We start from the raw sequence: 57,671 nt of genomic DNA on the forward strand, positions 1-57,671 counted from the left end.
TTAAATATTCGTACCTGCGTCACGCAAACCTACGTATTCGAGGATGATCGGGATATTAATACACTATATGTCATTTCAACCGAGATGGCATATAATTATATCGGTTTAATTAACAATTTGTTCCCCCGCGAATCTTTGTTGTTTGGATATCGGCTCCATATCTTTTACTTCCTCTTTTTTCTTTAGTTTTAATGCTATCACGGTTGTTAGAAGAGCCAATACTATCCAAAAAGCATCCATGAAGAAGATCTGATAATGGCTGCCATAACTTTTCCATATCCAGTTTCCTGTGATCATACCATTGGCTATAGGGATCATAAATCCTAGCAGAGAACCGATTAGCAGTGTATATTTATTCGTGAAGTAATTGTCGCGCTTAGCGGCGAATAGTACAGATAAAAACAACCAACTATAGAAAAATACTTGGAAAATAAATGCCATCCGGTCAGGATTTATGTCTGCTGAAAAGATCTTAACGGCCAAAAAAGTAAATGCAGTGACGGGATACATACTTAAGCAGATAGACAGATAGATCCTAACAACCCAAGCATTGAAACGCCTTTGCTTTTCGGGTATGCTCTTTTTATCTCTGGCAACGAGCCATGTCATGACACCAGAAATAATTACAAAACAAGAAAGAAGTCCTAGAACGAAATAGATGATTCGCATGCCAATACCACCGAAATCACCAAAATGAAGTTTACGAAGCACTTCCGTTGCTCCGTCGAGATACGAGCTTGGCCCATAAGGGCTTTTATTGGAAACAATTTCACCCGTAGTAGCCTTATAAACAATTAAGCCTTTACCTGTAAACTTTAATTTGGATAGAGGAAGGCCTTCAATGGAAATATGCATACTGGCATCTCCATAATTTTGCAGATTTACAGATCTTAATTCAAAATCACCCCACTGCTTTTTTGTCTTTTCAATAAATGAATTGATATTAGGAGGGGTAGATAATTTTTCCATCGTCATAGGAAAAGTAGACGTTGTTACTCCCATATCTGAATACAGCTTTTCTGTATTGTTGTTATAAAGGAAGGAGGCTACGGGAGGGGCAAAAAGTGTTGTGCCAATGATTAGGTATACACCTGTAACGGCATATACAAATTGGTAAGGCAGTCCCAGCATACCCAAAACAGTATGAGCATCAGTCCACATGGTTTTGAGTTTTGCTTTTGGCCTAAACAGATAAAAGTTAGACACAATCTTATTCCAGTGTACCCATACACCGGTTATGATGGCAAATAGAAAGAAGAAAGATACAAAACCTGCCAGCAGGTAACCTGATGTTCCATATAGATTTAGCTGCGCAAAGAAATGCAAGCGATATAAAAATTCTCCCAAAGAATAACCACTCTTATAATCATAACTCTTCATGTCATCAACATCGAGGTAAAAGAATTGCCGTGCTTTATCTTCTTCTACCGCAAGTGAATCCTTAGAACCAGACATGCTGATATATACTCTACGCTCCGGATTTATTTGGCCAATGAGAATATCCCGGCCATAGGTACCATAACGCTGTCCAACGGTATCAACCAAACGATCAAAATCGGTGCTTTTAAAAATGTCTTCTTTTATGGGTTGATCTCGTTCCCAAGCTACAATTTCTTCTTTAAAGAAAGAAAAGGAGCCAGCAAAGAATATAACGTATAAGGCTACGCTGATAACAATGCCGCTAACAGTATGCGTGTGGAAGAGAATATTGTAAATTCTATTGTTCATATCTGCTAGATTATAGGGTTATAAATTTTTCCCAAATAAATGAGGCCACAACATAAGAGTGTTATCGCTATGTAGATGGCCCATACTCTCCAGCCATTTTTTAGTAAGAATGCAAAAACAAAGAGAAAAGCCCATAGGATAATGCCCCCATACCGTAAAGTCATCAATACATTAATGTGGTTGATCCAAAAAGACAATGCGAGAAAAAGCGATACCGTTACCAAGTATCCGCCTAATAAACCCGCTGAAATCTTTGCAAAGCGTTGCGAGGGAGAGGTGTTTAAATATTTTTTATTAGCAGGCATTTTCCTTAGATTAGTTCGGCTATCAGAGAAAGCGAAAAGATAAATAAGAATGTTTTATCATTCACAAAACGTAGAGGGGCCAGTAACACCGTTGCACTCGCTAAGGTCATCAATATGACAAAAAATGAAAATATACCTGCACCCAGTCCAAAATGAAGAATACAGCCTGTCAAAGCCGCTAATAATAATAACAAACCTATAAATTTACCAAAATGAGGATTGGCCTTTATCCATAAAATAAATCTTATCGTTGAAGATAAGAGCGCTTTCTGCGATGTATTATAAAGCAGAAAAAAGCCAAGGAAGGTTAATGAGGTGATGGTCGTTAACATTATCTTAAATCTGTGGTGTAAAATTATCATTATTTAGATTTAATACAAATTAACTTGTAAAAAATATTACTGTTTATAAAGTATTTATTAACAAACAAGGTTTAAGATGCTCGTTAAGCCAACAGTCTATGGTGAGCGACATGATAAGATCGGCTTTATTGGGTAGGGAACGGATAGCGAAAAACCGGTAAGATCCCAAGTAATAATGAAAGAGCCATCCAATCAATGGCTCTTAGTCTTAATTTTTTGATCAACGTGAGTTAAGTATATTCTTCCCTCATCCTATTTTACTAAAAGGCATATGCTTCTACACTTTCAGCAGTTTTTGGCCAGGCAGCATCTTTTATTTCAGCAACAAGAGTTCCTTCAATACGGAATACAATAATATCGGTAAGACCTATGAAACCCAAAATCGTTTTCAAATAAGGTTCGACGAAATCATAGCCTTTCAAGGGACCTTCCGAATAAACACCGCCAGATGAAATCGCCAGGTATACCTTTTTATTAATTAATAGTCCCTCCGGCCCATTTTCGTTATAGCGGAAAGTAAGGCCCGCTCGAGTAATATGATCGACCCATGCCTTTAATGTGGACGGAATGCCAAAGTTATATAAGGGAACGCCAATGACAATTATTTCGGCTTCTTGAACCTCTTTAATAGCTTCGTCAGAAGGTAATAAGGCACTTCTGTCATCTTCAGTGAGCGATTCACTGGGCTTATAGAATGCCGTAAAATGAGTGTCTTCTAAATGGGGGAGAGGATTTTTTGCCAAATCGCGCATTTGCACAGTGCTACCGGGATAAATGGACAATAGTCTTTCTAAGATGGTGTTAGATAGTTTGAGGCTAAAAGATTGATTTCCATTAACGCTTGAAATTATTTGCAGTATTTTCTTCATTTTTTCGTTTTTTATAAATTTTTAATTTGAAAAAGATCAGCAGAGATTTTGTCATTTATCGCTACTATATGTGGAGATTAATTTGAATTTATTTGTTTGCTTTTTTAAAGTAGATATAAGAAATTACTAATATTGCTAAGAAAATTAAAGGCATGAGGGAATGCTGTGTAGCGTCACCTACGGCAGTATGTGCAACAAACGCAGAGATAAAAGTTAATCCAAAACCCCAATAGGCCATTTCCTTAAATTTTCCGGGTACTATAGGTAATAGCAGTGCTGCCGCTCCGATGAATTTAAGAATAGCTAATTCTACTCGGAAGAAATTAGGAAAACCAAGGTGTACAAATGCACCTTTTATTTCTTCATTCGTGAGATAGCTAAATGCACTGAATAGCATCATTGCCCCAACAAGCCCTGTGGCGATCCAATAGATAATTTTATTTGTCATCATTTTTAATTGTGCTTTTTACGTAAGCTTTTTGTTTCAATTATTAATTTATTAAGACAAAAGTAGCTATCTTTGCTATAAATAAGTAAGTACTATACTAATGTATAGTACTATACATTAGTATAGTTGTCTTAAATTGCATATATGAGTACGCAAACGGAATCAATGAATGTAGCGGAAGTAAAAGAAGAGCATAAGGAGTTAAGGGACCATAGCACTTGTATGGGAATGATACAGCCTGTACAGGATGCATTATACGTGCTTAATGGTAAATGGAAGTTGCCTATCATTATTTCTTTATCATTTGGAAATAAAAGGTTTAGTGAGATGGCAAGGGAAATACCTAAAATAACTGACCGAATGTTGTCAAAAGAATTGCGGGAATTAGAAATGAATCAGTTAGTAAAAAGAACCGTATACGATACTGTACCTGTGGTGGTTGAATATTCGTTAACTGATTACGGTAGTTCACTAGATCCTGCCATCAGTGAACTACGTAAATGGGGAATTCAACATCGAGAACGGATTACTCGTAAATGATTGCTGCTTTGCTTACGTACACTCAATCTCGCGACGAGCTATCCGATATGAATGGCTCAAATAATCTTTTCAAAAAATTAAAATTTTGGATGGCAAAGTTTGTTGAGATAGGTTTTTATTCCTACTTTGGCTCCATCTTTGAAAAATATAGGCGGAACTGTTATGTTTAGTTCCGTAAAGCGTTAACCTTTAATTTTTAAACAAAATGGAAAAATTTAATGAATTAAAAGAATTGCTGGCTTCAGCAGAACAAGATGCAGTAGCATTTTACGAAAAGGGAAATAAAGCAGCTGGTACTCGACTTCGCAATGCTTTACAACAAACTAAAAATTTGGCACAAGATATTCGTAATCACGTAACAGAGATTAAGAATAAAAAATAATAAGCTATAAAAATATAGGATTTTGAAAAAGAGGTTGTATCATCGATAAAATGATCAACCTCTTTTTGTACTGAGTATGTGGTAGTCTAGTTGTTTGGTACTTCTTCTTGTTCGAATACTTTACCAAATTGCTCGAACGTGTTTCCTGCGGCATTGATCGCTAGCGCCTCTTCTCCCTCACTACTTGCGTTTTTATTTAGAACCTCAATGAACAAAGCCCATTTTTGTCCTGTTCCCTCACCATAACCAGAAAAAAAGGAAATGCCTTTAGTAATACCTAATTTTTCAAGCATCTTCACAATAATGCTTCCCCCCATAATTGATCCCTCCAATACATAAAGGGCACCAAGCGCTTCCTGGATATTGCCAATAGCTGGAGCATGTGCTTCCGGTGAATCGTCGATAGTTCCTTTTAATGCTTCGATGTCATTTCTGAGATAAGAAGAATTTCTCCTATCGCCATAATCTGGTAAAACCTCTTTGGTAATATATGGTTTAATAGCTTTTTCTACCGCATTGAAATAGGCATAGAAGTATTTAAGAAAATCTGCATAATCGCCTTCATTTTTTATAGCTTTTAATTTCCTGACAACAACTCCCTCCAATTGTTGATGAGGTGCTTTAGTTGCTTCTTTTATTTTTGTACTTAACATATTCTTATTTGTTATTCGTTATTGTTTGTTATTCGTTATTCTCCGGCATGCTGCGCGGAATTGAGTAGCTGTCTATACATCTTTTTATTCCTTATTCCGTAGTCACCACTAAATTTTGGTGTCACTATTTTAAACGGTCAACCCTAACAAAGATTGCAAAATTTGAAGCAAAAGTTGTATGCAATCCGCTTAATTTTGTATCAATTTCGCTGGCTTATAATGAATGGAATAAGCAAACTTTAATTAAAAAGAGTTCTCAATGGAGTCTATTTTTAGTATAATCCCAACAGACTTTATTGTAAACCTAAGCAGCTTTGGGGTAAATCCGACTGTTTTTAATGTCAACCCAATTGGCATTACGCCAAATCGGGTTGACATTGTTGCAAACCCAACAGGCTTCGTTGTAAACCCAACCGTCTTTAATGTCAACCCAACCGGCATTGTGCCAAATCGGGTTGACATCGTTGCAAGCCCAACATACTTTGTTGCAAACCCAACCGTCTTTAAGGTCAACCCAACCAGCATTGTTTCAAATCAGGTTGACATTGTTGCAAACCCAACATACTTCGTTACAAACCCAACCGTCTTTAATGTCAATCCAATCGGCATTGCGTCAAATCGGGTTGTCCTTGTTGCAAACCCAACAGACTTCATTGTAAACCTAAGCGTCTTTAAGGTCAACCCAACCGGCATTGTTTCAAATCAGGTTGCCCTTGTTGTAACACCAACAGACTTCGTTGTAAACCTAACTATCTTTGGGGTAAATCCAACCGGCATCGTAGCAGATCCAATTGTCTTTATACTAAATATAACCGTCTCCCAGCGGACTTAATTTACTTTGTTATAAATCCGTTCGTTCTTATTATAACTGCATCAATCTACAATATGACCCGTCCATGCTTATCCACCAACTGGTGGATTAATCACATAGGTAAATATGGATTTATTCACGGATTTTAAATATTCAATTGTGTTCATGATCCCTTCGGGGTTTAAACATGGTAAGTCCCTCTGACCGATAGATAAAAGCTATTTATTAGTGTATATTGAAAGGGATTGAATTTACTTCAATGTTGTACAGGAAAAAATGTGCTGATTAATTTTCCGTCTCGTTACTATTCAGCCTATAACACACGTCCATGACCTGTTTGTGTCCTTCTTTCATTACCAATCCGATCTCAATAAACAACCTCATATTAGTGTACACCGTTGCCCAGGAAATCCCATGACTTAGACGTAAATCCATCCAAAAGGCCTCAATATTTTTAATTTTTCTTTGCTCACACAGTGCCTCAATCAATACCTTCCGTTGTGAACTGATTATATGCCCTCTATTTGTCAAGGTCTTATAGATTTTTTCACACTGTTGTTTTGTTTTTGTGGATTGTTTCATAAAATGGTTGTTTCGGTTAGTTATAAACGTTATTTTAATTTGAATCGCTGTTTATATATTGGCGCGTAATTCTCAGGGGGGAGCTTCTGTGTTATAGGCGAAGCTTGTTTGTCTGTATACCCTTGATAGTTATATACAGAAGATAGGTCTCTTGAAAAATTGTTTGAAAAGGAAGTGTTTTTTATTGCCGTAAGTGCCGTATGCAAACCAGCCTCCTCTAGGTTACCCAACGAAGCATGTGCAGAAAGAGCTTGTTCCACATCTGGCTGCATACCGTCAAAATAATCACACCAACCTGTCGCATTTTGTAAAGTAAAACTGCTGAGATAAAGTGTATAGTTATCAATATGGATACCAAAGAAACCTACCGGTTTACCATATGTTTTTTCGCCGATCAACTGTACATTAAGATAGGGTTTTAAGCTGCTTATCAATAATTCGCTGGCAGAGGCAGTATTACCCGAAACAATAAAATAAACTGTTTGTATAGATGTTAGATCACCGGCTTTGATAAAGCGATTCGTATTAGCACTTTTGCTGAAATCTACATCGGCCATAGTGGCCAACCGTCCTTTATAAGTTACTGTATTACCATTTGTGTTGCGATACAATTGGTTTTTCAATATTGTTGCCTTTCCATTTTGCATAAGGCTATTGAATTGTTCGCTATACATTACTTTACCCGTTAAGTTGACTGGGACAATCAAGTTGGCCAAATATTCAGCGGTCTCTACGTAACCGCCACCATTGGATCGAAGGTCAATAATGATATTTGTAATCTCTTCGGCAGCAAAAGACACAAAAATACCATCTAACTGTTCTTTGCAGCTAACAAGCGTAGGAAAAGATGTGAGGGCTATATAGCCTACTTTTTTATTATCTATTTCGATTATTTTATATACTGGTATAACATCAGAAGAAATGCCTGAAATTGCAGCAATACTGGTTGCACTCCTATTGGTATTTCCTTGGTCCAAATAAGAATATTTAGGCCTACCCACATATAAAGGCAATTCATAAGAACTGCCTGTTTGCGGGTTGCTATTCATCTGCGAAATATCATACAGCTCGGTTTTATAAGCCGTCAGCTCGGGGTTGATTGTTCCATAACGGCTCCGTGGATCGAAATCGGCGTAGCTTGGCAAGACTTCGTTCCATAGATAGACTTGCTTTGCATAGAGAAAAATAGAGTCTAAAGTGAACTCCATACGGGTGCCTGTGATAGGAGAAGCTAAGTCATCTATTAGCACTTGTTTTTCCTTTTTGCAGGAAACAGCAAGAAGTAATGAGATATATAGCAAATATATGGCAGCTTTATTTACTTTCATTATATGGTCTTAGCTTATGCCTTGGCATCCAATATATTCACTCATTAATCCACAATACGAGTAGTATAAGGAGCGGTATAATTTTGCGAGAATTTCGAAGCCCTCGCGCCTGTGCTTAATCGTTTTCCATAGATAACAAGGCGGGTAATACTTCCGGCAGGTACGTCGTTACCCAATTGATAAGTTAACTTTGTATCCGTTGCACGCGCGAGCGGTGCCTGATAAGTCACCGTCGTACTTGCTTCAGCAGGCAGTATCGTCAGTTGTACATAATAATCTTCGTAAGAGAAATATTGCTTATCGATAGGGGAGGCGTCATACGTAAAACTAATAATAGACCCTTTTTGAATAGTTGTGTTCTCCTGATCAAGACTATATCCGATATTGGAAAGCCCTGTACTACTTAATGATGCTTTAAAAGGACCGTAGTTGAAACGTTGGCTTCCCGAAATTAGCTGAACCTCATATTCTTCATCTAACAACACAGAACCATCAATTGGAACCAAAGCACTAATATAGACTGAGCTCAGTGCTTCTTTGCTTTCCAACTTTGTAGGTATAAGTCGTTGTTCCTTATCGATCAGATTAACCTTTATTCGATTTGTATCTGTGCTGAAATATTGGCCTCTTATCCGTATTGTACTACCTAATGTTATAAAAGAAGGAGGAGTTGTCACAGTAGCCGATGGTTGATTGGAGGCCACTTTAAGATAGTATGCCTTCGTGTGGCCGTTTTCCGAAACCACTGTATAAGCAAGTCCCGAGGTGAAGGGCGTTTTCTCTCCTGAGGCCGGGCTTATTGTGGCATTCTTAGAAATAATGATGTTTGGACTAATACTGTCGGGTATCACCTGTAGAGGAGGCCAGTACAGCCAGATACTATCATTCACTAAGGCGGCCTTCAAGGTATTGCCTTCCTGATCTAAGATCGTAAATTCTTCAATATCGTTATAAGGATAGTCTGCATATTCCTTTTTGCAAGAGCTGAAAGTCGTCATGACTAACGCAACCAGGCAACAGCCAATAAATGTTGAAAAACGCATTGTAGGTTATTCTAATTTGTTAATGAATATTATCAAGGGTTTAAGCACCTTGAAATGTCTTTAAATAATGTACCTTTGTAGAAAATGAACAGCCCGGCCGGCATCTTCACATGGGACGGACTGTTCGGGTAAAGTCCCGTGGCATCTAAAATGCTGCGGGATAAGAGCCTAAAGTATTATTACCTGTTTTTTAACTATTCTACTATTCCATAATTAAAAGTATATACACCGCGATTGTTCGTTGCAGTGCCTTCACCCACAGCATTAGTTGCCTGAAAAGCATACGTAGTAGTACCATTGCTCGCAAATAATACTACATTATTTACTTTTTCCACAACATGGGTAGTTTCATTATAGCCCCACCAACCATTTGGCGTAGATGTAGTACTCGTGTTTCTTCCTAAAGAAGATACTGTTGTAGCGGCATTGTAATGAGATAAATCGATGTCGGCTAAATCACCAGTGTAATTTGGTAGATACTTAAGTGTATAACCCGAGGCCGGAAATATAGTCGAATTATTTGTGCTAGTGAAACGTACATGCCAGGTACCGGTTCCAGTGGTATTGGTTGCGCCTGTAGATAAATTCAAATATACAGTACCAAAAACTGCCGGACCAGAAGCAGGATTGCCATAGTTACCGGTAACCACCACTGAGTTGACCGGATCAACAACAGCCGTCTCGTTATTAAGACTTAAATTTGCTGCATCGTCATTTTTTTTATCGCAAGAGACGATAAAAAAAGTTAATACGAGGAAGGCGATCCCCTTAGTCAAATTGTTTATTGTTTTTTTCATTCTTTCTTATTTTTATGATTTGTTGTTTGTTCATCTTTAGGCTCCTATTTCTTTATTGGATGAACCATTATTTTTATTTATTGACTTGTAATAGTAAGTGGCACATCTACTTTTAATTCCGGCCAATCACCAAATTGGAAAGTAAATGGAACCCCTTCGTATGCTCCCACTGGGAAATCTTGAGGCACTTTCAATACTAAATTTGCTCTTGTAGAACCATCTTGGATAGCGAAATCATAAGTTTTACCGTTGAGAAGAGCGGTAACTGATTGAGGATTAATGAATAGTAGTTGCGGGCTGCTATTTGGAAGAAAGCTGATCTCTCCACCCTGTATAGCTACTTTAGGGCTCCAGATAGGTGCCAATAGCGGCTCTAAGTATACAACATGTAATGGAACTGGTGTCAATTCTTTATGGCCCAAAAATCCAATTTCAATATCATAGTATCCGCTATCGGCTTCTGTTGGAATGGTTATACCATACAAATAGTAATCCCGTATAAAAGGTAGGGACGAGCCAGTTGAGGGTTCTATACCAGTAGAAGATAGGTTTGGCCTCAAGGTGTCCCCAGTAGTTCTGTGAATCATTGCAAAATTAAGTGTAGCAATGCTTGTAGATTGAAAATTACCATACAGGAAAGAAAAGGGCATCCCAGAATTATTTACACCCAGCAGATCACCAGGAGCCCCGGTAGGTAATTCATCCGACCACACTAAAGAAAGATCTGGAGTATTTTGCTGTGTAATAATTAGTTTATAAGTCCGCCTACTGCCGTCCGCGGCACGTACTGCATAGGTTTGAGATTCATTGTCCAATTCCACCGGGAGCATTTCGGTTTCCAAAATGGCACCTGACTCAACGGTAATTTCTGGCTGAATAACGACCATATTCAGATAGAAAGGTACATATACAGTAATCGTATTTTCGATATTGTTAACGGCTCCATATATGAAAGTGTCTTGTAAGTTTACCACCTTGTATTCAGTTATTCTATTCTGCGGCACAGCCTCGAAAGGCTCTGTTTTCGTACATGCCCAAAAACTTATGGCCACCAGCCATAACAACATGAATAGGCTTTTATTTTTCATGATCGTAAGTGTAGATTTTATTTAATTTCAAATTTGGTACTACCCGCGGGTACAATTACATATTCGAACGTGAAGAACATGTGCGGTGTGTCTCTAAACATCTGATCACGGTTGAATGTATCCTTATAGCACGAGATCATTTTAATCTTTGCGTAATCTCCTTTTGCCGTACGCGCAATAATTGTGCGTCCCGAAATTTCCTTAGTAGTTCCATTAGCTTTTATGCTAATAGGCTCTCCTATGGCATAAGCAACATGCTTTTTCTCTTCACTTCCATCTCCTACCAGCGTGCCTCCAAAATCATAGAGGTACCAGCCTATTCCTTCGCCAAAAGCGCCATTAATGTCTGTGCCAAACACTCCCGCACCATTTTTAAACTCACTATCCACCGGCACATCGACTACTTCATCAAAGCTCTTTTCTACAATCATAACTCCTCCTTTTCCTGGGCCTTGAAATCCTAAGTTCGTTGCATCTGTATTATTGTTCCCACCAAAGAAACTGTTATAAAGTCCTGTTAAAGAAATATCCCAAAAGGTCGTTTTGGCGTAACTAAGCGGTTGTTCCTTTTTATATTCTAAACTGAATAGAACGGCTGTTTTTGCTTCGGTCGGATTTTCATCATCTGTCTCTACCGCCAAATTCTCTACCCTTTGTAAGGTGTAATAGGGTACTGTAGCGCCTGTTTCCTCAGGCACTTCTTCTTCTGGCTGCGGATCATTTTTTTTATCCGAGCATGCTGTGACTAAGTTTAGCAGCATCCAGCTACATAGTAGTACGCGAACTATTGAGGAAATTGTACCCTTTGATTGATTGCTTTTAACATTCATTTTGTATATTGTATAAGGTGATTAAATTCAATATTTCTATTATTGTGTGTTAAGATTTTTGCTTCCATCCTGTTGTACGAAATACCGAAACGTATAATAGGGAGCAGGCCAATTGAGATCTGATACAGTTGGTGGGTTGCCTTTATAGACGTTGATCAGCTCAAGTTTGGCGTATTTACCATCCGCCAATCGGATAACATATATTCTGTTTTTAATAGGTACAACTAGGTGGGTATTTAGGCTGTAATTGAACCAACCACTGGAGTTTGGTCCAGATGACCAGCCTATTTTACTGATCTCGCTTTGGTTAAATATGTCATCAGCAGGTGCCTCTGTGACTGAGCTATAAAGCTGATCGTATCTTACTATCGCAGTATTTGTTGCGGGTCCTCCATATCCTGGATTTGATTCGTCATTCGCATTGTTTACATAGACCTCACTGTTATAGGGGCCGGTAAATGCGAGATCCCATTCACCTGTTTTCAAATACCTCGCGGAATCTGCGGCATTACGTATCCAAATCTGTCTTTTGTCGCTGAAACGGTATAAGAAAATATAAAACGGTCGTTTTTCTTTCCCGTCTACCCCGTCAGACATAGAGGCATTGGTATCACCAGCCAAATCATATATAGCCGTACTCTTTCCGTCTTCATAGCCTGGAGTAATTTCCTCATTATTTTTACTGCAGCCGGTACTGAACAAGATACTTATGAAGAGGTATAAGAAGAGCCGTCTATCAGCATCCAATAGCCAATTCAAATATCGTAAGCACCAGCATCTCGATTTTGTCGTTTTCATGTTATTAATTAGTTGTTCTTATTTAGTTGTGAGTTACGAGTTGTGAGTTGTCAGGATGTTTGAATAATCACTACTCCCTTTCATTCATTTATTATACATTTTGGTCTGTAAGCTTTACGCTATCCACTCTTTGCTTATTCAAGATTTATCGTTCATAACTCTTCATTCATCACTTAAAAAATCGATAGGTTATTCCTGCTAGCACCACTCGACCCAATTGTCCGGGCATCAGATAATCTGTATAGTCGGCTATGTTTTCAGCAGTGATTTGTAAAGCCAAATGTTTTTTAAATATTTTTTTCTCCACGGAAGCATTGAATAAAAAGAAACCATTTACAAAAGTGTCATAACGGTCTATGTAGTAATTTCCATTTGCATCTTCAAAGGGGTATTTACCGCGATAATTCACCCGAAATGTAAGTCCTACGTCCCAGGGCTTGTAGTTATAGAAAATCCGCAGATTGGCCATATGCCTGGAACGGTTTTCCAGCCCCCAATAATCTGCTGTCTTAGAACGGAACGTTTCCCCTGTTGCCGGATTTCGTAGATTGTAATAGGGCCAATTACCCGTTCGAATACTGTCTTTTACACTTTGATCTTTAGATAGCAGGTATTGATAGCCGAGTGAAACATCCAAACCAGGCAAGGGCTTATAAGAAACAGAGGCTTCCAGCCCTTTGTTGTTAACTTTGGGAAGATTTAAATAGGAATAAATCATTTGTCCGTCTGTTGCCGTAGCTACCTGAAAGCTGTTGATCTGATTTTTTATATGATGATAAAAAGCGCTCAGTTCTACCTGCCATTTACTCGAAGGACTTATTGTAGCAGTCAAGTTAAAGGTATTACTCTGTTCGGCTTGCAAACCGTCTTGTTGCAACTTATTGAAAGTATAATTCCGTAATTCACTCAACTGACCCGCGTCCCGCATAGCCAATAACTGTGTTCTGGCGATATCGGCGCCTAATACCGTATAACCAACCAATGGGTTCGTAAATACCTGAAAGCGTTGACGAAAATCAGGTGTTTTAAAACCCGAGCCAATGGCTGCTTTGAAGGTTAAAAATGCAGCAGGAATATACGTAACTCCTAGATTGGGGTTAAAACGGCCACCATAATTGGCGTGATAATCATAACGACCACCACCCAAAAGCTGCAACTGATCTGTTAGCTGCCATTCGCCTTGCGTATATACAAATCCATTTTTCATAGAGGGGATATCACCTAGCGAGCGGTCGTTCATCGTTTCTAACAAACCTCCAATACCACCTGTTAAGGATAAAGCAGCAATCCGATACGCGAATTGTTGCTCTAGACGGAAAACTGATTGTAAAAAATTGTTCTGCTCTCCTAATGTCCCATTATTCCACTCAATTTTGGAGTCCCAGTTGTAATGCGTGAAGTAAAAACGGCTAAGAGATTGCAGACCGTTTTTGTACGTGCTATTTAGATAAGCAGATGCGTTCAGATCAGCCTCGTCCATATGATCCTTATATATGTCATTACCATATCCACGTGTCATTACCGATTTGCGCAATCCGTAACGACCACTTATACCTGCACTTGTGCTTTTGGCTAAGCGATAACGCACACGACCTTGTGAGGTGTAATTATCTGACGGTGGAACCGTAGTACCGCTCGTTTGGTACCGATTGTTTACATTGAACCCGTCAGTATGATAAAAATTCGCCGACAGATTGGCTTCACCCCGATTAGCGGCAAAGGGTGTTTCTCCTTCTAAGGTGGCGTCCACTATTTTTAATGATCCGTAACGGATGGAAGCCACTCCCTGTGGTTGTAAGGCCCCATGACGGGTGATTATATTGATTGCACCTCCCATAGCTTCACTGCCGAAAAGACAAGAAGCCGCCCCTTTAATTATTTCAATGCGTTCAATGTTAGTTACACTGATACGTGACAAATCAAAGCTTCCACCATTGCGTCCCACCATAGGCTGGCCATCAATTAGAATCATCACATATTCGGATGAAAAACCCTGTAGTTGAACGCCAACGGAGCGGTTTCCTCCAGCAATGTTGTTGACGATAGCAATACCTGTTTGCTCTTTTAAAATTTCATCGAGCCGCCTGCTGCCCATCAATTCAATTTGTTTACGGCTGATAACCGTTACTGGCATAGCCGAATTTGTCGCAGAAATCAGGTTGTCTGACTGAACAAGCTTATCATTAACCGATACTTCATTCAAAGTATGTGTGTCCTTCTGCAGTTTTATTTTTATCTGCGCTATCTGGCCTGCGGTAATTTCTATAGATTGCTCATAATTCTTATACCCCATATGACTGACAGCTAGTGTATATACACCCGCATATAAATCGGCGATTTGGAAAGACCCGTCTTCCTCAACTTCCAAGAAATGATTATCTGGGTTTAGGGTTATAGTGGCAGCAGCAATGGCTCTTCCTTCTTCGTCGTAAATAACCCCTTGCAAAGAACCTTTGGTTTGACAAAATACAGTTAATGGGAATAAGTACAACATCAGTAAGTAAAATTTATACATTCATCTTATTTATTATTTTTAATCATTCTAAATAATAATACAAATGTTGAGATAATCTGCCAGAAAGGTTGTATGCGAAACGTCTTATTTTGTATGAATTCCGCCATAAAAGCGAGAATGTGCTGAATATGAAGAGTTAGTATTTTGTAATTATTCTAAATAACAGTTGTTTTGTGAGCGTGATTTAGAAATTTATGAAAAGACGATTTTTTTTAACGATCCTGACAGGGTTTATCGTTACCTATTGTTATGGCATTCCGAACAGAATTATAACGCTTAGCGGTGCATTAACAGAAACGGTAGATGCACTGGGCTTAGGGAGCAAGATAGTTGCGACAGACGTGACAAGCATTTATCCAACTTATGTGAAACAGCTACCGAAGGTGAGCCGTAATCGATCAGTTTCTACAGAGGGGCTGCTGTCATTCACCCCAGACATCATACTGGCTCCTGAAGGGCATATCAGTAAGGAGATACAATATCAACTAAAGATGTCTGGTATACAGCTTGTTATGTTTAAACAAGAGTATAGTGCAGCTGGGGCGGTTGACTTTATCCAATCTGTGGCGAATGCAGTTGGTGTGCCCGAGAAGGGAAAGATGTTAGCCGAAAAAACTGAAGAACGACTCCAAGTGGCTATTGCGAAAATAAAGAAATCTAAACAAGTCCAGAAGAAAGTACTATTCATTTATGCACGTGGAACGGGCACTATGAGTGTTGCAGGGAAAGGCAGCAGCATCGATGCTATCATCAAGCTGGCAGGAGCACAAAATGCGATTTATGAGTTTTCAGATTTTAAACCCTATACTACGGAGGCCATGGTAAAAGCTGATCCAGATGTTATATTGATGTTTGATTTCGGTTTAAGCAGTTTGGGCGGAAAGGCATCTGTTTTGAAGATGCCCGGTATGAAACTTACAAAAGCCGGTAAGAATGAACATATTATAGATATGGATGGTCAATTGCTTACCAATTTCAGTGTGCGTCTGCCTGATGCCATTTTAGCACTTCATCAGGAATTAAGTAGATAGAAATGAGGAAACTAGCAATATATTGTTTATTAATCTGCAGTTTGTTTTTGGTCATTTTCTCTTCACTCATCTTTGGCGCCATGCACATCCCTATCAAAGAGGTCTTGTCTATATTAAGCAAGTACCTGGGCTTGCATGATGCGAATGTGAACAATACTTATGAGGGTGTTATCTATATTATAAGGCTTCCGCGTTTATTATTAGGGTTATTAGTTGGAGCCGCTTTAGGAGTATCTGGTGCGGCCATACAAGGCATCTTTCGCAATCCCCTTGCCGAACCAGGTCTCATAGGTATTTCAGCGGGTGCCTCGTTAATGGCTGTTATTGTCATCAGCTTGGAATTGAGCCTACTTGCTAGTTTAAGCAATTTATTGGGCTATTATTTATTAGCATTTGGGGCTTTCGTTGGCGCGGGTGTGGTAGCTTTCCTTGTGTACAATATAGCTAGAACCGATGGAAGGGCGAATGTGGCTACCATGTTATTAGCAGGCATCGCTATTAACGCCTTTGCAGGAGCGTTAACTGGATTAATAACATACTTGGCCGATGAGCAACAATTACGTACCATTACCTTTTGGATGTTGGGAAGCTTGGGTGGCGCTACGTGGCAAACGGTATGGAGTGTGATGCCTTTTATTGCTCTTCCCTTAATTGTTCTTCCACTTTTGGGGAAATCACTAAACGCATTTTCTTTGGGGGAGACTCAGGCCAGTATCCTGGGATTGCGACCGAATAGGGTAAAAACGCAGGTTGTAGTACTCGCTACGCTAGCCGTTGGTGCGTCGGTAGCAGTATCTGGCATAATTGGTTTCGTTGGTTTGCTAGTACCTCACATTGTTCGTTTAGCAGGGGGTGTTGATCATCGATTTGTGTTGCCGGCCTCTGCACTATTTGGAGCCCTTACCTTAACTTTGGCCGATGTATTGGCCCGTAATTTAGCTGCCCCCATCGAATTGCCAATAGGTGTTATCACAGCACTTTTAGGTTCACCTGTTTTCTTATATATACTTATTAAAGAGAAAAAAAAGCTCTTTAACTAATATGATTTAATATGCTTACCGCCACTGCATTAAACTATAAAATTGGAAAATATTGTCTACTACGTGATGTCAGTTTTCAGATACAACCCGGAGAGTTTTTGGCCATTCTAGGAGCTAACGGTGCTGGTAAATCTACTTTGATAAATATTCTAAGTGGAGAAAAAAAGCCTAGCTCCGGCAACGTTTGGCTCTTTAACAAAGAGTTAAACGAATATTTACCACATGAGCTAGCTAAGAAGAGAACGATTCTCCAACAGCACAACAGTGTACAGCTTAGCTTCTCAGTTGAAGAAGTACTCTTGATGGGGAGATACCCGCATTTTAAACATCGTCCAGGCAAATTTGATTTCATTGTTATAGAGGAAACGATGGAAGTATGTGGCATTGCACATCTTGCAAAGCGTTCCTATCCCTCCCTTTCTGGTGGAGAACAGCAAAGAGTTCAATATGCACGAATATTATGCCAGATCTGGGATCAACCGAAAAGTCTACTACTGATGGACGAACCTGTTGCCGCGCTAGATCCACAATACCAACAACAAACGATGGCGATAGCAAAAGCCTTTAGTACGAGAGGTTTTATGGTAATTGCTGTATTACATGAAATTAATTTAGCAGCGCAATATGCCGACCGTATCCTGATGTTAAAAGGTGGTCGAAAATGGCTTGATGGCACACCCATAGAAGTTTTGACACCTGCACATATTTATGCTATTTTTAATACGGATGTTGACGTTATGATAAACAAACAGACTTTGAAACCAATTGTAATACCTAAACAGCTAGATCTAGATGTTGGTGGCTTTAACTCCTTATTATCACCTATTTCCGTAGAAAATACGGAGGCTCTTACCTAACATCACTAGGAGCTATGCCAAAATATTTCTTAAAAGCTGCACTGAAATTCTGTTGATGGTTATAACCTGTAGCATTCGCTACTTCAGCAATACTTTTGCATGCCTCCAATAAAAGGGAACGAGCCTTTTCCATACGTACCCTAGTCAAATAGTCATATATAGTAACCGAAAAATAATCTTTAAAAGACTGGCGTAATTTCGATTCGCTCATTCCAATTTCTTCAGCCAAAGTTCTTTGTGTAGGCGCCTGCGCATAGCGCTCGTCCAATATTGTTCTAGCTTTGAGCAGTTTAATAATGTCGTCGCCCACTAAATGCTCTCTTTCTTCAGCAAAGCTATCATTTAGCTGCTCTAATTGATAAACTAATAATTCGGATATTTTAGATTCTGTATGAATGCGGCGTAACTCTCCCGTCCTTTTATTATCTTTAAGCTCTGAAATAACCTTCAACATTTCATGTGTTACAAACATATCGTCATGAGCAAAAGAGGTATATTCTCCCTTATTTATCTTTTGTACGAAATCCTCATGTAAAACCGATTCTGGTGCGATTAACTTGAAATAGAAGTCTTTTGATAAAACAACTAAAAAGTAGTCATATTCTGCACCTGATTGAAGCTCATAATCTTCCACAAAGGAAGGTATATAACGTACATTATGCCTTCCCCTTCCATGAAATGAGGTTTTAATTTTTCTATTATTATCGTTTCTGTAAAATACAAACTGACTGGTTACTGTTTCGCCCTCCACCTCTGTATGTATGCGGACTGGTCCTTTAAAGCTCATTTCTGAATATAAAATAAACAAACCGCCAGTAGATAGCTGATAATTGGACATATGTATTGGATGTCGCTCTATGACGGTCTTTTTTTCATTCAAGGGGCTATTTGGGAGACATATATCAGATATATCTTCAATAAATAACCAATCTTGCAAACCTTCTATTTTACTTTTAACTATCATGGCAAGCACATCTATGCTACAAATATATAAAATCATTTCGTAATTTATACTGATTCTAAATAATAACCCATAGAGGCCTTACGTAAAAAGAAACCTTAATAACGTGATTTCTGGAAATGTTGTGTTTATTTGTTGTGAATGTTTAACTTGTTCGTGTATGTCGAGTAAAATTATTGTGGTAGGTAGTTCTAATATGGATATGGTCGTAAAATCAACCCATATACCGGCGCCAGGGGAGACAGTACTTGGAGGTGACTTTTTAATGAACCCTGGAGGAAAAGGAGCAAACCAGGCAGTTGCTGCTGCGCGCCTAGGAGGGAAGGTCGCATTTATCACTAAAATAGGAAATTATATTTTTGGTCACCAATTAGCACAGCTATTTGGTGAAGAAGAAATTAATATGAAGGGTATCTTAGCTGATGCCAACAGTCCGTCAGGAATCGCTCTTATCACGGTAGATGAAGTAGGTGAGAACAGTATCGTAGTAGCACCGGGAGCTAATGCCCATTTAAATAAACAGGATGTTATTACAAAATTAAAAGCTTATCCTGCTGCAAAAATTATCTTGTTACAATTAGAAATCCCAATAGAAACGGTAGAGGCTATCCTGAGATATGCGCAGGAAAAAGATATCAGGATAATGGTTAATCCAGCTCCCGTTAATAAAAGAATATTAAATCTTTTCCCTTTTATCGATATACTTACACCTAATGCAAAAGAAGCCGAAATGTTATCAGGCATCGCTATAAGCGATATAGAGACAGCAAAATTAGCTGCTAGCGAAATTTGTAAGAAAGGCGTAAAAGAGGTGATTATTACTTTAGGAAAATTGGGCGCTATCCAAGTAAATAAGGACGGGGCCAGGCACATCGAGGCACCACAGGTAGCGGCTATAGATACAACGGCTGCCGGAGATGTGTTTAATGGAGCGATAGCCGTGTACCTAGCAGAGGGGAAAACATTACTTGAAGCCATTTCCTTTGCCTGTAAAGCCGCCGCCATAGCGGTCACAAAGTTAGGTGCATATTCATCGATACCTTATCGAAAGGAAGTGCTCTTGGCGAATACTGAGTAGGGGGGCATTTTATCATCTCTCAAATTGATGATCATTTCATATACCGCGATGTAACCCTGTGATGTGAGCATTCAAAAAAGAATGTTGAAAGTATTGTATTGATTATCTAAGAAGTGTAGGCAGAACTTAAGCTACCAGAAAACCAGTAGAAAAAATAGCTCATTTACTAGGATTGTACATCTTGGTGAAATAAAGCATTTTTGTAATAGAACTTGACAAAGTATCTAGTGAGCCGCCTAAAAAATAAAACTTATTGTATTTAAATCTAGAAAAAAACAGACTAATATTTAAAAATTTTGACTATGAAAACGTTGATTATCTCTTGTTTAGCCATGCTCTGTTTTGGCTTAACAGGCTTAAAAGCGCAAAGTCTATTTGACAAGGTCGATCAAGCCCTGAATAAAGTTGATAAGGCCTCCAACACGGCCGACAAAACCAAAGGTACAAGTGATAAATTACTGGGTTTCTTCAAAAAGAAGGACGGTGGAGAAGCCGAAGCAATGACAACGATTAATATTTCCGGTATTAATTTGGTAAATCTCAAAAAATTAAATGAAACGATACAAGGCTGTAAAGATGTAGAAGATACAAAGATGAAATACAGTCCAAACGGTTCAACCATCTTGGTAGCTTATGAAGGTTCAGCGGAAGATTTGTTAGCAGCAATACAAGAATCTTCTAAAGACATTTTTACGGATGAACATATAGAGGAATTGGATGAACATTCAATTTCCATCAATCTGATAAAGAAATAAAAAAATGGTTAGGCTCAATAATGGATGGTGAAAACTAGAGATCGGTTCTTAGAATCGGTCTCTTTTTGTTTTGCAGGCTCGCTGTCGGTTTTATAACGGTAATCTAGCTGAATACCATCCATATCATCCAAACGCGCTATAATTCCCCAGCCATAAAAGTAATTGGCTAGGGCAATCATAATTTCGTTGTCACCTTCTTTTAATGGTAATTTGATTGTCGCGTTTTCAATTGTGCACCTCCCTCGGAACTCTTTTTGACTGGGTGTACCAAAATAGTTCTTATCTACATAAAGGATTTGTCCGTTAATAAATACCCATACTTCATCGTTAAAGCCTAAGTGTAATATCTTTTCCCGAGATTTATCTGACCGTATGTTTGTTTTAATCCAAGCCAATCTACGGGCATCATTCTCTACGCCGCCGTACTTCCTGCTTAGGTTAATAATTCCTCGGTTCTCTGCCATGATTGGCGACCAGGTGGTGGTGCTATCAGGTAAATCGGAATGCACGAGTTTTCCATACATGCTTGGCAGTGGTATAATGATCTCCCGTCCAAAAGGAAAGGCTATTAATGGACTCACCATCCAATTTCTTAAGTAACGTGTATCATTATAAGTAGAACTATATCCGGCATCCGAACTTAGGCCTTCGGTGGCATTCGGTTTGATGATGAAATTGGCATAGATAACATTCCCACTCAAGGAAATAGTGCCCGATTTACGCCAACTTTCCAATTCGGGCACAATAAGAGCTGGTTTTGACATATCATTCACGTAAGCTTTCATTTGCTTGCCAGAAATAACTAGTTTGACATGGTTCCATCCTTCACTATAAATGCTGGCTCCTGTTTGATATTCGTCTGTTAAGTCCCACATGCTGACCCCATCAATAACGGCTGCATATTGCAATGTTGTTCTGCTCACTGGACTTACTGGTCCAAAGGAACGGATGTAAAAATTTTCTCCATTTTTGCGGTCTTCAGATATTCGGAAATTAATGCCTGGGAATCCCACACCATTAAGTTCTACATCAAATTCAATGGTGCCATTTGTAAAAATCTGATCTTTGAGAAATAGCTGGTAGCCCCGCGCATTTTTAGATTTCGATGCTTTCACATTTCGATGGTTGGTAAATATAACAGCTGCGGTATCATATTCCCAATAAGTTGGTTCCATTGGAATCTTTATTTCCTTTAAAGCGTCTTTATTTTGGGCAAATAATTGAGCGGTCATTAATAGGAAAAGAAAAAATAATGAAATGGATTTCATGGCGAGCTTATTTTTAAATGAATTTCCAGTCAAATATATCATCTGGCTATTTGCCATGTAGTTTAAATCCTGTTCAAATCTGTTCAATATTGTTCACTACAGGTTTTATGCTCACCTTTTATTTAATCTTAGGTGTTTACCATCATTCATTTATAGCATGTTAATTCAAATACTTTATATTAGTATATTTATTGGAGATTATAATTGATAGTAAGTTTAGTACATGTTTAGACATACAGGGCAGAAAAGAAGTTATAAGCAAAACTTACGGCTAGCTGTTTTATTGTGTTTAACAGCAGGGATGGTTAATGCGGCGGGTCTTCTCTCCTTTTCAGTGCTCACCACCAATGTCACTGGTCACGCAGCCTTATTGGCGCAAACATTGGCGTCAGGAGAGATACGTGCAGCTCGTATGGTTGCTTTATGGCTATTACTTTTTTTGGCAGGAGCATTTTTTTCAGGTTTTTGTATCCACAAAATTGGAAGGAATAAAAGATATGTCTATACTGTTCCCATAATTGTTGAAATAATCCTGCTGGTTGCCGTAGCTTCCCTGGGAGATATTTTCGATGGTTCTATTATAAAAACAGAGTATTTTGCAGGAAGTTTGCTTTTTGCAATGGGGTTACAGAATGCCTTGGTATCAGCCATTTCGGGCTCAGTAGTAAGAACAACCCACCTTACAGGAATGTTCACCGACCTAGGCATTGATTTGTCGCTCATTATTTCTTCAAGTGGAAAAGATAGCGCGGGCATCAAAAAAAGGATTGCTCTTCGATTCGTTATTATATCTTTTTTTCTAGCCGGTGGTATTCTTGGTGGTTTTGCATTTTTAAAACTGCGTTACTATACGTTTTTTATTCCGGCAGGTGTTCTTATGTTCGCTATGTTTTATGATGCTTTTCGGATCAGATTCCGTAGAACTATTTATAAAATTGTTAATCGAAGACCGGTTAAGACAGTATAAATTTTTCAACAAGGGGGGAACTATTTATAATTTGTTCTTTTTACAAGCAGTTTAATGTCTTTTATACTGATGTTCCTTCCATGAGTTTCTAGAATATGCTCCGATTTGAATTCTTTCAATATGCGGACAACATTTTCTTGGGCAATGCCTGCTATATTAGCTAGATCGCTTCTTGAAATATTAATCGCAACTTCTTGTTGAAGCCCCTCTTCTTTGAATTTTTCACGTAATACAATGAGTGCAATAGCAAGTCGTTCGGCTGCTGTTCGGTGCGCAAGAACAGAAATGGAATTGGATAGCACGGTGAATTCATGGCTCATGGCTTTCAGTAACCGTTGAGCAAGAAGGGGTGAGCGATGTAGAACCTCCATAAAATCCTCTTTAGGTATAAAACTGATTGTGCAGTTTTCTAGCGCCGCCGCTGAATCGGAATAACGTTCTTCAGATAAAATAGCATGATATCCAATGAGCTCACCCTGATTTGCTATATAAATTACCTGTTCTTTTCCATCTTGATCAACCTTGTATTTTTTTATTCTTCCCTTTGTGATAAGAAAAATACCAGAAGGCACCGAGCCTTCCCTAAAAATAACATCGCCTCGTTGATACCGTTCATTACTTCGATTGCTTATTAAATAACTATAGTCCTCATCAGATAGCACATTAAGAATTGATCTAGTGCTAAAATTCCACCTATCTATTGGAAATAATTCTGAAAGACTCATACCACAAATTTAAAAAAATGCAGTTGATATGCAATGTTAGGTCTGATGCCTGCCTTTGGTATCTATTCAAAAGGTTTTTAATAATTGATTTTTATCAGTTTTTTTTATGATGTTTTTCGGTGCTGAAAGTAGTCTGTTAAACTATCTTTGCATATGCCAAAATGTAAAGTTCAACATCTTTTATTGGTTCTTCTATATGGCTAAACGAGAGACATCTAATAGCGATTATTCCTTTTGGACTAAGTATAAGAAATTTGCTGCCAACGAAATTCTTTTATATGTCATCATGATTGTTGGTATTTTACTTGGTATCTTGATTTTCAGTTGAACAAATAGATTTTAAGGTTCTTTGATTTTTTATGGAAGTCGTGTATTTTTTGTTTAGGAGATAGAATGATAGACCAAACGAGTGAACTTATTTAATTTTTATGCCTCTTACTTTTTTATCCGCAGATTATTACATAGACGACAAGACGTTTGATAGTATTTTTCCAGCGCACATACAAAACCTTTCGAGCGTGCACTGGACCCCTTTGGCTGTTGCAAAGATAGCGGCAGGATTTTTAGCATCTTTTGAAGGCGCTAAGATTGTAGATGTCGGCAGTGGAATTGGTAAATTTTGTCTAGCAGGGGCTAATTATTATGCACACGCTGAGTTTTATGGGATAGAACAACGAAAAGACCTAGTGGAATACGCAGCGATCGCGAAAGAAAAATGTAGTGTAGAAAATGCCCATTTTATTCATGCGAATCTCATGCATCAATCTCTTGAAAACTACGATAATATCTACTTTTATAATTCGTTTTGTGAAAATTTAAGAAGTTCTGCCAGCATTGATAATACTATTGAGCTTTCTCCTGAGTTATATATTTTATATACTACACATTTACGAAAGCTTCTTAGTGATAAGCCAAAAGGTACGCGCTTGGTTACATTTCATAGCTTAAACGCGGAAGTACCTTCGAGTTACGAGATGGTAGCCACTTATATGGGGAGAAGGTTAAAAATGTGGATAAAGAAATAAATCATTCTAAGTGATAATGTGGTCTTTTTATGGATTTGTTTGAAAAAATAATCAAAAATACACCTGCGTCGAGTAAACGCTCGTTATGGTCACGAAATACAAAAAGTACTATTTTTGTCAGCCCTTTACCGCAAATAAATAATAATAAAAATGGAAGAAAAATTAAGAGATAGAAGTGGGAATAAATGCGAGTTATGCAAGTCGGATACTAATCTGACGGTCTATACAGTGCCTCCAACAACAGGTAATTATAGTGATAGCGACATTTTAATATGTGATCGTTGCTTAGCGCAGGTTGACAAGAAAGTAGAACTGGAAAATAACTATTGGCATTTTCTTTCAGAGATCATGTGGAGTGAAATTCCAGCTATCCAGGTACTTTCTTGGCGTATGCTTAATCGCTTACAACAAGAAAGCTGGGCGGCTGATAATTTGGATATGTTGTATCTGGATGAACAAACATTGGAATGGGCTAAAGCTACGGGAGATCATGAAAATAGTGCGGCAGTAGTGTTGCATAAAGACAGTAACGGTAACCTGCTTCAAAATGGCGATTCGGTGGTGTTAATTAAATCGCTCGATGTAAAAGGAAGCTCGCTGAATGCGAAATTGGGTACGGTTGTTAAAAATATTAAGTTGGTGGAAGATAATGCGGAACAGATTGAAGGCAGAGTAGAAGGTCAATTGATCGTTATACTTACAAAATATTTAAGAAAGCAGCATAACTAAATAACAGGTCTTAATTTAAAATGATAGCCAACTGTTATAACATAGGTTAATTTTAAAAGAATTCAAAAAAAGGTAATTTGGGTGTTTACGACATTTACTCCATTATACAAATAAAGGCCTTACTGGTGAATGAAGGCCTTTATTAACTAATATTGAAAGATGACTCAAACCTTTATAAGTTAACAGCCAGCTTAGTAAAGCTTACTGTGTGAGCTTTAAAGCAGCCTCCAATTGTGGGTCAGTGCCCACTTCTAAAGCTGCTTCATCATATTTCACTTCAATGTCGGGAGGAAAGCCAATACCCTCATATATTTTTCCATCTCTGTATTTAAACATCAGGGATGACGTATAGGTCTGATTTATAAAGCCGGTAGAAAACTGACCTCCATTGTAAAATTTATTAGCAGTTAAAGGCCCATTACCTCCCCAGGTACGCTCTCCTACGAAATGCCCGTTGGGTAAAGATTTTACCGCCATGGTCGTTATTTCGGACATGCTTACAGACCAGGCATCAGCAAGCATAACAATAGGTGCCGTGATATTACGTGCGCTGTCTTGAGGTGTTACAAAAGCCGGTGTCCAAGGCGAATAATCGAGACGGCCATTACCTTGCTTCGAACGCGTAAAACCAAAATCTAAACGTTTATCGATCATTCTTCCTAATAGAAAATTCAGATCAGCTAAGGCACCACCCCCATTGCCACGCACATCCAAGATAATTCCTTTTATATCTGGGGTATTGTTAATCATGTCGAAGAAATACTGTTCCACTGTTTTTACAGCATTATCGCCGTCTGCCTCGTATAAACTTTTTAAATTAAAACTATTAAAATAAAAATATAAAGTGTGTTGATCAATAGTTCCTGCGACGGCTACATATTGGCTATTGCCAACATTAACGAAGCCTCTTTTCCAACCTTCATCAAGGTAATTATCGGGTAATGTATAATAAAAATGAAGAACACTTATTGGGTCATGGTAATCTGGTTTAGCTAATTTACGTTGATAAGCGGGATTAATGCTACTTGAGTCGGCCAGCCAAGAGTCATTGAAGGAAAGATCATAATGCGAGTCTATTAACCCTGAGGTCATTTCCTTGAAATAGGTATAACCCGTTCGTACATCAATAGAATCTGCAAGGTTGAGCTTCGCAAAAAGTGGTTTATATTGTTTGTAAACACGGTCCCAATTGGTAGTGTCGATATCCCAAAAAACATAATTATTGTTCATACCATTCCAGTAGGCATCGAAAACTTCACTAAAGTTGCCTTCTACGTAATCTTCCGGCCTGTTGATCTCCGGGATTTCTTTACGACAGGAAGTCATTATAAAGAATACAAATAGGACTAAAATATATTTATTGAATTGATTCATCTTGTGTTTATTAAATTTTCAATCTTTAATGAGTGTTTGTGTCTCCTGTTTACGGAAAATATTCTTTATGTTAAACAGGCAACCAATACGTACACCGTAGGTGTCATTATAACGCGGTATCTGATTAATCATGTAATTCTTCTGTTGATCGGATAAGCTATAATAATACCGTCCTTCCACAAAAAGTCTATATTTATTAAGGATAGCGTACTCTATTCCGATGCCTGCCATTAGACCTAACTCTAAACGGCGATCGCGGCGGCTATCGAAAGTGTATTTTTCATTATAATGATGCGGCTGATTTAGCTGGAAATATTCATCGATATCCTGGTCGTCTGGTATTTCAGGGCCATTATCAAATACATTAGCCACTGCTCCTTTAACCTTGCCAGATGCCCAGTAGGCTCCATATCCACCAATATTCAAAAAACCTCTTAATTGCTTCCCCCCAAAGGAGAAATGAGCCATAAGGGGTAGCTGGATATAACTGTTGGTGTTTTTTTGGTAAACACCTTCAAAAAAGTGACTGCGGTTCTGCTCATAATTTTTTTGAATGTAGGAGGGTTCCGCCTGTATAGCCAGCCACTCATTAAAGTGGTATTGTATAGGAACACCTAGCTCAAAACCACTCACGGCATCGTATTTTGTAAATGCACGGTACCCTGTGCTCGTATACAGATAATTTTTGTTATATCCTCCTGAAATACCTACTTCGAGTTGGGCTTGTGTTTTCAGGGCAATAAAATTACAACAAAATAGTATCGCAAAAGTAAATAGTTTACAATTCATAGTATAATAAATTCATAATATAATAATTAAAAATAAAGCCTATTAAGCCAGTTGATGCTAGGTTTTTGCGGTTTTATGGTTAGTGTGCGCTAATTTAGATATTTTTACGCTTAATTAAAGAGATAATTTAAGATTGTCTTGTAATATGATTTGAAATATGGCAAAACATTAAAAATGACTATCCAGGTTCGGAATTTTGCTCGATCTTTCCTAAATCAAACACTCCTAAATTGAATAGTTTCATAATAATCAAGGTACATACAGGTTGAAATAGCTGAAAAAAAGGTGTGGAGAAATAAAAAATGAAATTTGAAAAACAAAACATCTATAATCACGTTTAAGATGATAGGTTTAGGTTGATTTATAGACAAGGGCTCTCGCTTCCTCATAAACGGGGCCCTTGTTTTTTAAATATGGTCATGCTATGATTGACGTTGCGCCACTTTTTATAAAATTTTGTCTGAAAGGAACATAGCAGCAACAGAGAAATAAATAATAAGCCCCGTTACATCTACCAAGGTCGCTACAAATGGTGCAGAGGCAGTGGCTGGGTCGAGACCAGCTCTTCGCAAAAGAAATGGGATCAAAGAACCGGATAGAGATCCCCATAGAACAATGAAAATAAGTGAGATGGAAACGCTTAAAGCAACCCATATCCAATAAATGCCATAGTCATATAAGCCGGTTTGCTGCCAGATAAAAATTCTTAAAAAACCAATGGTGCCTAATATTAAACCCAAAAAGAAACCTGATAAAATTTCTTTACGCATTACATACCACCAATCTTTTAATTTTAATTCACCCAAGGCCATTGCTCGAATAATCAAAGAGGCCGCTTGGGATCCCGAATTTCCACCACTTGATATTATTAACGGCACAAACAATGCTAATACAACAGCTTTCTCTATTTCAGCATCAAAATAACCCATGGCAGAAGCCGTGAACATCTCTCCGATAAAGAGAATAATTAACCATCCCGCCCTTTTTCTAACAAGCTCAACCAACGATGTTTTGGTGTAGGAGAGGTCAAGCCCTTCCACACCACCGAACTTTTGGATGTCCTCTGTATCCCGTTCTTTCATCTTATTCAGAATATCATCCGCCGTTACAATACCTACCAGAACACCTTTTTCCGTTGTGATAGGTAATGCTGCACGGTCATATTTTTCAAAGATATCCAATGCTGTTTCAATAGGCGTTGTGGTAGTGATGGAGATAAAGTTTTCATCCATCAGTTTTAACATGGTATCCTCGTGATCTGCCATTAGCAATTGACCAATCCGCAGGTCATCAATCAGTTTATTATGCTTGTCTACAATATAAATATAATTGAGTGTTTCCGCTTTTTTGCCAAATTTCTTGATATGCGTAAAGACTTGTTTAACAGTCCAATCGCTTTTGGCCTGTACATAATTAGGTGTCATCAACCGAGCAATACAGTCAATGGGATACCCGATCAAACTGAGTGCTATTTCTTTTTCCTCCTCATTTAAAAGATTTATACTTCGCTTTATGAGGTCGTCGGGAAAGTTTTCAAAAAGTAAGGTTCGATCGTCAGGTTTGATGTTGTTTAAAACCTCCGATAAATCTCTATCTCCTAAACTTTTAATAATCTCTTTTTGAGTATTGATGTCTAAATAAGAAAAGACCTCCACTTTTTCTTCGCCATTTAACATGATAAAGGCGATGTTCCTTTCTCTTACATCAACTAAGCTTAGTTGCTCTGCAATATCAGCAGGATGGGTATCTTGAAAGTTCATTGTTTCTTTGCTTATGCTATCCTTCAACTAATTGCATAGCTTCAAAGAACAAAGACTATACTCCTTAGTATGAAAGTCGGCTTGTTGTATAATCTGGACCTGTATCCATTTATATGTGTTTTATATGGTGTAAAGGTAAAGTAATAACTTGTAAAATACTGTTAGAAAAATTTTGGAAAAAGATTAGATTTTTATTAGAAAATTTCTGCACCAAACTGCCCGACAAGAAAGTCTAAAAGAGAACCCGTAAGCATGTATGTGCGAAACATCTTATGCCTACGGGGCTTTAGCAGATTATTTTACGACTGTCGCTTCCTTTACCCAACGATTTACTGTGTTCTGTGGTGTTTCCAATACTACCTTATAAAAAGTCGAGGGTATATCTTTAATGGAAATAAGAGCATGTTTTCGGCTTAGGGGAAAAGTACCCATGAGTTTATAGTTGTCGTCACTACCTGTTTTTTTGTTGTTGGTAGTCGAAAGCCATATTTTCACTGTTCCTTCTTGCGTTAAAGGCATCCAGGAAATATCCAAATGCTCTTTTAAACGGTGGACCTGAGGCGCTGCTAGTGTGACGTCTCCCATCAGCGGCACGCCATCCAGTTCACGTAGGGTCGTCACAGGAACCGGAATTTCCATAAACTTGGTAATAGTTGGTAGTATATCAACTACCGAAGGGTATACCATTTTACTATAGCTGTTTTCGAGCGCTCTGTTACTAAGTATCCAGGCTGAACGTTGACGAAAAGACTGTCCGCCATGTCCCTTGCCATCTTTCTCGGTTCGGCCGTGATCCGTTGTTACCAGCATTAACCAATCTTCGTTAAACTTTTTTTCACGTTCCTCAATAGCCGTTAAAATCTGTCCCACTTCGTTATCGACATTTTGTATAGCCTTTGTGTATTGAGGGCTGTCGCCATACATGTGTCCCATATCGTCAGTATACTCCAAATACACCCACGAAAGGTCGGGTGCACGCTCCCTGATAGACTCAGCTGCTTTTGCAGTAACTGCCTGATCGATCGCCAACATAAAGTTGCGTTCCTCATCATGGGGATAATTTATAGTGTCGAGCTCAAGGCCATCAAAAGCTTCATCCATCTTTATCTGGTTGGTTTGGGGAAGACCTTCGCCGATTAACTTAGTCCGATTATCCTGCCAGCTGGAGAATACAGCAATTTTTTTTGCTGGAAAGGCGTCCTTTAATAAACGGAAAACTGTGGGATAATGATAGTTTGGATCTTTAATATCATTGTCTGGAACATTATGTTTATTGTACCATACACCGGTTAATACATTATTATAGCCTACTGCAGAAATTGTGGGCGACTGGCTGTATTCGCCTGCCTGTCCGCCCTGATAGGCCCGAAGATACGTCCCGCGCTCCATTAACTTTTTAATATGTGGGGGATTGGCCTGCTCAAGGGCATCGGCTGCAATTCCGTCCACGATGATGAAAACTACCTTTTTCTGTCGTTGTGCTGAAGCAAAGCAGGAACAGATGCATAGAAGAAATAAAATACCTAACTTTTTCATTAAATTTTTTTAAATGGTTTTAAGAGCCTGTTTAAAATTCATCTAATAATTTGTTTACGCTTCTTTTTGGCTGCGACTTTGTTATGTTTTCTTGAGGTAGACGCAAGCTATCTCTTCAAAAACATGCCTCGTCTCACTCAAAAATAAGCTATAAACATTTTTACAATATAAATTTAAACAGGCTCTAAGTATATATTGCCCGGCACTCCACCTTTTATAAGGGCCGGCAATTGACTAACTTGGCCAACAATTTAACGATGTTTCACGATATTGATGACCGCGCCTGTAAATAAATCAAGATGAAGGTCAGCTTTGGTTATTAAGCTATGGTTAAGAAATCTTTATTTTATTTATTAATTGAACATTCGTTCAATAATAACTTATTTATTTGCAGCTGATCAATGAAATTACGAAAAAGAATATGGGCAGAAAAAGCATAAAAGATACCCGGAAACCGGAAATTATTACAGCCTTTTATAAGGTAGCCAAGAAAATGGGTTACGCTAACACTTCAATCGCAAAAGTGGCAAAAGTGATGAATATTAATCCCAGTCTTATTATCCATTATTTTAGTACAAAAGAGGATTTAAAGGAAGCGCTGATAGACTATCTATTGGAACGGTATTTATTGATTTTTAAAATTGACCATGAGAAGGAATATGGGCTTGACGAATTTCATGAGATTATCGATCGTTTGTTTTCCAAAAAATGGAACAAGTTATTTGATGATGGGTTGTTTTATGATTTTTATGCAGAGAGCTTTCGGAATAAAAAAATTAAACGTAAGTATATTACGATCTTGGACTCCTTGCGATCGGCACTTACTATTGTACTGACCAAATTAAACAACCAGAAGCTGTTACAGTTGCCCGACCCTGCCCATACTGCCGACCTCATCTTCAATTTTCTAGATGGAGCTTACTTCTATCTATCTCTGGTTGAAGATAAAACTATGATAGAAAAAAGATTGAGCCAATACAAGGAAGAGATTTATGTTTTGTTGAGGTTAACTAAATAGATTCAATTCGACGTTTTTCTTGGGGTTAAGAAGGTGTCCAAATCTGTTATCGTCTTTTCGGACACCTTCTTCTCTTCTGCCTGCTATAGGTACCCAAAATAGTATGGTTTCTTTGTTGCTCCCTTGAAGTTACAGCATAGCATTTCTTTTCCCGTAAAGTGCTTTGCTCATTCCTTTTTCTTCGCTATGCAGTAATTTTATTTAATTGAATGTTCATTCAATTAAATAACGAATTTTTAATTTCTTGTTAACATACGAAGCCCATCTTTGTCCGGAATCCCTAATCTTAAAAATTTATGAAGCAACTTTTATTATTATTGGTCATAAGCCCGCTGATCGTGTGGCAGCAAGGTGTATTTGCCCGACAGACACTTCAGGAAGACCGAACAATTTCCGGAACGGTAAAAGATTCAATAGGAGAAACATTGCCCGGCGTAAGCTTAACTGTTGCCGGAAAAACACAAGGAACTTCAACCAATATTAATGGTTCGTTTTCCTTAAAATCAAAGACAGGTGATGTACTACATGTGTCCGCTGTAGGTTATCTGCCTAAAGACGTTACGGTAACTGCAGCCGAACATTACGATATCACGCTGGCTGAGGATAAGCAGAGTCTGAATGAAGTAGTAGTTGTTGGCTATGGCACACAGAAAAAAATAAATCTATCCGGCGCGGTCGACCAGGTAAAAGCCGCTGATTTACAGAACCGTCCGATACAGAATGTTGCACAGGGCTTGCAAGGAATGGTGCCGAACTTAAATATTCGTTTTGCGTCGGGTGGTCCAGGAGAAGCGGCTGATATTAATATCCGGGGAATTACCTCCATCAACGGTGGTGGGCCACTCGTATTGGTTGATGGGGTGCAGATTAATGCTGCCGAGCTGAACTTAATAGCTCCGCAAGACATCGAAACTATGTCGGTTATTAAAGACGCTTCCGCTGCGGCTATTTATGGGGCAAGAGCAGCCTTTGGGGTGATTCTTATTAAAACCAAAACAGGATCCGTAGCTGGTGCCACACTGAGTTATTCTAATAACTTCAGTTTAAACAAGCCTACCGTGTTGCCGAAAATGGTCACTGATCCGTATATCTTTTCGCGTTTACTGGAGCTATCTACCGATAATACGCCATGGGATAATGTAAACTATAGTGATCAGTTTTATCAATATGCAAAGGAGCGATCTGACAATCCTTCTACACCAGGTGTAAGGGTAAACCCTTCGGACCCTAGTTTATGGGAGTATATGGGCAATCGCGATTGGAGTCGTTATTTTATGGACGACTACAATTTCAACCAGAATCATGATCTGGCAATCAGTGGAGTGAGTGAAAATAATAAAGCCCAATATTATCTATCAGGTGGTTATAACAGGCAGAACAGTCCGCTTACCTTAGCCGACGATTATAATGATCGTTATAGTTTAAGGGCCAAAATTGATTATAACTTAAAAAAGTGGCTTAAAGTGGGAAATAATACCTATTACACTTTAACAAACCGAACTTCCCCCACTAGATTTTATAGTTCCCCGGGCGAAGCTACCGCCTCGCAACCTGCTACCAACACCCCTTTCAGCATTTACGATCTGTATACACTTTTTCCTACTTCATGGGACAAGAATCCAGATGGTACGTGGGCCAATGAAAGTGTGGGCCGGTTAGCCGCACAGATTGTCGACGGCGGTGCAACCACTGTCAAACAAAACATGATCCAGTCTACCTTTACAACTGAAATGTCTTTTTGGGATAGACTGTTAACCGTAAACAGTGATTTTACATTCAGAAATACGTCTATCAATACGAATTCCTATAAAACCAAATATCAGATTGGTTACGGCCCGGATGATGTACGGGAGGAGGGGGAGAATAGTGCCAGAAGAGATGCTGAATCGATTAATTATCAGGTATTCAATATTTATGGTACCTTGAATAAGAGTTTTGGGAAGCACAGCCTGTCAGCTGTCTTAGGTTACAACCAGGAAAATTATCGTAACGAATTTTTTTACGTCAACAAGCAGGACCTGATTTCATCTAGCTTCCCGACAATAGGCTTGGCTACCGGATTGACCACCGGTGATGAGGATATTCAGACCTATTCCTTAAGAGGAGCTTTCGGGCGTATCAACTATATCTTTAATGATCGCTATATCGTGGAATTTAATGGCAGGTATGACGGTTCATCCCGCTTTCCCAAAAACAAACGCTTTGGGTTTTTTCCGTCTGCATCAGCTGCTTGGCGGATTGATCAGGAATCCTTTATGGAAGGCATAAGGCAAACGGTCAATAACCTAAAACTTCGCGCTTCCTATGGTTCACTGGGCAACCAGAATATCTTCAATTATGGCTATCTACCGACAATGGAAACTTCCCTGGCTAATTATCTGATCGGTGGTAATCGTCCTGCCATGATTGGCTCTCCAGGTCTTGTTTCGAGCAATTATACTTGGGAGAAAGTAAATACACTCAACATTGGTTTAGATATGGGGGTTTTGCAGGATCGCTTTACCCTGACCTTCGATATGTATAAACGGAATACCTTAAATATGTTGACCTTAGGAAAGGAACTTCCGGGGATATTGGGCGCCATTGAACCAAGTGAAAATGCAGCAGACCTGCAGACGAAAGGCTGGGAGTTATCCTTGGGTTACCAAGACAAGTATGAAGTAGGAGGTAGCCCGCTTAGTTTCCAAGCTCGGTTTGTTCTTTCGGACTCTAAAACACATATTACGCGTTTCGACAACCCGAATGGAAGTATTCTGCAATATTACAAAGGGATGGAACTCGGGGAAATATGGGGCTTGCAAAGCAACGGGCTTTTTGCCAATACCGATGAAATTGCCCAATTGGACGAATCAGCTATTATCCCTTGGGGCGCCTTGCAGATTGTACCGGGATGGCCAAAATATATTGACCGGGATGGTAATGGCAAAATTGAAAAAGGATATACCTTGGACAATACCAAAGACCTTACTGTTATCGGAAATTCGACACCACGCTATCAATTTGGCTTAGACCTCAATTCGTCTTGGAAAAATTTTGATGTCAGACTTTTTTTACAAGGGGTTGGTAAACGGGATTATTATCCGATCGATTATCTCTATTGGGGTTTTTATCAGCAACCTTATGGTAATATGTACGAGCATTTACTTGATTTTTATAGACCTACAGGCGACAGCGATGAACAAAGGGCCCGTCATTCACAATCTTATCTGAATCTTGGTCTTGCAGATGCGAATCCGAATGGTAAATATCCTATTATGCAATCCTGGCTGGCCGATGCCAACCTCGGAACAAGAATCGATGATGCCATGGGGCTAGCGATTCCGCAAACAGGTTACCTGCTTAATGGCTCTTACCTGCGTGTAAAAAACATCACCATTGGTTATACTCTACCCGAAACGCTAACCAAGAAGATAGGTTTTACCCGACTTCGTATTTATGCTTCGGGCGAGAATGTCTTTGAATGGTCGGGTATAAAAGATTTTTATGACCCGGAAAGTACCAATGCCAATATCAATACAGATCCGACAAGCGCCGTCGGCAGAAGGGGAAATGGGATGGCTTATCCTTTCCAAAGAAGTTATTCCGTAGGAATCAATGCCATATTTTAAAAGCAAAAACATGTCAACTATATTAAATAAAAACATGAACAAGTTTATCAGCATCCGCCTGTTCATCGGCATTTTGGCCTTTTCAATGGTAGCCTGTAATGACGATTTTTTAGAAAAAACACCGGAAACGGATATTGACGCAGGCAGTTTTTTCAATACCGAAGAGGACCTCAACTTATATGTTTACAATCTCTATGATTTTCCTTCTACCGGCATCTATACGGATGACGCCTACAGTTTAACGGATAATGCGTTTTCCACTGGCAATGTGGAATTGAAAACAATGATGACTACCAATCCATCCTCTACGACCATCACCAGTGGATGGGCTAAAGAAGACTGGGAACAGTTAAGAAAGGCGAATTTCTTTTTGGAAAATTTTAATAAAGCTTCCATTTCGCAGGAGCGTCTCCACCATTTTGAAGGATTGGCGCGCTTTTTTCGTGCGCGTTTTTATGTAGGGAAAGTAAAGAGGTATTCGGACGTTCCCTGGACCGATAAAGCGTTAAGCCAAGATAGTCTGGATGTCTTGTTTGATGAAAGGGACCCGCGTGAAATAGTCATAAGCAAAATTATGGAGGACTATGAGTTTGCGATGAATAATGTGGATGTTTCTGTGCCTAACGGAGCTGTAAACCGATGGCTGGTAAAAGCAGATTATGCCCGGTTTCTTCTTTATGAAGGAACCTATAGAAAATACCATGCGGAATTGAATCTATCGGGGTCAGCAGCTGATCTATTGCAGAAAGCAGTAGACGTGGCCAAAGACATTATGGATAATGGATCATTTAATCTCTACACAACAGGAAAACCCGATCAAGATTATAGTAGTCTTTTTGCCAGTGCCGATCTTTCGAATAATCCAGAAGTAATCTTTGGCCGTTTTTATCAGGCAAATGTATTGAACGGGGATAGTGGAGAAAATCTATTCGGGAACTATGAGACCTATCCTGTGAAAGATCTGGTACAAGCTTATTTAATGAAAGACGGCTCTTTCTATAGTAGTCAGCCTAATTATCAACAGAATCAATTTGTAGCGGAATTCAACGACCGTGACCCACGCTTATATCAAACCTTTGCTTATCCGGGATGGGTATTGGTACGTTCCGGTACTTATGCACAGGGAGCCGGTTTATACGTACAGCAATTGGCCAAAAACTTTTCGGGCTATCACCAGATTAAAGGTTTTTATAATACAACCGATCAGGATGTACGAAACAATATGGATGTGCCGCTTTATCGCTTTGCCGAAATACTATTAATCTATGCAGAAGCTAAGGCGGAGTTGGGGCAACTTACCCAAGGCGATCTGGATATTACGGTAAATAAATTAAGAGATCGGGTAGCGATGCCTCATATGACCTTAGGAGCACCTGTTGATCCTGTAGAAGCTGCCAAGTTTCCGAATGTGACTTCCGGCCAACGAGCAGAAATTTTAGAAATAAGAAGAGAACGCCGAGTGGAGCTAGCTTTAGAAGGCCGACGATATGATGATCTCATGCGCTGGGAGGCCGGGAAATTTCTGGAGAAAGAACCGCAAGGCATCTACTTTGCCTCTTTAGGCAAACATGATGTAACCGGTGATGGAATTCCGGATATTTATTTGCTTCCCGCGTCTCAGTCTATCCCCGAGAAAAAAGAAACCAATAGCCTAGGGAAGGTGCTTCAATACTACCGTGTTGGCACTTTTGGTCAGGATGTATCCGTCTTTTTAGGAGGTACAAACTCTGGCAATATCCAGATCATAGAAAATAGTGGAACTTTCGTGGCCCCTAAATACTACTATCGCCCAATACCACAGCAACAAATGCAACTTAACCCAAATCTTAAACAAATTTTCGGATGGGAGTAGTTCGGCCATAAATACCTTTAAGTCAGGCTCACTTTAATAAGTGGGCCTGACCTGTTTTCATAGCTGCAAGATATGGGCTCTTCTTTAACTTGGTACCCAATCGCGGATGATTTAGCAAAAGGAATTTTACCTGGAATGGTACAGAACAGGGAAAATGTATCAGATCGAAGCGATGCCGCAGTTAGAATGGAGCCCTAAGCCGAATAAATTCTATTAAAAACGCTGCACGATAGAATAGAATTTATTTCTATTTTTACCTCCACATAATAGAACAGAACATGGCATCAGGTTTTTTTGCGATTTTGGATGATATAGCTGCTTTGATGGATGATGTGGCCGTTACCAGTAAAATAGCAACACGTAAAACTGCAGGAATATTGGGAGATGATTTAGCCGTCAATGCGGAAAAAGCTACGGGATTTCTGTCTTCACGCGAATTACCGGTACTATGGGCCATCACAAAAGGGTCCTTCATCAATAAACTTATCATTATTCCTGTTGCCTTACTGCTCAACGTCTTTTTTCCGGCAGCTATAAAAGTCATTTTGGTTTTTGGAGGGTTCTATTTGGCCTATGAAGGGGTGGAGAAAATTATTGAATTCCTTTTTCATCGTTCGAAATCGGGTCATCAAGTCATTGAAAATAGTGAAAAAAATAATAGCGATGCCGAAAAAACCAAAATTAAGTCAGCTGTAACTACCGATTTTATACTATCTGTGGAGATAGTAATTATTGCATTAGGGACGGTTTTGGAAAAAAGTTTAACTATACAGATCATAACCGTTTCTGTTGTTGCTTTATTGGCCACAGTGGGCGTTTATGGGATAGTTGCTCTTATTGTTAGGATGGATGATACCGGCTTTAAACTTATAAAAAAATCTAATGACGAAGGATTTCTATCCAAAATTGGTCATTTATTAGTTAAGGCATTGCCTATTGTTATCAAAATGTTAGGTTTTGTAGGAACGATCGCCTTGCTTTTGGTCTCCGGTGGCATTTTTGTTCACAATATTGATTACTTACATCATCTTTTCCCCACAGTACCTTCAACAATTAAAGAATTTGCATTTGGTCTGGTTGCTGGTCTAGCAGTGATAGCAATTCTTACAATTGGTAAAAAAGTGTTTTCATTTGCTATGCGCCGATAGATAAAAATAGGGGATATATAGCAAAATCAGCGTCATTCGTGCGATTTAAAGCATTGAACGATCGATATGAATGAAAAGAGCGTTATACCTATTTGTCGGCTATTGTGACAATCGTAATGAACGCAGTACGGTAATCAGTAAAATGTACCATAGTTGACATAAATGACACCATAAAATGGACTTCTTTGTCATTAATTTTGTTGTATTCGATAACAGGCTTACGGATGACTTGTAACGCATAGGAGCGAGAAGTCATTACTGTAAGATTATAAGGATGAATATGGAAGGTCATAAAGAAACAAGCGAATGGAAAGCGGCAATGCATGCCAGATGTCCTCGCTGTCGTACAGGTGCAATGTTTACGGGCAAAACTTATGGTTTTAAAGTGCAGAAGATGAATGAGACTTGCCCGCATTGTGGACTTAAATTTGAACGGGAGCCAGGGTATTTTTATGTGGCAATGTTTGTTAGCTATGCAATGAATGTCGCTGAATTGATAACAGCCTGCGTGGCTACTTATATATTGACTGGCAATTTAGAATCACCTTGGTTATATCTTGCTGTAGCATTGGGCACAGCTTTCTTGCTAGCGCCTTTAAACTATAGGTATTCAAGAGTCGCGTTGCTTTTTTGGTTAACACCCGGACTTCAATATAGACCTGATCTTATTCAGGATAAAAAATAGTTCGTTTAAATTCACAATTTTTATTGCGGCTCCCTTAGCACAAGGGAGCCTTTTATATTTTAGTACGTTTCTTCCGAAATAAGTGATGGTTTTGATCTTACTGGGCAGGAATTTATCTCGAACCATATTTTTCTAATGAAATCATCTTTTAAATAAAAGGTGGCTTAATTTTCGCTTATTTTGTTTTAAACCTGAATTCAGGGTTTAAAGTGATAATTTATGAAGGTTTCGGTAGATAATAATATGAAAGTTCTTCCTGTGTATGATATCAAAGGGCTCGGTGTTACACAAAATGATATCTTAGTAAAACCCTTTGCTCCTTATATTGAAGAGCATCAGAAATTGCTGATCCCACATAGGCATTCATTCTATCATATTGTCTATTTCACAAAAGGAAGCGGGTGGCATACCCTAGATTTTGAACAGTTCGAAGTGAAACCTTTTCAAATTTATTTTATGATACCTGGGCAGGTGCACCATTGGAATTTTCATGGAGCCGCAGATGGCTATGTGCTGAATTTTTCTGATTCCTTTTTTCAGTCGTTTTTATTGCGACCTGATTACTTAGAGGATTTCAGTTTCTTTAGAGGGATAAGTGATGAGTCAATAATAGACATTCCTAAAGAACGCAGAGAGAAGGTCGAGTCGATATTCAACGAAATGATACAGATTAAAGCGACCATCAATTCCATGAATCTTGATAGGTTACGAGTGAAAGCCCTGGAGCTCTTTTTGAATGTAGCAAGTTTACGGATAAATAAAGGCATGGAAGTATCGGCGTCTAATCAGACGTTGCTGAGAAATTTTCAAAAATTAATTGAAAAACATTTCAATACGATGAGATTGCCGAAAGACTATGCAGCTTTATTATATGTTACCCCCAATCATTTAAATGCTATTTGTTCTGATCTGCTAGGGATTTCTGCAGGAGAGTTGATTAGAAATAGAGTAATTCTAGAAGCTAAAAGACTCCTTGTTAACCTTCAACTACCAATATCAACCATTGCTTACCAATTGAATTTTAGTGATAATTCCTATTTCACCAAGTTTTTTAAAAAGAATATGGATATCACTCCCGAAGAGTTTCGAAAACAATTTGAAAGATAAAATGACTAAATGAAACCGGTAAAATAAAAAAATGTAATAAATAGTAACTTATTGCTGTTAGAAATTTGTAATTTTATTTTAAAATTATGCTGTATTGTTTTTTTGAGTGAATTAGAATCTTGCTTGATTTAGTGGAATTTAGGCTAAATGGTTAAGAAAAAGCGTGACAAATTGTATTGGACATAATTTGTTAACAAAAAGAAATCATTCAATTAATACTATACGGATAGTTTTGCCAAATATCAAACCGCAATTATTCGAAATGAAACGACTATTCATTGTATTATTAATTTTTTTGTTTGCGCAACAAGACCTCTTCTCGCAAACAACGCAAGCATCTATTTCTGGTAAAGTCAATGATGAAACGGACAAGCCCATAGCTGGAGCGTCGGTTCAGGTGCGAAATGAATCAACCGGATTTACCACAAAAACCTCCACTAATACCAATGGCGACTTTACATTTAAGGAGCTTCCATTGGGAGGGCCTTATACTGTCCGTATACAATATATAGGCTATGGAGAGCAAGTCCGTACAGGATATACCCTGAACCAAGGAGACGTGGTGCGTGTGAGTATCGGAATGGCCGAATCCTCCCAAAACTTAGATGCGGTGGAAATCACTGCGACTACCGGCTTGAAGGATAAGATCGAGAATTTAGGTGCTGCAACAGCAGTTAGTGCAAAAGATGTAACCCGTTTACCTGTTAACGGGCGTAATTTTACTTCGCTTACAGATTTATCGCCTTTAGCAACTGGCGGAAGTATTGCCGGACAATTGGGTTCTTCCACAAACTTTACAATTGATGGGATGAATTCAAAAAACCCTACCTCGGCAGGGTCGACAACAAGTCGAAGTGGTGCACCCTTTTCGATTTCCATAGAAGCGGTACGCGAATTTAAAGTTGTGACCAATCAGTATGATGTTACTTTGGGGCGCGCTGGAGGTGGTACCATTAGTGCTGTAACCAAAGCTGGTACAAATACACTGAGCGGTAGTGCCTGGAATTATATGCGTGCCGACTGGTTGTCGAGTCCTTACGATATCCGTGGCAATAAACGCGACGATGATTTTTCTACTTATCAGTATGGTTTTACCTTGGGAGGACCGATTGTAAAAGACAAGGTACATTTCTTTGTTGCATGGGATCATCAACGCGATGCTAGGCCGTTGATTATTGCGGATATCAATTCGCCTACAGATGAGCGACGTTTCAATGTCACACAATCGACATTGGATGAATTTGTTGAAATCGGTCGCTCAAAATACGGTTTGGGCGCCGGACCGCAGTACGGTTCTTTTGGTAAAAAACGGGGATCGGACGCTGCTTTTGCCCGTATTGATTGGCAATTGAATGATCATAACCTATTAACAATTCGTGATAACTATACCAACGACCGCAATAAATTAGGTCTAGGGGATAATACGCGCATCAACTTATATGAATCTTATGGGGATGATAAAAATATAGATAATAGCTTTTTAGCAACCTTACGTACAACACTTAGCTCTCGACTTACTAATGAACTAAAGGTGCAACATTTGTATACCTACCAAAAAAGTAGTCCGGGTAGCCAATTGCCAGGCGCTAACATTCCACGGGCAATTGTTGAAAACGTAGCTTCTCAGATTGGTGAAGATAATTTGTTTACCAATATTCAGCTCGGCGGGCACCGCTTTGCACAGGAGGATTTTACGAATAATGTATTCCAATTGATCGACAATATTTATTACAATACGGATAAAATCAATTATACCTTTGGTGTCGATTTAATGTATACCCATGCTAAATCATTGTATGGAAGTGAGGTGAACGGACGTTTCCAATTTAGACCGACAGCGGCCACGGAGACTAATCCTGGAGCTACGGCATTAGAGAACTTCAACAACCTTGCTCCCTATGCTTTTTATCGTGAAGTGCCTTTGGTAGCTGATCCAACCGTTGTTGGAAAGATTTTCAATGCAGGTATTTATGGGCAAATGCAAACAAAATTGGCTACCGGTCTGGAAATGATGGCCGGCTTACGCTTGGACTACGGGCATTACCCAAAATCACCTTTAAATCAGGAATTATATGATGCAGTGGGCGTACGTACCGATCATAAACTGAAGTCTTTTGTAGTACAGCCACGTTTCCAATTTACCTGGGATGTTAACGAGGAACATAAGGATTACATCCGCTTAGGTGCCGGTATCTTCGCTTCCGATATTAATAATTACATGACCATTAATAATCTGACCTTCGATGGAAAGCACTTTGCTACCGTAGATGTTCGAGATCCATCTGTGTTAAGACCTGATTTCGCGGCTTATAGGAATGATCCATCGACTATTCCAACTTTTGCGGATTATCAGGTGCCAACTATTAATACCTACTCTTCGGATGCTAAAATTCCAATTGTCTATAAAGGGAATATCTCTTATACCCGTTTTATTACCGATAAACTGAAAGTAGGCGTTACGGGATATGCCACCTTAGGAAGGAATAATTATATGTACGTAGACCGTAATATGGCAGCTGAACCGTTTTTTAGGCTAAGCAACGAAGATAATAGGGGAGTGTATGTTCCTGCAGAAGCAATCGTGAATGGCGCTGCTGATTGGAAAGCAGGACGGATCAGCGATCGCTTTGGCCGCGTATTGGAGCTTAACAGTGAAGGGAAAGTGAACCAATTTGCAGTAGTTGTAGATGGAACTTATCAATACTTTAAAGATGGTGAAATATCAGTAAGTTACACTTGGAATGACACCAAAGACAATACCTCTTACAATGGTAATGTAGCTAATACAGCAACTCTTTCATTGGCCGTAAAAGATGATCCACGTGACTTAAGTGTTATGAGTTACTCCAACAGTCAATTTAGACATAAAGTGGTTTTTTATGGTACTTTACCTAGCTTCCATGGTTTCAATATCGGTGTCCGCTATTCGGGTGTTGCAGGTACCCGTTATAGCCTCTTGGCCGGGGGTAATACCAATGGCGACTTTGTTACCAATGACAATGATTTGGCATTTATTTTTGATCGTAACAACCAGGGTACGGCTGAACAAATACGCACGGGGTTGCAAGCTTTATTGGATAATCCGGAGGCTAGTCAAAGTCTGAAGGATTATATCAATAAATACTCCGGTCAGATAGCCGAACGGAATGGTGGTATAAATGGATTTTATGGAGTGATCGATTTAAGAGTGACAAAAAAGTTTATGCTCTATAAAACGCATTCCTTGGAGTTATCCTGTGATGTCTTTAATGTCGCTAACTTGTTTAAAAAGACTTGGGGTGTAAACGAATCCTTAGGAAATCAGGCATTATATGCTTTGACAGGGTTTGATGCCGCTACACAGCAGTTTAATTACCGAGTAAACAATACAGGAATTGTAAACCCGTCTGGAAATCCTTACCAATTCCAATTAGGAGTGCGTTATGGGTTCTAATCTGATGTTATAATTTATTTAAAACATCGTTTTAATAAATTTTATTAAACAAAAAAGAGCTGCTTAATAAGCGGCCCTTTTTTGTTACAGGCTCTATTGACTTCAATTTTAGCTCATTTAACCACCCTATTAATCGTAGTCAAAACTAAAAGGAACGCTTATCTCGCCACCATAAGGAAACGTGATCTTTAATTGATGTTCAACAGTACCGCTTCCTTGAAAAAGATTATTGGCATCCTTTCCTGTTATGGTCCACTCTGTTTGATAATAGATAGCCGTATTGGTTAGTAATTTACCTAAATTACCGAAAATACTGATCAGCTGCTTGGCATCTTTTGCATATAAAAACGCTCCGTTTGTTGCCACTGCTTGCTTAAGTAATAAACGGGTATTTACATCTTCCAATCCAATATTATACAATTTTACATTTTTATCTTTCGCATGCGCTACTACCTCATCGGATGTAGGTCTATATTCTGTGTCTTCTCCATCTGTAAAGGTTAAAACAGCTTTGTTCGCTTTCGTAGAGTTATCTCTTGTGTAAGAAATCGCGCCATATTGAGATTTATATAGCGGGGTAGACCCTCCTTCTTGGTTTCTCAGTTTTTCTATTTCCTGTATAACAGAGGCAGTATCTGTAGTGAAATCTACTAGTTCTGTGTAATTGCTATTAGCAAATGACCACAAGCCTATATTGTTATTAGCCCCTAAATTAGAACAGAAAATTTTGGCTGCTTCTAGTCTATAGTTTTCTGGGTCTGTACTGCTTATGCTTCCACTTTGATCGAGTAACATTAGGGCAGAATAATCTGCTACATTACCTGGAGTGATTAATTGCGTGTGATCATTATTAAAAAGCGTAGTATTTCCTGATAACACAAGTGTGTCAATAAGGAAGTTCGATCCATTTAGGTTATCTTCAACATTCTTCGAATCTCTAAACACAGCTAGGTCCATCTGAAACCGCAGGCGATCAGTTGATTTTTCAAGGACCTTTATATTAAGTATTGCAGCCGAAGGCAATGAATTATCGTTTAAAGGTGCAACGATAGGTGGCGGCTCTTCATTATTGTCTTTTGAGCAGCTGCATAAAAAGAACGTAAGCATAAAAATGCCGATAAATGAAAGCCTTTGATAGAAGAAATGCGTTTTGTTCATAATTCTTAATAATAGAAATTCAAAAGTAAAGCATTAGGGTAGGCTATGCTATAGAAGCTTACCGTGTTTTTTTTCTACTGGTTTCAAGGGATATTTTCCGGCATGGAAATGACCACTAACCAAATTTAAATAGCCTATATATTCTCATAATATTGTAATGCTATGCCTTTTTGATGCATCTTTAAGGGAAAACGCTTGAGAAGAAAAAAATAAAAACGTAATATTGAAAATTAAATCGGTCCATCAGATCCTAACCCAAAAATGGTATCTGCAGGGAAAAGATGTAATGATTAGCTAGCATGATGGATAATAATATTTTACCGAAGCAACCGCGTACAATCGTTTCCTACTGGAATGTGGGACGTTTATTGCATTATTCGGTAATATTGTTTGTTTTAGAGTCTTACTTTTATTGGGTAAAGTTTGAGCATGCTTATACGCACGACTCGCTTTTAACTGTTTTATTCTGGCTGGGCTGTTTGTTATTTTCTTTCAGCCATATCTTTTTAGTTATCATGGATGCCTGGTCGCGTTTTCAAAACTATAAGCGAATAAAAGATCATTTGTTTATACATGGTTTTACGCCTAAAATTGCAGAGCATTATAAAGGATCCAAATGTCAACGTAATGCGGTGATAGTGGCAGCAAAGGAATTAGGGTTGGAAGAGGAGGTACAACGATATTACCTTAAACTAGGTGTTAAGTGGTTTCATCTTATTCCTCATTTTATGATTAATGACCCGCTATTTCTATTTAAAAGATATTTCTGGTCGCGAACTTTTATGGAAAAATACTACGAGCCAAAGTTCAATTTCCGAGCACTTAACCAAAAGATTTCTTTATAATGCTTATCGGAAATAACCTGAGTAAAACATATCCATCGAAAAAGGCCCTGGAAGATGTAAGCATAGAGATTGCTGCCGGACAAATATGTGGATTGCTGGGACGTAACGGTGCTGGAAAAACTACCTTGTTTAGAATTTTGTGTGGACTTATTAAACCGGATAGTGGAAGCGTAACCATTAATTCTAAACGGTCTAAACCTGTGGGCGGCATCATTGAAAGACCAGGTTTATATAATTACTTAAGTGCGTACGATAATTTGAAAATATTTGCGGGCATTCAAGGAGCAGCCACCGACACGAATACCATTCAACAGCATCTTTTAAGAGTTGGCCTCCCCTTAGACCGGAAAGATCCAGTACGCAATTTTTCGATGGGTATGAAGCAGCGGCTAGGCATTGCTATAGCGCTTCTGAATAATCCGGAATGCCTTGTGTTAGACGAGCCTTTTTCAGGGCTTGATCCTATTGGGGTTGCTTCTTTGATTGCCTTGATTCAACGGCTTGCGGCCGAAGAAAATATTGCTATTCTATTGTCTTCTCACTTAATGGGTGAATTAAGTAAATGCTGTCATTATTTATATGTGATCGATAATGGTCAGATCGTAAATGCTGGGACCACTGTGCAGCTGATAAATGAACATATCAGTAGCTTTAGCATTACCGCTAAAAATATTTCATCTTCCTCCACCCTCGAAAAATACAAAATAATTCACGGCATTAACGAGGTTAAAGTTATGTGTAAGGCAAAAGAGATTCCGTTTTTATTGAAGGAGTTGCTGAGAGAAGGAATCGAAGTAACCGCTTGTACACCAGATTTAACTTTAGAACAATTAATTAAACCCGATCGTTAATGAAGTCGTTATTATTGGCTGAGTCCATGAAGATTGCCAAACAGAGCAAAACCTATTATGCTTTGGGCGCTATTTTTCTTATTGAACTTTTAATATTAATTACTGCTTATTATCAGGGAAGTACTATTCTTGATTTGTTGCTTGATAACTTAAAACAGTCCTTTTACTTTGAAGGAGATTTATTGAATGGTAATCTTATCATGTACATTGTGTTGAACTCATTGTGGTTTAATGTTCCGCTTATACTGATGATTGTTACCTCTGGTGTTCTTACCGATGAATATAAAGATGGTACACTTCAAACAGTTATGCTTCAGGCCGTAAAAAAGTGGAAGTTTATGCTTGCAAAATACGTCATTGCGGTGTGCTTCACACTTTTTGTCATTATTTTTATGATGATTAGTACCTGCGTGCTAGCTTATTCGCTTTTCGGAAAAGGGGACTTAGTAGTGTATCTTAACACGCTTAATTTCTTTGAAACGTACGATGCCTTCCACCGTATCTGCCTAGCATTTGCCTCGGGCGCCATTGCAATGGTTTTTTATTGTACGGTGAGCATCACGTTGGCAGTGGTAATAAAGGAAGCAGCTAAAACTTGGATCGCCTCCGCCTTATTTTTGGTTATAACGAATTTATTGCTTAAGGTTGATTTCGGATTAAAAGTGGTGAACGATTATTTTTTTCCGAAACTTATTGATACTTGGCAGCAACTGTTTTATTATGAAACAGATTGGCCACATATTCTATCCAATAATATGGTGCTTATAGCTTATAGCATCGCTTTAATGATATTGGGTATAGTAGTATTTCATAAAAAAGATATTGGATGATTCGACTTGTTTTTATACTATTCTTGTTTGTTGCTCAAATGGGTGCGGCCCAAAGCATTGATGCTGATTTGTTACAGATAAAGGAACGAATGGATGGTGTAAAGCAATTTTCTGCCACAATTACACTTAATTTGGAAGTTCCTTTTATTAATATGCCAACCAAATCTGCCAAGGTGAATTATGCGCAGGGTAAAAAGATGATGTTTTCTTCGAGCGATTTTGTAATGCTCCCTAAACGCGGATTAGACTTCTCCTTATCCGAAATTTTTAAATATCCTTTCATTACTGTGGATAGGGGTTTCGAAACACGAAATGGTAAATCGTTAAAGGTAATTAATGTGATTCCGACGGATAAACGATCTGAATTGGCGTTGGCAACGCTCTATATGGATGTGAAAGCGAAGCGTATGGTGGAGTCTGAGATTAATACTCGTAAAGAAGGATCGTATACACTATTCATGCAATATGCATCCGTCAAAGATATACTTCCAAGTTATGTAGAGGCTACTTTCGCGATAGAACGCCTTAAAATACCACTCAATTTTATGGGTAAAGACACAAAGATTGATAGAAAGAAAATGAGAAGTATGGAAACGAAAACCGGCAAAATAAAAATGCAGATAACAGATTATGATATTATGTATAAATAAGTTTATGACTATGCCGTTTTTTCACTAAGGTGGGTGCTGAATTCTCAGAAAAGAATATTATACTTGCTAATACGGGCGGTAGGAATCTGTTGCTTGATTTGTATGATAAGTTGCTAGCGTAGAAACCAAATGGTAGATTAACAGCGTAGTTTTATGAAAAAGTTAATTACTCTTATTTTTTTGCTGATTGGAGCCGTTAGCCCCACGCTATCGCAAGCGCTTAGGGTTGCTGTTGCGGCCAATGCACAATTCGTTATTGGCGCTCTGCAAGCCGATTTCAAACAGAAAACAGGTATAGAAATGGAAACCATTATTGGTTCTTCAGGAAAGTTAACCGCACAGATTAAAAATGGTGCTCCCTATGATTTTTTCTTATCTGCAGATATGGAATTTCCCAATCAATTATTCAAAGATGGTTTTGGCCTTACTGAAGTAAAAGAATATGCTTCGGGAAGTCTCATCATTTGCAGTATTGATGCGCTGGATTTAAAAAATTGGCAGCAAATATTACTTCAAAGTAAAATAAGTAAAGTTGCCATTGCAAATCCATCGCTTGCGCCTTATGGTAAAGCTACTGAGCAGGCATTACGTCATTACAAATTATGGGATAAAGTTAACGACAAACTTGTTTTTGGAGAAAGTATTTCACAAGTAAACACCTACATAACGACCGGTTCTGTCTCATTAGGCTTTACAACAGAAGCATTAATTCATGAGTATAAATCGAAAGATAAACTGAATTGGGAGCGGTTGGACAGTAAGGTATATGGGAAAATTAGGCAGGGTATGCTTGTTCTTCGCTATGCCCGAAACCGTAATTTTGAAAAGGCAATGAAATTTTACGATTATCTTTCTTCTGCATCGGCAAAACAGCTTCTGAAGAAATATGGATATCAAGTTCCGTAAATAATAAGATTACTATGGATTTAGCGCCCCTTTGGCTTAGTTTAAAGCTTTCTTTTATTGCCACTTTTATATTGCTGGTGATAGGACTGCCTTTAGCCTATTGGTTGTCAAAAAAAAACTCCATTCCTAAACTTATTTTAGAGGCCATTATTACGATGCCACTTGTGCTTCCGCCCTCTGTTTTAGGGTTTTATTTATTGTTGGCTTTTAGTCCGAATAGCATGTTAGGGAAACAGCTCCAAACCTTATTTAATGTTCAATTGGTGTTTTCTTTTGAAGGGTTGATTGTTGCTTCTATTATATATAGTCTCCCATTTATGGTAAGTCCCATCAAATCTGCGTTCATTCACTTGCCTAATTCCCTATCTGAGGCATCTTATACAATGGGAAAAAGTAGAGTAGCAACTTTTTTTCATGTGTTAATGCCTAATATTAAATCATCCATTCTTACTGCAATAGTACTAACTTTTGCGCATACACTGGGCGAATTTGGTGTGGTGCTGATGATTGGAGGGAATATTCCTGGTGTTACGAAAGTGGCTTCTATCTCTATTTATGATTCTGTAGAGCGCATGGATTATGCAAGTGCAAATTATTATTCTCTTATACTTTTCTCTATCACCTTTATCATTGTGATTACTGTTTTTATTTTGAATCGGCATTCAGCCAAAAGCCCACTCGAATGATCGTTGTTGATGTAAAGAAAAAAATAAAAACCTACAATGGTTTTAATGAATTCCGGCTAAAGGCATCTTTTGCTATGGCAAAGACTACGAAACTTTATGGGCCTTCGGGTGTTGGTAAAACTACCCTTCTTAAGATAATTGCCGGTTTAATTCATCCGGAGGAAGGAATAATAACGGTGCATAATGAGGTATGGCTAGATACGCATAAAAAAATCTGTGTGCCCCCGCAAAAAAGAGAAATCGGTTTTGTATTTCAAAACTATGCTCTTTTTCCAAATATGACAGTAGAGCAGCATCTTCGTTACGGTACACAAAATTCATCCTATATTCAGGAGTTATTGACGTTAGGAGAGATGGTAAACTTTAAAAAACATAAGCCACAGCAGCTCTCCGGTGGACAGCAACAAAGGCTTGCAATTTTACGGGCCTTATCTACGAAACCAAAAATTTTACTTATGGACGAACCTTTTTCTGCACTGGATAATGCCCTGAAGTATAATTTGATGACCAATTTAAAGCAATTATTAACAAACTTGAACACTACTTGTATAGTTGTAACACATCATCCCTTTGAAACCGAGGGGTTTGCGGAAAATGCTATTGAATTAAGCTAAAAGACAATGGAGTGTATTGAATCATTGACAACGTAAAAGATCTATATTTTTCCTTTCATATTGTCTGTTTATTTTGTACCTTATTATTTCATTTGATATGCATGATATAGTTGAGAAAACAAAAATGATATTTTCGGCTCTAATTCTAACGTGCTACCATTTAGAGAATAGAATATAAATATGCGCGTGAGCGAATAATATTAAAAGAAAGAATCATGAATCAAAAAACATATGCTGTCATCATCGGCAGTGGTAGCTATATTCCAACCAGAAAAATATTGAATGAGGATTTTATGAATCATGTTTTTTACGATCGTGAGGGAATGTTGCTTCAAAAAATGAATGTAGATATCATTCAACAGTTTGGAAAAATAACAGGCATTAACGAACGAAGATATGTGACAGATGATTTAGTAGCCTCTGATATTGCTTTTTATGCTGCAAAAGATGCATTAGAATCGGCAAAGATAGATGGGGAAACGCTCGATTATATCATTGTTGCTCACAATTTTGGCGATATTCGTGCAGATAACCTTAGGAGTGAATTTGTTCCGGCACTTTCATCGAGAGTAAAGCACCATTTAGGTATTAGCAATCCTTATACAGTAGCTTATGATTTACCTTTTGGTTGCGCGGGCTGGCTACAAGGACTTATACAGGCAGATTATTTTATCCGGTCGGGTAATGCAAAAAGAATAATGGTGATTGGTACTGAAACACTGTCACGCATATGTGATCCGCATGATCGTGATAGTATGATCTACTCCGATGGGGCAGGTGCGGTTATTGTTGAAGCAAGAGAAAGTGATGTACCAGTTGGAATACTATCGCAGGTAGTAAAATCTTACTCGGATGAATTAGCTTATGTATTGCGGATGGAAAAATCTTCAAATCCTAACTATGGTAAGGATACCCTGTTTTTGAAAATGAATGGCCGAAAATTATATGAAAATGTGCTGAAAACGGTCCCCCAAGTTATCAAAGAATGTCTCGAAAAAGCTGGGTTATCAGTGTTAGATATCAATAAGATATTAATTCATCAGGCTAATGAGAAAATGGATGATGCTATTTTGAAACAGCTATTCGCTCTTTATGAGTTGGACATGCCTGCTAAAGATCTTATGCCCATGACTATTTCTTGGTTAGGAAATAGTTCTGTAGCAACTTTACCTACTCTTTTTGACCTGATGTTCAAAGGTAAATTCGAAAAGCAAGCCATCAATAAAGGGCAGCACATTGTCTTTGCTTCAGTTGGTGCGGGTGTTAATATGAATGCAGTGGCTTATAAAATTCCAAATGATTAAACTGTTTAAAATACATAGCCTTTAAAAAAGGGTTAGCCAAAGCTTGTTCCGGGAAGAGGTACTTATCGTGAACAAAATGAACAATTGAAAGAGATAATAAAAGTATATTTTCGCAATGCCTCACACCATGAGGTAATAAACATTTCAGCAAGGCCACCTCTTCCCGGGGTGGCTTTATTTTAATACGGTCCTTATCATGTCAATCTGTTCTGTCTTAACATTGTTTTATTGTTTTGCGCTACTAAGTAATCGGAAACAATGGAAATACCTTTGCCAAAAGGGGTTTTTATCTGCTTAAGCAAGCACAAAAGAAGTTTGAGCCATTTCCGATCCATTGAGAATAATAGTGAGATGGTGTTGCCCGGAATAAAATACCCGTGTTGTAATCGGTTTAAAAGAGTGCCTTCTGGTTATCTTTGAGATCTCGTTAGCCTTATAAAGTCTCTCGCTAATCTTAAATACTTTTTTGTAGTGTTTTCCATTAGCCTTAAGATAATGAATGCCGTATTCCAGGCGTATTATTTTTTCAATATTAGCCGTATTCGTGATGATAAAAGAAAAACTAAGATGACCACCTATATGAACAGTAGGGGTAGATAGTTCAACACCGTTAATCGAAATAAATGTATGTTGAAATCCGAAATAACGAAGTGCTTCTGTATTCCCTTGTTTTAATAAGGTTCTGCAACCGTGTTTAATAATAGCATCTGTTTCTTTGCTGATGCCTTTCCATTTATTTGCAATCTCTAATACAACTTGTGGATGGTCTTTCGCAATATCATTGAGGCTATTTGCTACGCTTTTCCTGACCCATTCAGATGGATCATTTTTCAGATGTTCCAATAGGGGTAGGATAGGTGCAGGATTTTTCTTTAATGCGGGTATTGCTAAGCCCCAAGGTAAACGGGGTCTGCTTCCTTCGCTAGCAAGGCGTCTGACTTTATGATTTTCATGGTGCGACCATTTGGTCATCTCATATATCATTTCATTCCCGTATTTTAATAAAAAAGGACGTACTGCAAATTCAGCACTCACCAATTGCGTTGTTTTTTCTAAAGCAGGGATTGCCTCTTTAAAACTTTCTAGACCATACATGGCGATGTATTGCGGTAAGAAAATAAGTGCCAAACTATCTTTGCCTTTCTCCGTTACCATTAATTCATCCACTATTTTGATTAATATCGGTGAGGCTTCCGAAAAATTTTCAGGCATAAAGGTATGGAGTACCCTCGTTGTATGGTGCATTCTTTCTTTCCACTCCATTTGCTCAAAATTATTGGAAAAAATACGGTCCATAAAGGTCGCCTTTTCTAAAGTAGGAAGTAGTGGGACCATGCGGTCAACAAGGTCGTTATAAAAAAGTGGGTTATAAATATTTTTAATTAAGCTCATATAGATGTTGGTCTTTTATACGGTCATATGCCCTAAAGGGGTGAAATGAATCATTCTTGCTGACAAAGGTATAGCTTAATTACCTGAATTCGATTATTATCTTTCGCAAGAGGACAATCTATTCTTTCAAGCTTTCGCAAAAAACAGAATAAGCTATTAAATAACATTATTTATGAGCTTCTTTTAGTGATTTAACTGCCGTATCTTACGTTTTTTTTCTTTAAAAATACTCAAACCTGCATAATTGTGAAATAGATTTCTTAAATTGGCACTACCATTTATAAACCTGTCTTAAATCAGGGAAATTTTTATTTATTACTTATGCCGTTTTAACTTGCATATGCATGTTGGTGTGGCTAATTGTAATCAACTTTTGTATGCGAAATATTCTGATTATCATATTAAATAAACAACATGAGTATGCAAAAAAAGATAAGATGGCTGATGCTGAGCATCCTTTTTATTACGGCGAACGCCTGGGCACAAGAAAAACCAATACAGGGAAAGGTTACTGAAGAGAAGAGCGGTCAAGCATTGCCTGGCGTAACCGTCACGGTAAAAGGTACTTCACAGCGCACGCAAACAAATGAAGTTGGGCTTTATCAGGTTTCTGCGAAAGCGGGAAATACATTGGTGTTTTCTTATATAGGAATGGAACCCTTGGAGCGCGTCGTGGGTAACGGAAACATGTTAAATGTAGTTCTCAAGCCGCTTTCCTCCGGCTTAGATGAAGTGGTGGTAACCGCTTTAGGTATTGAGCGACAAGAACGTTCACTGGGTTACACCGCACAGAAAGTAACTGCCAAAGAATTAAACTATAATAAGCAACCTAATATGCTCAATGCGCTTCAAGGTAAGGTTGCTGGCGTAACGATCAGTAGCACAGGAGGATCTCCTGGTCAGGGCGCCCGCATTCAGATTCGAGGAATTAATTCTATTGATCCAACAAGGGATAATCAACCTTTATTTGTAATTGATGGCGTGTTGATGGACAATAGTACTTCTACGCAGGGAGAGGGGGCAGATGGGAGAGGGATGAGTAACCGTGCTGTAGATATTAACCCGGACGATATTGAAACAATCAATATTTTGCGTGGCGGTGCAGCGACAGCTTTATATGGATTGCGAGGGGCTAACGGTGTAGTTGTCATTACCACCAAATCAGGGAAGTCTGGAAGTATTAAAATTGATTACCAAGGAACGGCCGGTTTTGAAAATGTGGCACGGTTTCCAGCACTGCAAGATACCTATACACAAGGTTGGCAGGGTGAATACGATCCAGAATCGTTTTGGCCGTCGTGGGGCCCAACGGTAGAGGATGCACGTGCAATAGATCCTACACATCCGGCAAAGCTTTATGATCATGTGAAAGATGCGTTTACTACAGGTAGTCAGTACAAAAATAGCCTCACTTTTTCTGGCGGTACCGAAAAAGTAACCTTTTTATCTTCTTTATCTCAGCTTAATCAGAAAGGAGTACTTCCTACAACGGATTTTAAAAATTATCAGGCGCGATTAAATACCACTTTTAAAATGAGCGAAAAATTTACCGCCGGTGTAAATATGAGTGTAAATAATTCCGGTGGATATCGTGGAAATGCGGGTAGATATATCGAACAGTTAATTTATTGGTCGCCAAGGCACGATGTGAATGACTATCTGGAGGAAAATGGAACAATGCGTTCCTATGGGGGTACTACCAATCCGCGTTATGCAACTGAATCAAATCGCTTTAAAGATGATGTATTACGTTTTATAGGGAGTGCTAATTTTTCTTATCGTCCTGTATCATGGTTAAATCTTTCTTACCGTGCGGGTATAGATACTTACCGGGACAATCGGTTGGGTACTGCCCTGGGTTTTAGAGATCTGGTGGGCGAAAGGTTGGTAGACGATAACGGAACTGAAGCAGCGCCTGGCTATGGTTTTGTAAATGTATATAACCAAAATTTTCGTTCCATTAATAGCACCTTCGTAGCCAGCGCGGATCATAAATTTTCCGATGATTTCAGTGCAACATTAAGGCTAGGACATGATTTGTATGACCGTTACATGAGAAGAGAATCTACAGAAGGTTCTGATTTAACGGTTTATGACTGGTTTTCCCTAGCTAATGCCAAAACACTACAGTCTGAAACTTATCTGGAAAAATATCGTTTAATGGGGATATTCGGAGAGCTTTCTTTCAATTATAAAAATTACTTATACCTAACGCTCACTGGTAGAAATGATGTTACATCATCTTTAGCCAGACCTAATAATTCCTTCTTTTATCCTTCGTCTACCTTAAGTTATATCTTTTCAGACCATTGGAAGCTTCCTGAGATAATCAATAATGCTAAATTCAGGTTTTCATATGCCCGAATTGGTAAAGATGCCGATCCTTATTCAACGAGTAGTGGCCTCGCTATTTATACCGACTTACCTACCGGATATAGCGGCTTTACCCGACCTGGATTACTAGGGGATCCAGAACTTAAACCTGAGTTTACTTCGACTTGGGAAAGTGGCTTAAGTATGGATTTTTTTAATAGCAGATTAGGCTTTGATTTTAATTATTACCATTCAGTTAGTAAGGATCAAATTATTAGAATACCTGTTTCCGCGTCTATTGGATATGTAAATGCAGCGGTAAATGCGGGGAGTATGCGTAATCAGGGTATTGAACTATCCATTAATGCCAGCCCAATAAAAGGAAATGATTTTAGCTGGGACACGCGTCTGAATTTTTCAGCCAATAGAAACAAGGTCCTGTCTTTAAGGGAAGATTTTGAACGGATAGAGGCTGCGAATGAATTTGGCTATTTAAGCTCAAATGTATACATGTGGTTAATTCCTGGCGAAGCATATGGCGATTTATATGGAAGAGCGCTGAGAAGATATTATTCTCCTGAAGAGATTGCGCAAGGCCTAGATCAGTCGACAGAGATTGATCCAGATAGGCCATTATTGATTGGTGAAGATGGTTTTCCGATATTGGATGCTGTAGCAAATAAAAAGAAATTAGGTAATGTACAGCCTGATTGGATTGGTGGGTGGAGCAACACTTTTCGTTACAAAGACCTTTCGCTGTCTTTTCTAATAGATGCAAGGGTAGGCCAGGAACGTTATAATCAATTAGCTAACTTTTACTCTGCATTTGGGATGGCCAAATACACCGAGAATCGGAATGATCATATGGTATTCAATGGCGTACTGGCAGACGGAAACCCTAATACGAAAGAAGTATGGCTGGGACAGGGCATTGACCCATCCACCGGTTTTAACTACGGCGATGGTTACTACCGTATCATACACAGAGGGGTGTCTGAAAATTTTGTTGAAGATGCTTCATGGGTACGATTACGTTCTGTTTCGATTAGTTATAGTGTACCACAGAAGTGGATCCAAAATAGTATTGTAAAAAATGTTCAATTATCGCTCACAGGAAACAACCTAGCGTTGTGGACAAACTACGCTGGATTTGATCCGGAGAGTACAACAACGAACAGTGGGTCCAATGTTGATGCATTTGCTGGGATGACATATCCTGCGGTTAGAAGTTTTCTATTCACATTAAATGTTGGTTTTTAAGAAAAATACTATGAAGTTATCGAACATAAAAACAGCCATTTTTGGAGGAATTATTGTCTTAAGCTTATTTTCAGGATGTAAAGATTACTTTGATTTAAATGAAAATCCGAATCTGGTGCAGGATCCTCCCATTAATTCCCTGTTGACAACTGCTACACAGAAAGCAGCTCTTAACATGCAGCAGTTTGCAAACATAAATGTCTACTATACACAATATTTGGCAAATGCTTCGGCTAGCGGCGCCGCAGATACCTATCAAGTTACAGACAACTCTACTGCGTGGAATGATGTTTATTACGCAATGTCTGACCTTTATGATATGCGACTAAAGGCAGAGGAGGCTGGTGCATTTCAGCATGTAGGCGTAGCTAAATTATTAATGGCTTATCAATTAGGACTAGTGGCTGATACGTGGGGCAAAGCACCCTATACGCAAGCTTTCTGGACTAACGATATATTAACACCTGCTTATGATACGGAAGAAGAATTATACGCTTCTTCACTTAAACTAATTGATGAGAGCATAGTTGATTTACAGCGAACAGATCTGAGTATCGTTTTAAACGAAACAGCAGATTTGATGCACCATGGCAATGTAAATTCGTGGATCAAGACAGCCTATGGTATCAAGGCACGTTTTTTAAATAAAATATCAAAGAAGCCAACTTACAATCCTGCTGCGGTGCTTGAGGCAATAGATAGCTCCTATACGTCGATAGGCGATGAGTCTGCCATGAATGTTTATTTAGGAATTAACCCATGGGCCCAAGTAGCGAAAAATAATGCAAATAATCTTTTAGGTGGATGGTTGTCGGATAATCTTGTTAATCATTTAAATGGAACAACATACGGTATTGAAGACCCCCGAGTAGCCAAGATAACGGATAAGACGGTTAATAATGTGTACTTGGGTACACGAAACGGCCAGGGAAATGTGGGTGGAGCGAATACGATACGCGATGAATGTTATATCAGTTTAAACAGTGTAATCACCAATGATACATCATCGCTCATAATCATTACTTATCCTGAAATTA

General features: G+C 38.6%; 53 protein-coding genes (2 of these 53 cut by a window edge). 30 read left to right on the forward strand and 23 right to left on the reverse strand.

Annotated elements, in window-relative coordinates; all coding sequences use genetic code 11:
- Positions 1-4: the 3' end of a sugar phosphate isomerase/epimerase family protein gene (locus tag BMY50_RS21635; RefSeq protein ID WP_093329004.1), read on the forward strand. It extends 896 nt beyond the left edge of the window; the window shows 4 of its 900 coding nt (coding positions 897-900); its start codon lies beyond the left edge, outside the window; its stop codon occupies positions 2-4.
- A gap of 101 nt (positions 5-105) precedes the next feature.
- Here BMY50_RS21635 and BMY50_RS21640 read toward each other — a convergent pair whose 3' ends face one another.
- The 5 genes from BMY50_RS21640 to BMY50_RS21660 all read right to left on the reverse strand — a co-directional run bounded on the left by BMY50_RS21640 (position 106) and on the right by BMY50_RS21660 (position 3,715).
- On the reverse strand, positions 106-1,728 hold the full coding sequence (locus BMY50_RS21640) for a PepSY-associated TM helix domain-containing protein (RefSeq protein WP_093329007.1): 1,623 nt from the start codon (positions 1,726-1,728) through the stop codon (positions 106-108).
- Between the two features lie 5 nt (positions 1,729-1,733).
- On the reverse strand, positions 1,734-2,033 hold the full coding sequence (locus tag BMY50_RS21645; protein WP_093329009.1) for a hypothetical protein: 300 nt from the start codon (positions 2,031-2,033) through the stop codon (positions 1,734-1,736).
- A gap of 5 nt (positions 2,034-2,038) precedes the next feature.
- Positions 2,039-2,365 (reverse strand): hypothetical protein, encoded by a 327-nt coding sequence (locus BMY50_RS21650; protein WP_093329012.1) that lies wholly within the window; start codon positions 2,363-2,365, stop codon positions 2,039-2,041.
- Positions 2,366-2,655: 290 nt separating this feature from the next.
- Positions 2,656-3,264, reverse strand: coding sequence for an FMN-dependent NADH-azoreductase (locus BMY50_RS21655; RefSeq protein ID WP_093329014.1), 609 nt, complete (start codon positions 3,262-3,264; stop codon positions 2,656-2,658).
- 88 nt (positions 3,265-3,352) lie between these two features.
- Complete coding sequence (locus BMY50_RS21660; RefSeq protein ID WP_093329017.1) at positions 3,353-3,715, reverse strand: DoxX family protein; 363 nt, start codon at positions 3,713-3,715, stop codon at positions 3,353-3,355.
- Positions 3,716-3,856: 141 nt separating this feature from the next.
- Here BMY50_RS21660 and BMY50_RS21665 point away from each other — a divergent pair, with 141 nt between their 5' ends.
- On the forward strand, positions 3,857-4,252 hold the full coding sequence (locus BMY50_RS21665) for a winged helix-turn-helix transcriptional regulator (RefSeq protein WP_093329020.1): 396 nt from the start codon (positions 3,857-3,859) through the stop codon (positions 4,250-4,252).
- A 205-nt stretch (positions 4,253-4,457) separates the two neighbouring features.
- Complete coding sequence (locus BMY50_RS21670; RefSeq protein ID WP_093329023.1) at positions 4,458-4,634, forward strand: histone H1; 177 nt, start codon at positions 4,458-4,460, stop codon at positions 4,632-4,634.
- 86 nt (positions 4,635-4,720) lie between these two features.
- On the opposite strand, the gene BMY50_RS21675 is transcribed toward BMY50_RS21670, so the two are convergent.
- Positions 4,721-5,287 (reverse strand): biliverdin-producing heme oxygenase, encoded by a 567-nt coding sequence (locus tag BMY50_RS21675; RefSeq protein ID WP_093329027.1) that lies wholly within the window; start codon positions 5,285-5,287, stop codon positions 4,721-4,723.
- Between the two features lie 259 nt (positions 5,288-5,546).
- Here BMY50_RS21675 and BMY50_RS21680 point away from each other — a divergent pair, with 259 nt between their 5' ends.
- Positions 5,547-6,119: a hypothetical protein gene (locus BMY50_RS21680; RefSeq protein ID WP_093329030.1), complete on the forward strand. Its 573-nt coding sequence runs from the start codon at positions 5,547-5,549 to the stop codon at positions 6,117-6,119.
- Between the two features lie 264 nt (positions 6,120-6,383).
- On the opposite strand, the gene BMY50_RS21685 is transcribed toward BMY50_RS21680, so the two are convergent.
- The 8 genes from BMY50_RS21685 to BMY50_RS21720 all read right to left on the reverse strand — a co-directional run bounded on the left by BMY50_RS21685 (position 6,384) and on the right by BMY50_RS21720 (position 15,058).
- Positions 6,384-6,680: a helix-turn-helix domain-containing protein gene (locus BMY50_RS21685; RefSeq protein WP_093329032.1), complete on the reverse strand. Its 297-nt coding sequence runs from the start codon at positions 6,678-6,680 to the stop codon at positions 6,384-6,386.
- A 29-nt stretch (positions 6,681-6,709) separates the two neighbouring features.
- Entirely contained in the window at positions 6,710-8,008 is a 1,299-nt protein-coding gene (locus tag BMY50_RS21690; protein WP_093329034.1) for a S41 family peptidase, read from the reverse strand.
- A gap of 44 nt (positions 8,009-8,052) precedes the next feature.
- Positions 8,053-9,051 carry a hypothetical protein gene (locus BMY50_RS21695; RefSeq protein ID WP_139202309.1) on the reverse strand — a complete coding sequence of 333 codons (999 nt, stop codon included), beginning with the start codon at positions 9,049-9,051 and terminating at the stop codon, positions 8,053-8,055.
- Positions 9,052-9,245: 194 nt separating this feature from the next.
- Positions 9,246-9,848: a hypothetical protein gene (locus BMY50_RS21700; RefSeq protein WP_093329038.1), complete on the reverse strand. Its 603-nt coding sequence runs from the start codon at positions 9,846-9,848 to the stop codon at positions 9,246-9,248.
- Positions 9,849-9,925: 77 nt separating this feature from the next.
- Positions 9,926-10,936, reverse strand: coding sequence for a hypothetical protein (locus tag BMY50_RS21705; RefSeq protein ID WP_093329040.1), 1,011 nt, complete (start codon positions 10,934-10,936; stop codon positions 9,926-9,928).
- Positions 10,937-10,953: 17 nt separating this feature from the next.
- A complete protein-coding gene (locus tag BMY50_RS21710) occupies positions 10,954-11,766 on the reverse strand; it encodes an HmuY family protein (RefSeq protein ID WP_093329042.1) in 813 nt (270 codons plus the stop codon).
- A gap of 39 nt (positions 11,767-11,805) precedes the next feature.
- On the reverse strand, positions 11,806-12,564 hold the full coding sequence (locus tag BMY50_RS21715; protein WP_093329044.1) for an HmuY family protein: 759 nt from the start codon (positions 12,562-12,564) through the stop codon (positions 11,806-11,808).
- Between the two features lie 169 nt (positions 12,565-12,733).
- Positions 12,734-15,058: a TonB-dependent receptor gene (locus tag BMY50_RS21720; RefSeq protein ID WP_202907905.1), complete on the reverse strand. Its 2,325-nt coding sequence runs from the start codon at positions 15,056-15,058 to the stop codon at positions 12,734-12,736.
- A 215-nt stretch (positions 15,059-15,273) separates the two neighbouring features.
- Here BMY50_RS21720 and BMY50_RS21725 point away from each other — a divergent pair, with 215 nt between their 5' ends.
- Genes BMY50_RS21725 through BMY50_RS21735 form a run of 3 tightly spaced genes read left to right on the forward strand, consistent with a single transcriptional unit; the run spans position 15,274 to position 18,007 of the window.
- Positions 15,274-16,110 carry a heme/hemin ABC transporter substrate-binding protein gene (locus BMY50_RS21725; protein WP_093329049.1) on the forward strand — a complete coding sequence of 279 codons (837 nt, stop codon included), beginning with the start codon at positions 15,274-15,276 and terminating at the stop codon, positions 16,108-16,110.
- Positions 16,111-16,112: 2 nt separating this feature from the next.
- Positions 16,113-17,150, forward strand: coding sequence for a FecCD family ABC transporter permease (locus tag BMY50_RS21730; protein WP_093329052.1), 1,038 nt, complete (start codon positions 16,113-16,115; stop codon positions 17,148-17,150).
- A gap of 11 nt (positions 17,151-17,161) precedes the next feature.
- A complete protein-coding gene (locus BMY50_RS21735; protein WP_093329056.1) occupies positions 17,162-18,007 on the forward strand; it encodes a heme ABC transporter ATP-binding protein in 846 nt (281 codons plus the stop codon).
- Here the strand turns inward: BMY50_RS21735 and BMY50_RS21740 are convergent.
- Positions 18,000-19,007 carry a helix-turn-helix transcriptional regulator gene (locus BMY50_RS21740; RefSeq protein WP_238383849.1) on the reverse strand — a complete coding sequence of 336 codons (1,008 nt, stop codon included), beginning with the start codon at positions 19,005-19,007 and terminating at the stop codon, positions 18,000-18,002. The two genes, BMY50_RS21735 and BMY50_RS21740, sit on opposite strands and share 8 nt — an antisense overlap.
- Positions 19,008-19,128: 121 nt before the next feature.
- On the opposite strand from BMY50_RS21740, the gene rbsK reads away from it, so the two are divergent.
- Positions 19,129-20,046: a ribokinase gene (gene rbsK, locus BMY50_RS21745; RefSeq protein ID WP_093329061.1), complete on the forward strand. Its 918-nt coding sequence runs from the start codon at positions 19,129-19,131 to the stop codon at positions 20,044-20,046.
- A 302-nt stretch (positions 20,047-20,348) separates the two neighbouring features.
- Complete coding sequence (locus BMY50_RS21750; protein ID WP_093329063.1) at positions 20,349-20,801, forward strand: hypothetical protein; 453 nt, start codon at positions 20,349-20,351, stop codon at positions 20,799-20,801.
- 14 nt (positions 20,802-20,815) lie between these two features.
- On the opposite strand, the gene BMY50_RS21755 is transcribed toward BMY50_RS21750, so the two are convergent.
- Entirely contained in the window at positions 20,816-22,069 is a 1,254-nt protein-coding gene (locus BMY50_RS21755; protein WP_202907906.1) for a hypothetical protein, read from the reverse strand.
- Between the two features lie 223 nt (positions 22,070-22,292).
- Here BMY50_RS21755 and BMY50_RS21760 point away from each other — a divergent pair, with 223 nt between their 5' ends.
- Positions 22,293-23,036, forward strand: coding sequence for a YoaK family protein (locus BMY50_RS21760; protein ID WP_093329067.1), 744 nt, complete (start codon positions 22,293-22,295; stop codon positions 23,034-23,036).
- 20 nt (positions 23,037-23,056) lie between these two features.
- Here BMY50_RS21760 and BMY50_RS21765 read toward each other — a convergent pair whose 3' ends face one another.
- Complete coding sequence (locus BMY50_RS21765; RefSeq protein WP_093329071.1) at positions 23,057-23,761, reverse strand: Crp/Fnr family transcriptional regulator; 705 nt, start codon at positions 23,759-23,761, stop codon at positions 23,057-23,059.
- A 428-nt stretch (positions 23,762-24,189) separates the two neighbouring features.
- On the opposite strand from BMY50_RS21765, the gene BMY50_RS21775 reads away from it, so the two are divergent.
- Positions 24,190-24,786, forward strand: coding sequence for a class I SAM-dependent methyltransferase (locus BMY50_RS21775; protein ID WP_093329077.1), 597 nt, complete (start codon positions 24,190-24,192; stop codon positions 24,784-24,786).
- Between the two features lie 150 nt (positions 24,787-24,936).
- Positions 24,937-25,515 carry a PhnA domain-containing protein gene (locus BMY50_RS21780; RefSeq protein ID WP_238383850.1) on the forward strand — a complete coding sequence of 193 codons (579 nt, stop codon included), beginning with the start codon at positions 24,937-24,939 and terminating at the stop codon, positions 25,513-25,515.
- 201 nt (positions 25,516-25,716) lie between these two features.
- Here the strand turns inward: BMY50_RS21780 and BMY50_RS21785 are convergent, their stop codons facing one another.
- From BMY50_RS21785 to BMY50_RS21800, 4 genes are all read right to left on the reverse strand, one after another.
- Positions 25,717-26,889, reverse strand: coding sequence for a S41 family peptidase (locus BMY50_RS21785; protein ID WP_093329086.1), 1,173 nt, complete (start codon positions 26,887-26,889; stop codon positions 25,717-25,719).
- An 18-nt stretch (positions 26,890-26,907) separates the two neighbouring features.
- Complete coding sequence (locus BMY50_RS21790; RefSeq protein WP_093329088.1) at positions 26,908-27,678, reverse strand: porin family protein; 771 nt, start codon at positions 27,676-27,678, stop codon at positions 26,908-26,910.
- A 446-nt stretch (positions 27,679-28,124) separates the two neighbouring features.
- The gene (gene mgtE / locus BMY50_RS21795) at positions 28,125-29,465 is read right to left on the reverse strand and encodes a magnesium transporter (RefSeq protein WP_262496939.1); all 1,341 of its coding nucleotides are present in this window, start codon (positions 29,463-29,465) and stop codon (positions 28,125-28,127) included.
- A 267-nt stretch (positions 29,466-29,732) separates the two neighbouring features.
- A complete protein-coding gene (locus BMY50_RS21800; protein ID WP_093329090.1) occupies positions 29,733-30,974 on the reverse strand; it encodes an alkaline phosphatase family protein in 1,242 nt (413 codons plus the stop codon).
- A 421-nt stretch (positions 30,975-31,395) separates the two neighbouring features.
- Here BMY50_RS21800 and BMY50_RS21805 point away from each other — a divergent pair, with 421 nt between their 5' ends.
- The 8 genes from BMY50_RS21805 (at position 31,396) to BMY50_RS21835 (ending at position 43,825) form a co-directional block, all read left to right on the forward strand.
- Positions 31,396-31,992: a TetR family transcriptional regulator gene (locus tag BMY50_RS21805; RefSeq protein ID WP_093329091.1), complete on the forward strand. Its 597-nt coding sequence runs from the start codon at positions 31,396-31,398 to the stop codon at positions 31,990-31,992.
- A gap of 296 nt (positions 31,993-32,288) precedes the next feature.
- Positions 32,289-35,600, forward strand: a complete 3,312-nt coding sequence (locus BMY50_RS21810; RefSeq protein ID WP_093329093.1) for a SusC/RagA family TonB-linked outer membrane protein — start codon at positions 32,289-32,291, stop codon at positions 35,598-35,600.
- A 10-nt stretch (positions 35,601-35,610) separates the two neighbouring features.
- Positions 35,611-37,452: a RagB/SusD family nutrient uptake outer membrane protein gene (locus BMY50_RS21815; protein WP_238383851.1), complete on the forward strand. Its 1,842-nt coding sequence runs from the start codon at positions 35,611-35,613 to the stop codon at positions 37,450-37,452.
- A 72-nt stretch (positions 37,453-37,524) separates the two neighbouring features.
- Positions 37,525-37,650 carry a hypothetical protein gene (locus tag BMY50_RS28620; protein WP_262496940.1) on the forward strand — a complete coding sequence of 42 codons (126 nt, stop codon included), beginning with the start codon at positions 37,525-37,527 and terminating at the stop codon, positions 37,648-37,650.
- Positions 37,651-37,730: 80 nt separating this feature from the next.
- Positions 37,731-38,600 carry a DUF808 domain-containing protein gene (locus BMY50_RS21820; protein WP_093329097.1) on the forward strand — a complete coding sequence of 290 codons (870 nt, stop codon included), beginning with the start codon at positions 37,731-37,733 and terminating at the stop codon, positions 38,598-38,600.
- Between the two features lie 280 nt (positions 38,601-38,880).
- Positions 38,881-39,285, forward strand: a complete 405-nt coding sequence (locus tag BMY50_RS21825) for a DUF983 domain-containing protein (protein WP_093329366.1) — start codon at positions 38,881-38,883, stop codon at positions 39,283-39,285.
- Between the two features lie 219 nt (positions 39,286-39,504).
- On the forward strand, positions 39,505-40,392 hold the full coding sequence (locus tag BMY50_RS21830; RefSeq protein WP_238383852.1) for an AraC family transcriptional regulator: 888 nt from the start codon (positions 39,505-39,507) through the stop codon (positions 40,390-40,392).
- A gap of 262 nt (positions 40,393-40,654) precedes the next feature.
- Positions 40,655-43,825: a TonB-dependent receptor gene (locus tag BMY50_RS21835; RefSeq protein WP_093329100.1), complete on the forward strand. Its 3,171-nt coding sequence runs from the start codon at positions 40,655-40,657 to the stop codon at positions 43,823-43,825.
- A 129-nt stretch (positions 43,826-43,954) separates the two neighbouring features.
- Here BMY50_RS21835 and BMY50_RS21840 read toward each other — a convergent pair whose 3' ends face one another.
- Positions 43,955-44,983: a vWA domain-containing protein gene (locus BMY50_RS21840; RefSeq protein WP_093329102.1), complete on the reverse strand. Its 1,029-nt coding sequence runs from the start codon at positions 44,981-44,983 to the stop codon at positions 43,955-43,957.
- 299 nt (positions 44,984-45,282) lie between these two features.
- Here BMY50_RS21840 and BMY50_RS21845 point away from each other — a divergent pair, with 299 nt between their 5' ends.
- The 8 genes from BMY50_RS21845 to BMY50_RS21880 all read left to right on the forward strand — a co-directional run bounded on the left by BMY50_RS21845 (position 45,283) and on the right by BMY50_RS21880 (position 51,669).
- Positions 45,283-45,828, forward strand: coding sequence for a hypothetical protein (locus BMY50_RS21845; protein WP_202907907.1), 546 nt, complete (start codon positions 45,283-45,285; stop codon positions 45,826-45,828).
- Positions 45,828-46,679, forward strand: a complete 852-nt coding sequence (locus tag BMY50_RS21850) for an ABC transporter ATP-binding protein (protein WP_093329105.1) — start codon at positions 45,828-45,830, stop codon at positions 46,677-46,679. The genes BMY50_RS21845 and BMY50_RS21850 overlap by 1 nt, the downstream gene beginning before the upstream one ends.
- Positions 46,679-47,509: an ABC transporter permease gene (locus BMY50_RS21855; protein WP_093329108.1), complete on the forward strand. Its 831-nt coding sequence runs from the start codon at positions 46,679-46,681 to the stop codon at positions 47,507-47,509. The genes BMY50_RS21850 and BMY50_RS21855 overlap by 1 nt, the downstream gene beginning before the upstream one ends.
- Positions 47,506-48,159: a hypothetical protein gene (locus BMY50_RS21860; RefSeq protein WP_093329110.1), complete on the forward strand. Its 654-nt coding sequence runs from the start codon at positions 47,506-47,508 to the stop codon at positions 48,157-48,159. Before BMY50_RS21855 ends, BMY50_RS21860 begins: the two co-directional genes overlap by 4 nt.
- Positions 48,160-48,312: 153 nt before the next feature.
- Positions 48,313-49,065: a molybdate ABC transporter substrate-binding protein gene (modA, locus tag BMY50_RS21865; RefSeq protein WP_093329112.1), complete on the forward strand. Its 753-nt coding sequence runs from the start codon at positions 48,313-48,315 to the stop codon at positions 49,063-49,065.
- 14 nt (positions 49,066-49,079) lie between these two features.
- Entirely contained in the window at positions 49,080-49,751 is a 672-nt protein-coding gene (gene modB / locus BMY50_RS21870) for a molybdate ABC transporter permease subunit (protein ID WP_093329115.1), read from the forward strand.
- Entirely contained in the window at positions 49,748-50,365 is a 618-nt protein-coding gene (locus tag BMY50_RS21875; RefSeq protein WP_093329117.1) for an ATP-binding cassette domain-containing protein, read from the forward strand. Before modB ends, BMY50_RS21875 begins: the two co-directional genes overlap by 4 nt.
- Before the next feature lie 215 nt (positions 50,366-50,580).
- A complete protein-coding gene (locus BMY50_RS21880; protein WP_093329120.1) occupies positions 50,581-51,669 on the forward strand; it encodes a 3-oxoacyl-ACP synthase III family protein in 1,089 nt (362 codons plus the stop codon).
- 294 nt (positions 51,670-51,963) lie between these two features.
- On the opposite strand, the gene BMY50_RS21885 is transcribed toward BMY50_RS21880, so the two are convergent.
- Positions 51,964-53,061: a DNA alkylation repair protein gene (locus BMY50_RS21885; protein WP_093329123.1), complete on the reverse strand. Its 1,098-nt coding sequence runs from the start codon at positions 53,059-53,061 to the stop codon at positions 51,964-51,966.
- A 420-nt stretch (positions 53,062-53,481) separates the two neighbouring features.
- Here BMY50_RS21885 and BMY50_RS21890 point away from each other — a divergent pair, with 420 nt between their 5' ends.
- Both BMY50_RS21890 and BMY50_RS21895 read left to right on the forward strand, forming a co-directional pair.
- Positions 53,482-56,634, forward strand: a complete 3,153-nt coding sequence (locus tag BMY50_RS21890; protein ID WP_093329373.1) for a SusC/RagA family TonB-linked outer membrane protein — start codon at positions 53,482-53,484, stop codon at positions 56,632-56,634.
- Between the two features lie 10 nt (positions 56,635-56,644).
- Positions 56,645-57,671, forward strand: the 5' portion of a protein-coding gene (locus tag BMY50_RS21895) for a SusD/RagB family nutrient-binding outer membrane lipoprotein (RefSeq protein WP_093329375.1). The gene runs 398 nt beyond the window's last position; 1,027 of the gene's 1,425 nt are visible here — the first part of the coding sequence; it begins with the start codon at positions 56,645-56,647; its stop codon lies off the right edge, out of view.

The sequence above is a fragment of the Olivibacter domesticus genome (assembly GCF_900109575.1).
Classification (GTDB): domain Bacteria; phylum Bacteroidota; class Bacteroidia; order Sphingobacteriales; family Sphingobacteriaceae; genus Olivibacter; species Olivibacter domesticus.

Bases quoted from the DNA above. Each gene is read 5' to 3' on its own strand.
- BMY50_RS21640 (WP_093329007.1), bottom strand. From the start codon at position 1,728: ATGAACAATAGAATTTACAATATTCTCTTCCACACGCATACTGTTAGC.
- BMY50_RS21645 (WP_093329009.1), bottom strand. From the start codon at position 2,033: ATGCCTGCTAATAAAAAATATTTAAACACCTCTCCCTCGCAACGCTTT.
- BMY50_RS21650 (WP_093329012.1), bottom strand. From the start codon at position 2,365: ATGTTAACGACCATCACCTCATTAACCTTCCTTGGCTTTTTTCTGCTT.
- BMY50_RS21655 (WP_093329014.1), bottom strand. From the start codon at position 3,264: ATGAAGAAAATACTGCAAATAATTTCAAGCGTTAATGGAAATCAATCT.
- BMY50_RS21660 (WP_093329017.1), bottom strand. From the start codon at position 3,715: ATGATGACAAATAAAATTATCTATTGGATCGCCACAGGGCTTGTTGGG.
- BMY50_RS21665 (WP_093329020.1), top strand. From the start codon at position 3,857: ATGAGTACGCAAACGGAATCAATGAATGTAGCGGAAGTAAAAGAAGAG.
- BMY50_RS21670 (WP_093329023.1), top strand. From the start codon at position 4,458: ATGGAAAAATTTAATGAATTAAAAGAATTGCTGGCTTCAGCAGAACAA.
- BMY50_RS21675 (WP_093329027.1), bottom strand. From the start codon at position 5,287: ATGTTAAGTACAAAAATAAAAGAAGCAACTAAAGCACCTCATCAACAA.
- BMY50_RS21680 (WP_093329030.1), top strand. From the start codon at position 5,547: ATGGAGTCTATTTTTAGTATAATCCCAACAGACTTTATTGTAAACCTA.
- BMY50_RS21685 (WP_093329032.1), bottom strand. From the start codon at position 6,680: ATGAAACAATCCACAAAAACAAAACAACAGTGTGAAAAAATCTATAAG.
- BMY50_RS21690 (WP_093329034.1), bottom strand. From the start codon at position 8,008: ATGAAAGTAAATAAAGCTGCCATATATTTGCTATATATCTCATTACTT.
- BMY50_RS21695 (WP_139202309.1), bottom strand. From the start codon at position 9,051: ATGCGTTTTTCAACATTTATTGGCTGTTGCCTGGTTGCGTTAGTCATG.
- BMY50_RS21700 (WP_093329038.1), bottom strand. From the start codon at position 9,848: ATGAAAAAAACAATAAACAATTTGACTAAGGGGATCGCCTTCCTCGTA.
- BMY50_RS21705 (WP_093329040.1), bottom strand. From the start codon at position 10,936: ATGAAAAATAAAAGCCTATTCATGTTGTTATGGCTGGTGGCCATAAGT.
- BMY50_RS21710 (WP_093329042.1), bottom strand. From the start codon at position 11,766: ATGAATGTTAAAAGCAATCAATCAAAGGGTACAATTTCCTCAATAGTT.
- BMY50_RS21715 (WP_093329044.1), bottom strand. From the start codon at position 12,564: ATGAAAACGACAAAATCGAGATGCTGGTGCTTACGATATTTGAATTGG.
- BMY50_RS21720 (WP_202907905.1), bottom strand. From the start codon at position 15,058: ATGTTGTACTTATTCCCATTAACTGTATTTTGTCAAACCAAAGGTTCT.
- BMY50_RS21725 (WP_093329049.1), top strand. From the start codon at position 15,274: ATGAAAAGACGATTTTTTTTAACGATCCTGACAGGGTTTATCGTTACC.
- BMY50_RS21730 (WP_093329052.1), top strand. From the start codon at position 16,113: ATGAGGAAACTAGCAATATATTGTTTATTAATCTGCAGTTTGTTTTTG.
- BMY50_RS21735 (WP_093329056.1), top strand. From the start codon at position 17,162: ATGCTTACCGCCACTGCATTAAACTATAAAATTGGAAAATATTGTCTA.
- BMY50_RS21740 (WP_238383849.1), bottom strand. From the start codon at position 19,007: ATGATTTTATATATTTGTAGCATAGATGTGCTTGCCATGATAGTTAAA.
- rbsK (WP_093329061.1), top strand. From the start codon at position 19,129: ATGTCGAGTAAAATTATTGTGGTAGGTAGTTCTAATATGGATATGGTC.
- BMY50_RS21750 (WP_093329063.1), top strand. From the start codon at position 20,349: ATGAAAACGTTGATTATCTCTTGTTTAGCCATGCTCTGTTTTGGCTTA.
- BMY50_RS21755 (WP_202907906.1), bottom strand. From the start codon at position 22,069: ATGAAATCCATTTCATTATTTTTTCTTTTCCTATTAATGACCGCTCAA.
- BMY50_RS21760 (WP_093329067.1), top strand. From the start codon at position 22,293: ATGTTTAGACATACAGGGCAGAAAAGAAGTTATAAGCAAAACTTACGG.
- BMY50_RS21765 (WP_093329071.1), bottom strand. From the start codon at position 23,761: ATGAGTCTTTCAGAATTATTTCCAATAGATAGGTGGAATTTTAGCACT.
- BMY50_RS21775 (WP_093329077.1), top strand. From the start codon at position 24,190: ATGCCTCTTACTTTTTTATCCGCAGATTATTACATAGACGACAAGACG.
- BMY50_RS21780 (WP_238383850.1), top strand. From the start codon at position 24,937: ATGGAAGAAAAATTAAGAGATAGAAGTGGGAATAAATGCGAGTTATGC.
- BMY50_RS21785 (WP_093329086.1), bottom strand. From the start codon at position 26,889: ATGAATCAATTCAATAAATATATTTTAGTCCTATTTGTATTCTTTATA.
- BMY50_RS21790 (WP_093329088.1), bottom strand. From the start codon at position 27,678: ATGAATTGTAAACTATTTACTTTTGCGATACTATTTTGTTGTAATTTT.
- BMY50_RS21800 (WP_093329090.1), bottom strand. From the start codon at position 30,974: ATGAAAAAGTTAGGTATTTTATTTCTTCTATGCATCTGTTCCTGCTTT.
- BMY50_RS21805 (WP_093329091.1), top strand. From the start codon at position 31,396: ATGGGCAGAAAAAGCATAAAAGATACCCGGAAACCGGAAATTATTACA.
- BMY50_RS21810 (WP_093329093.1), top strand. From the start codon at position 32,289: ATGAAGCAACTTTTATTATTATTGGTCATAAGCCCGCTGATCGTGTGG.
- BMY50_RS21815 (WP_238383851.1), top strand. From the start codon at position 35,611: ATGTCAACTATATTAAATAAAAACATGAACAAGTTTATCAGCATCCGC.
- BMY50_RS28620 (WP_262496940.1), top strand. From the start codon at position 37,525: ATGGGCTCTTCTTTAACTTGGTACCCAATCGCGGATGATTTAGCAAAA.
- BMY50_RS21820 (WP_093329097.1), top strand. From the start codon at position 37,731: ATGGCATCAGGTTTTTTTGCGATTTTGGATGATATAGCTGCTTTGATG.
- BMY50_RS21825 (WP_093329366.1), top strand. From the start codon at position 38,881: ATGGAAGGTCATAAAGAAACAAGCGAATGGAAAGCGGCAATGCATGCC.
- BMY50_RS21830 (WP_238383852.1), top strand. From the start codon at position 39,505: ATGAAGGTTTCGGTAGATAATAATATGAAAGTTCTTCCTGTGTATGAT.
- BMY50_RS21835 (WP_093329100.1), top strand. From the start codon at position 40,655: ATGAAACGACTATTCATTGTATTATTAATTTTTTTGTTTGCGCAACAA.
- BMY50_RS21840 (WP_093329102.1), bottom strand. From the start codon at position 44,983: ATGAACAAAACGCATTTCTTCTATCAAAGGCTTTCATTTATCGGCATT.
- BMY50_RS21845 (WP_202907907.1), top strand. From the start codon at position 45,283: ATGATGGATAATAATATTTTACCGAAGCAACCGCGTACAATCGTTTCC.
- BMY50_RS21850 (WP_093329105.1), top strand. From the start codon at position 45,828: ATGCTTATCGGAAATAACCTGAGTAAAACATATCCATCGAAAAAGGCC.
- BMY50_RS21855 (WP_093329108.1), top strand. From the start codon at position 46,679: ATGAAGTCGTTATTATTGGCTGAGTCCATGAAGATTGCCAAACAGAGC.
- BMY50_RS21860 (WP_093329110.1), top strand. From the start codon at position 47,506: ATGATTCGACTTGTTTTTATACTATTCTTGTTTGTTGCTCAAATGGGT.
- modA (WP_093329112.1), top strand. From the start codon at position 48,313: ATGAAAAAGTTAATTACTCTTATTTTTTTGCTGATTGGAGCCGTTAGC.
- modB (WP_093329115.1), top strand. From the start codon at position 49,080: ATGGATTTAGCGCCCCTTTGGCTTAGTTTAAAGCTTTCTTTTATTGCC.
- BMY50_RS21875 (WP_093329117.1), top strand. From the start codon at position 49,748: ATGATCGTTGTTGATGTAAAGAAAAAAATAAAAACCTACAATGGTTTT.
- BMY50_RS21880 (WP_093329120.1), top strand. From the start codon at position 50,581: ATGAATCAAAAAACATATGCTGTCATCATCGGCAGTGGTAGCTATATT.
- BMY50_RS21885 (WP_093329123.1), bottom strand. From the start codon at position 53,061: ATGAGCTTAATTAAAAATATTTATAACCCACTTTTTTATAACGACCTT.
- BMY50_RS21890 (WP_093329373.1), top strand. From the start codon at position 53,482: ATGCAAAAAAAGATAAGATGGCTGATGCTGAGCATCCTTTTTATTACG.